Annotated in this window: 55 protein-coding genes and 2 tRNA genes (1 of these 57 running past the window's edge); 30 read left to right on the plus strand and 27 right to left on the minus strand. The window is 68.0% G+C overall.

Annotated elements, in window-relative coordinates; all coding sequences use genetic code 11:
- On the minus strand, positions 1-187 hold the beginning of the coding sequence (locus tag FHY50_RS10680) for a winged helix-turn-helix transcriptional regulator (RefSeq protein ID WP_140048410.1). It extends 305 nt beyond the left edge of the window; 187 of the gene's 492 nt are visible here — the first part of the coding sequence; it begins with the start codon at positions 185-187; its stop codon lies off the left edge, out of view.
- A gap of 135 nt (positions 188-322) precedes the next feature.
- Here FHY50_RS10680 and FHY50_RS10685 point away from each other — a divergent pair, with 135 nt between their 5' ends.
- The 4 genes from FHY50_RS10685 to FHY50_RS10700 all read left to right on the plus strand — a co-directional run bounded on the left by FHY50_RS10685 (position 323) and on the right by FHY50_RS10700 (position 4,383).
- Positions 323-631, plus strand: coding sequence for a CC_3452 family protein (locus FHY50_RS10685; protein ID WP_140048411.1), 309 nt, complete (start codon positions 323-325; stop codon positions 629-631).
- A gap of 115 nt (positions 632-746) precedes the next feature.
- Entirely contained in the window at positions 747-2,837 is a 2,091-nt protein-coding gene (locus tag FHY50_RS10690) for a RelA/SpoT family protein (RefSeq protein WP_140048412.1), read from the plus strand.
- 96 nt (positions 2,838-2,933) lie between these two features.
- On the plus strand, positions 2,934-3,320 hold the full coding sequence (locus FHY50_RS10695) for an acyl-CoA thioesterase (protein WP_140048413.1): 387 nt from the start codon (positions 2,934-2,936) through the stop codon (positions 3,318-3,320).
- A 40-nt stretch (positions 3,321-3,360) separates the two neighbouring features.
- Entirely contained in the window at positions 3,361-4,383 is a 1,023-nt protein-coding gene (locus FHY50_RS10700) for a glycosyltransferase family 2 protein (protein ID WP_140048414.1), read from the plus strand.
- Here FHY50_RS10700 and FHY50_RS10705 read toward each other — a convergent pair.
- Both FHY50_RS10705 and FHY50_RS10710 read right to left on the minus strand, forming a co-directional pair.
- Positions 4,317-5,045: a class I SAM-dependent methyltransferase gene (locus FHY50_RS10705; RefSeq protein WP_140048415.1), complete on the minus strand. Its 729-nt coding sequence runs from the start codon at positions 5,043-5,045 to the stop codon at positions 4,317-4,319. The genes FHY50_RS10700 and FHY50_RS10705 overlap by 67 nt on opposite strands.
- Before the next feature lie 2 nt (positions 5,046-5,047).
- On the minus strand, positions 5,048-5,482 hold the full coding sequence (locus tag FHY50_RS10710) for a GtrA family protein (RefSeq protein ID WP_337250272.1): 435 nt from the start codon (positions 5,480-5,482) through the stop codon (positions 5,048-5,050).
- A gap of 114 nt (positions 5,483-5,596) precedes the next feature.
- Between FHY50_RS10710 and FHY50_RS10715 the strand changes: the two genes are divergently transcribed.
- Positions 5,597-7,375, plus strand: a complete 1,779-nt coding sequence (locus tag FHY50_RS10715; protein ID WP_140048416.1) for an AcrB/AcrD/AcrF family protein — start codon at positions 5,597-5,599, stop codon at positions 7,373-7,375.
- Here FHY50_RS10715 and FHY50_RS10720 read toward each other — a convergent pair.
- From FHY50_RS10720 to argB, 4 genes are all read right to left on the minus strand, one after another.
- Positions 7,372-7,995, minus strand: a complete 624-nt coding sequence (locus FHY50_RS10720; RefSeq protein WP_140048417.1) for a MarC family protein — start codon at positions 7,993-7,995, stop codon at positions 7,372-7,374. The two genes, FHY50_RS10715 and FHY50_RS10720, sit on opposite strands and share 4 nt — an antisense overlap.
- A complete protein-coding gene (gene folD / locus FHY50_RS10725) occupies positions 7,992-8,882 on the minus strand; it encodes a bifunctional methylenetetrahydrofolate dehydrogenase/methenyltetrahydrofolate cyclohydrolase FolD (RefSeq protein ID WP_140048418.1) in 891 nt (296 codons plus the stop codon). The genes FHY50_RS10720 and folD overlap by 4 nt, the downstream gene beginning before the upstream one ends.
- A gap of 14 nt (positions 8,883-8,896) precedes the next feature.
- Positions 8,897-9,199: a YggT family protein gene (locus FHY50_RS10730; protein WP_140048419.1), complete on the minus strand. Its 303-nt coding sequence runs from the start codon at positions 9,197-9,199 to the stop codon at positions 8,897-8,899.
- Between the two features lie 69 nt (positions 9,200-9,268).
- Positions 9,269-10,168 carry an acetylglutamate kinase gene (gene argB, locus FHY50_RS10735; RefSeq protein WP_140048420.1) on the minus strand — a complete coding sequence of 300 codons (900 nt, stop codon included), beginning with the start codon at positions 10,166-10,168 and terminating at the stop codon, positions 9,269-9,271.
- Positions 10,169-10,260: 92 nt separating this feature from the next.
- Between argB and FHY50_RS10740 the strand changes: the two genes are divergently transcribed.
- Positions 10,261-10,551, plus strand: a complete 291-nt coding sequence (locus tag FHY50_RS10740) for an autorepressor SdpR family transcription factor (protein WP_140048421.1) — start codon at positions 10,261-10,263, stop codon at positions 10,549-10,551.
- Positions 10,548-10,922 (plus strand): SdpI family protein, encoded by a 375-nt coding sequence (locus FHY50_RS10745; RefSeq protein WP_140048422.1) that lies wholly within the window; start codon positions 10,548-10,550, stop codon positions 10,920-10,922. Before FHY50_RS10740 ends, FHY50_RS10745 begins: the two co-directional genes overlap by 4 nt.
- 34 nt (positions 10,923-10,956) lie before the next feature.
- Here the strand turns inward: FHY50_RS10745 and FHY50_RS10750 are convergent, their stop codons facing one another.
- The gene (locus FHY50_RS10750) at positions 10,957-11,610 is read right to left on the minus strand and encodes a queuosine precursor transporter (RefSeq protein ID WP_140048423.1); all 654 of its coding nucleotides are present in this window, start codon (positions 11,608-11,610) and stop codon (positions 10,957-10,959) included.
- Between the two features lie 113 nt (positions 11,611-11,723).
- On the opposite strand from FHY50_RS10750, the gene FHY50_RS10755 reads away from it, so the two are divergent.
- On the plus strand, positions 11,724-12,983 hold the full coding sequence (locus FHY50_RS10755) for a NupC/NupG family nucleoside CNT transporter (protein WP_140048424.1): 1,260 nt from the start codon (positions 11,724-11,726) through the stop codon (positions 12,981-12,983).
- A 96-nt stretch (positions 12,984-13,079) separates the two neighbouring features.
- On the opposite strand, the gene FHY50_RS10760 is transcribed toward FHY50_RS10755, so the two are convergent.
- Together FHY50_RS10760 and FHY50_RS10765 are read right to left on the minus strand one after the other, a co-directional pair.
- Positions 13,080-14,252 carry an acetyl-CoA C-acetyltransferase gene (locus tag FHY50_RS10760; protein ID WP_140048425.1) on the minus strand — a complete coding sequence of 391 codons (1,173 nt, stop codon included), beginning with the start codon at positions 14,250-14,252 and terminating at the stop codon, positions 13,080-13,082.
- A 90-nt stretch (positions 14,253-14,342) separates the two neighbouring features.
- A tRNA-Gln gene (locus FHY50_RS10765) sits at positions 14,343-14,416 on the minus strand.
- A 176-nt stretch (positions 14,417-14,592) separates the two neighbouring features.
- Between FHY50_RS10765 and FHY50_RS10770 the strand changes: the two genes are divergently transcribed.
- A complete protein-coding gene (locus FHY50_RS10770) occupies positions 14,593-15,642 on the plus strand; it encodes a Ppx/GppA phosphatase family protein (RefSeq protein WP_243846624.1) in 1,050 nt (349 codons plus the stop codon).
- The gene (locus FHY50_RS10775) at positions 15,639-16,319 is read left to right on the plus strand and encodes an RlmE family RNA methyltransferase (RefSeq protein ID WP_140048426.1); all 681 of its coding nucleotides are present in this window, start codon (positions 15,639-15,641) and stop codon (positions 16,317-16,319) included. The genes FHY50_RS10770 and FHY50_RS10775 overlap by 4 nt, the downstream gene beginning before the upstream one ends.
- A 6-nt stretch (positions 16,320-16,325) precedes the next feature.
- Here the strand turns inward: FHY50_RS10775 and FHY50_RS10780 are convergent, their stop codons facing one another.
- Together FHY50_RS10780 and FHY50_RS10785 are read right to left on the minus strand one after the other, a co-directional pair.
- On the minus strand, positions 16,326-16,997 hold the full coding sequence (locus FHY50_RS10780) for a spermidine synthase (protein WP_140048427.1): 672 nt from the start codon (positions 16,995-16,997) through the stop codon (positions 16,326-16,328).
- Positions 16,998-17,067: 70 nt separating this feature from the next.
- Positions 17,068-19,191, minus strand: coding sequence for an AsmA family protein (locus FHY50_RS10785; protein ID WP_140048428.1), 2,124 nt, complete (start codon positions 19,189-19,191; stop codon positions 17,068-17,070).
- Positions 19,192-19,329: 138 nt separating this feature from the next.
- Between FHY50_RS10785 and FHY50_RS10790 the strand changes: the two genes are divergently transcribed.
- Complete coding sequence (locus tag FHY50_RS10790) at positions 19,330-19,743, plus strand: CopG family transcriptional regulator (RefSeq protein ID WP_140048429.1); 414 nt, start codon at positions 19,330-19,332, stop codon at positions 19,741-19,743.
- 11 nt (positions 19,744-19,754) lie between these two features.
- On the plus strand, positions 19,755-20,756 hold the full coding sequence (locus tag FHY50_RS10795) for an extracellular catalytic domain type 1 short-chain-length polyhydroxyalkanoate depolymerase (RefSeq protein ID WP_140230731.1): 1,002 nt from the start codon (positions 19,755-19,757) through the stop codon (positions 20,754-20,756).
- Between the two features lie 32 nt (positions 20,757-20,788).
- Here FHY50_RS10795 and FHY50_RS10800 read toward each other — a convergent pair.
- Positions 20,789-20,875: transfer RNA gene (locus tag FHY50_RS10800), tRNA-Leu, on the minus strand.
- A gap of 119 nt (positions 20,876-20,994) precedes the next feature.
- Here FHY50_RS10800 and FHY50_RS10805 point away from each other — a divergent pair.
- A complete protein-coding gene (locus FHY50_RS10805) occupies positions 20,995-22,353 on the plus strand; it encodes an MATE family efflux transporter (protein WP_243846625.1) in 1,359 nt (452 codons plus the stop codon).
- Here the strand turns inward: FHY50_RS10805 and FHY50_RS10810 are convergent.
- Positions 22,325-23,089: an MJ0042-type zinc finger domain-containing protein gene (locus tag FHY50_RS10810; RefSeq protein WP_140230732.1), complete on the minus strand. Its 765-nt coding sequence runs from the start codon at positions 23,087-23,089 to the stop codon at positions 22,325-22,327. The genes FHY50_RS10805 and FHY50_RS10810 overlap by 29 nt on opposite strands.
- A gap of 165 nt (positions 23,090-23,254) precedes the next feature.
- Between FHY50_RS10810 and ftsE the strand changes: the two genes are divergently transcribed.
- Genes ftsE through FHY50_RS10830 form a run of 4 tightly spaced genes read left to right on the plus strand, consistent with a single transcriptional unit; the run spans position 23,255 to position 26,177 of the window.
- A complete protein-coding gene (gene ftsE, locus FHY50_RS10815; protein ID WP_140230733.1) occupies positions 23,255-23,959 on the plus strand; it encodes a cell division ATP-binding protein FtsE in 705 nt (234 codons plus the stop codon).
- A complete protein-coding gene (locus FHY50_RS10820; RefSeq protein WP_140230734.1) occupies positions 23,956-24,849 on the plus strand; it encodes a cell division protein FtsX in 894 nt (297 codons plus the stop codon). The genes ftsE and FHY50_RS10820 overlap by 4 nt, the downstream gene beginning before the upstream one ends.
- The gene (locus FHY50_RS10825) at positions 24,846-25,385 is read left to right on the plus strand and encodes a YdcF family protein (RefSeq protein WP_140230735.1); all 540 of its coding nucleotides are present in this window, start codon (positions 24,846-24,848) and stop codon (positions 25,383-25,385) included. The genes FHY50_RS10820 and FHY50_RS10825 overlap by 4 nt, the downstream gene beginning before the upstream one ends.
- Positions 25,386-25,439: 54 nt before the next feature.
- Positions 25,440-26,177, plus strand: a complete 738-nt coding sequence (locus FHY50_RS10830) for a lysophospholipid acyltransferase family protein (protein ID WP_337250273.1) — start codon at positions 25,440-25,442, stop codon at positions 26,175-26,177.
- Here the strand turns inward: FHY50_RS10830 and FHY50_RS10835 are convergent.
- Positions 26,116-27,321, minus strand: coding sequence for a phospholipase D-like domain-containing protein (locus FHY50_RS10835; protein WP_140231160.1), 1,206 nt, complete (start codon positions 27,319-27,321; stop codon positions 26,116-26,118). The genes FHY50_RS10830 and FHY50_RS10835 overlap by 62 nt on opposite strands.
- A gap of 131 nt (positions 27,322-27,452) precedes the next feature.
- On the opposite strand from FHY50_RS10835, the gene rpoZ reads away from it, so the two are divergent.
- Positions 27,453-27,797 carry a DNA-directed RNA polymerase subunit omega gene (rpoZ, locus tag FHY50_RS10840; protein WP_140230736.1) on the plus strand — a complete coding sequence of 115 codons (345 nt, stop codon included), beginning with the start codon at positions 27,453-27,455 and terminating at the stop codon, positions 27,795-27,797.
- 105 nt (positions 27,798-27,902) lie between these two features.
- Here rpoZ and folP read toward each other — a convergent pair whose 3' ends face one another.
- The 5 genes from folP to FHY50_RS10865 all read right to left on the minus strand — a co-directional run bounded on the left by folP (position 27,903) and on the right by FHY50_RS10865 (position 33,466).
- Positions 27,903-28,982: a dihydropteroate synthase gene (gene folP / locus FHY50_RS10845; protein WP_244935341.1), complete on the minus strand. Its 1,080-nt coding sequence runs from the start codon at positions 28,980-28,982 to the stop codon at positions 27,903-27,905.
- Positions 28,983-29,001: 19 nt separating this feature from the next.
- Entirely contained in the window at positions 29,002-30,135 is a 1,134-nt protein-coding gene (locus tag FHY50_RS10850) for a site-specific DNA-methyltransferase (RefSeq protein ID WP_140230738.1), read from the minus strand.
- Between the two features lie 203 nt (positions 30,136-30,338).
- Positions 30,339-31,361, minus strand: coding sequence for a glycosyltransferase family 4 protein (locus tag FHY50_RS10855; protein ID WP_140230739.1), 1,023 nt, complete (start codon positions 31,359-31,361; stop codon positions 30,339-30,341).
- A gap of 5 nt (positions 31,362-31,366) precedes the next feature.
- A complete protein-coding gene (locus FHY50_RS10860; RefSeq protein ID WP_140230740.1) occupies positions 31,367-32,248 on the minus strand; it encodes a UDP-2,3-diacylglucosamine diphosphatase in 882 nt (293 codons plus the stop codon).
- Between the two features lie 219 nt (positions 32,249-32,467).
- Entirely contained in the window at positions 32,468-33,466 is a 999-nt protein-coding gene (locus FHY50_RS10865; RefSeq protein ID WP_243846626.1) for an NAD(P)H-quinone oxidoreductase, read from the minus strand.
- A 250-nt stretch (positions 33,467-33,716) separates the two neighbouring features.
- On the opposite strand from FHY50_RS10865, the gene FHY50_RS10870 reads away from it, so the two are divergent.
- The 5 genes from FHY50_RS10870 to FHY50_RS10890 all read left to right on the plus strand — a co-directional run bounded on the left by FHY50_RS10870 (position 33,717) and on the right by FHY50_RS10890 (position 40,246).
- Positions 33,717-33,914: a DUF1192 domain-containing protein gene (locus FHY50_RS10870; protein ID WP_140231162.1), complete on the plus strand. Its 198-nt coding sequence runs from the start codon at positions 33,717-33,719 to the stop codon at positions 33,912-33,914.
- Positions 33,915-34,052: 138 nt separating this feature from the next.
- Positions 34,053-36,374: an ATP-dependent Clp protease ATP-binding subunit ClpA gene (clpA, locus tag FHY50_RS10875; protein WP_140230741.1), complete on the plus strand. Its 2,322-nt coding sequence runs from the start codon at positions 34,053-34,055 to the stop codon at positions 36,372-36,374.
- 146 nt (positions 36,375-36,520) lie between these two features.
- Positions 36,521-38,206: a GGDEF domain-containing protein gene (locus FHY50_RS10880; RefSeq protein ID WP_243846627.1), complete on the plus strand. Its 1,686-nt coding sequence runs from the start codon at positions 36,521-36,523 to the stop codon at positions 38,204-38,206.
- Between the two features lie 80 nt (positions 38,207-38,286).
- Positions 38,287-38,487, plus strand: coding sequence for a hypothetical protein (locus FHY50_RS10885; RefSeq protein WP_140230742.1), 201 nt, complete (start codon positions 38,287-38,289; stop codon positions 38,485-38,487).
- A gap of 67 nt (positions 38,488-38,554) precedes the next feature.
- Positions 38,555-40,246, plus strand: a complete 1,692-nt coding sequence (locus FHY50_RS10890) for a long-chain-fatty-acid--CoA ligase (protein ID WP_140230743.1) — start codon at positions 38,555-38,557, stop codon at positions 40,244-40,246.
- A 56-nt stretch (positions 40,247-40,302) separates the two neighbouring features.
- Here the strand turns inward: FHY50_RS10890 and nudC are convergent, their stop codons facing one another.
- The 3 genes from nudC to mutY are packed head-to-tail and all read right to left on the minus strand — an operon-like array spanning position 40,303 to position 43,522.
- Positions 40,303-41,166 carry an NAD(+) diphosphatase gene (gene nudC, locus FHY50_RS10895; RefSeq protein WP_244935342.1) on the minus strand — a complete coding sequence of 288 codons (864 nt, stop codon included), beginning with the start codon at positions 41,164-41,166 and terminating at the stop codon, positions 40,303-40,305.
- Positions 41,163-42,473, minus strand: coding sequence for a serine hydrolase domain-containing protein (locus FHY50_RS10900; RefSeq protein WP_420030889.1), 1,311 nt, complete (start codon positions 42,471-42,473; stop codon positions 41,163-41,165). Before FHY50_RS10900 ends, nudC begins: the two co-directional genes overlap by 4 nt.
- Positions 42,474-42,475: 2 nt before the next feature.
- A complete protein-coding gene (mutY, locus tag FHY50_RS10905; protein WP_244935343.1) occupies positions 42,476-43,522 on the minus strand; it encodes an A/G-specific adenine glycosylase in 1,047 nt (348 codons plus the stop codon).
- 27 nt (positions 43,523-43,549) lie between these two features.
- Between mutY and FHY50_RS10910 the strand changes: the two genes are divergently transcribed.
- The 5 genes from FHY50_RS10910 to FHY50_RS10930 all read left to right on the plus strand — a co-directional run bounded on the left by FHY50_RS10910 (position 43,550) and on the right by FHY50_RS10930 (position 49,999).
- Positions 43,550-44,074: a DUF721 domain-containing protein gene (locus FHY50_RS10910; RefSeq protein ID WP_244935344.1), complete on the plus strand. Its 525-nt coding sequence runs from the start codon at positions 43,550-43,552 to the stop codon at positions 44,072-44,074.
- On the plus strand, positions 44,074-44,730 hold the full coding sequence (locus FHY50_RS10915; protein WP_140230747.1) for a DsbA family protein: 657 nt from the start codon (positions 44,074-44,076) through the stop codon (positions 44,728-44,730). Before FHY50_RS10910 ends, FHY50_RS10915 begins: the two co-directional genes overlap by 1 nt.
- Before the next feature lie 20 nt (positions 44,731-44,750).
- Complete coding sequence (locus tag FHY50_RS10920; RefSeq protein WP_140230748.1) at positions 44,751-45,485, plus strand: thioredoxin domain-containing protein; 735 nt, start codon at positions 44,751-44,753, stop codon at positions 45,483-45,485.
- A gap of 121 nt (positions 45,486-45,606) precedes the next feature.
- Positions 45,607-49,014, plus strand: a complete 3,408-nt coding sequence (smc, locus tag FHY50_RS10925) for a chromosome segregation protein SMC (RefSeq protein ID WP_140230749.1) — start codon at positions 45,607-45,609, stop codon at positions 49,012-49,014.
- Positions 49,015-49,054: 40 nt separating this feature from the next.
- Positions 49,055-49,999, plus strand: coding sequence for a DUF808 domain-containing protein (locus FHY50_RS10930; RefSeq protein ID WP_140230750.1), 945 nt, complete (start codon positions 49,055-49,057; stop codon positions 49,997-49,999).
- Here FHY50_RS10930 and FHY50_RS10935 read toward each other — a convergent pair.
- Genes FHY50_RS10935 through FHY50_RS10950 form a run of 4 tightly spaced genes read right to left on the minus strand, consistent with a single transcriptional unit; the run spans position 49,996 to position 54,024 of the window.
- A complete protein-coding gene (locus FHY50_RS10935; RefSeq protein WP_140230751.1) occupies positions 49,996-51,000 on the minus strand; it encodes a glycosyltransferase family 4 protein in 1,005 nt (334 codons plus the stop codon). The genes FHY50_RS10930 and FHY50_RS10935 overlap by 4 nt on opposite strands.
- Positions 50,997-52,592: an alpha-amylase family glycosyl hydrolase gene (locus FHY50_RS10940; RefSeq protein ID WP_140230752.1), complete on the minus strand. Its 1,596-nt coding sequence runs from the start codon at positions 52,590-52,592 to the stop codon at positions 50,997-50,999. The genes FHY50_RS10935 and FHY50_RS10940 overlap by 4 nt, the downstream gene beginning before the upstream one ends.
- Positions 52,589-53,707, minus strand: coding sequence for a glycoside hydrolase family 130 protein (locus FHY50_RS10945; RefSeq protein WP_244935345.1), 1,119 nt, complete (start codon positions 53,705-53,707; stop codon positions 52,589-52,591). The genes FHY50_RS10940 and FHY50_RS10945 overlap by 4 nt, the downstream gene beginning before the upstream one ends.
- A gap of 38 nt (positions 53,708-53,745) precedes the next feature.
- Complete coding sequence (locus FHY50_RS10950) at positions 53,746-54,024, minus strand: chorismate mutase (RefSeq protein ID WP_140230753.1); 279 nt, start codon at positions 54,022-54,024, stop codon at positions 53,746-53,748.
- A gap of 98 nt (positions 54,025-54,122) precedes the next feature.
- Between FHY50_RS10950 and FHY50_RS10955 the strand changes: the two genes are divergently transcribed.
- A complete protein-coding gene (locus FHY50_RS10955; protein ID WP_140230754.1) occupies positions 54,123-55,136 on the plus strand; it encodes a polyprenyl synthetase family protein in 1,014 nt (337 codons plus the stop codon).
- Positions 55,137-55,316: 180 nt separating this feature from the next.
- Positions 55,317-55,688 (plus strand): hypothetical protein, encoded by a 372-nt coding sequence (locus FHY50_RS10960; protein WP_140230755.1) that lies wholly within the window; start codon positions 55,317-55,319, stop codon positions 55,686-55,688.
- Positions 55,689-55,697: the final 9 nt, after the last annotated feature.

Below are 55,697 nucleotides of genomic sequence, written 5' to 3' on the forward strand. Positions count from 1 at the left end.
CCAGGCGATTGGACAGGATGTTGCGCGCGATGCCGAGTTCGGACTGGAATTCCTCGAAATGATGCAATCCGTTGAACGCGGCACGCAGGATCATGAACGACCAGCGCTCGCCCATCGCCTCCAGCGCGGCGGGCAGGCTGCAAGTGGCGGCCAGCTCGCGCAGGGACTCTCGCAATTTCTCACCCATAGCCGCCCTGACTATCGCAAAATCGCCGCGTTGGAAACGCAAGGAAATGATGCGCCGCAGCACTAGTCCTTGATTGCAACTTAATGCAGTGCCTGATAGGTAGTGAATCGCAACCTTACCCCGGGAGACTCTATCATGAACCGCATCGCCGCCTTTTCGGCCCTCGCCATCGCCGCCGCTCCGATCGCCGCCGCTCCCGCTTTCGCCCAGACCGGCTATTACACCGTCACGCCCGTCACCGCCCCCGCCGAAGGCAAGCTGGTCACCCGCTCGACCGTGTGGACCTGCGACGGCGCGGTATGCACTGCGCCCAAGTCGGCGACCCGCGACAAGCTGCTGTGCGAACTGGTCGTGCGCGAAGTCGGCGCGCTCCAGGCATTCCGCGCCAATGGCAGCGATTTCGACGCCGACACGCTGGCGAAGTGCAACGCCCGCGCCCGCTGATCGCGCACCGCGACGCCGGCCGGTCGCTGCCGGACCGGCGTCGCCCAATCGGGAATAGCGCGCCCCTGCAACGAATGTGTTGCAAAGCGGCAAGCCGCGGCCCCATCTATCATCGGTGCTGCGCCAGTATGAACTCGTCGATCGGGTATTGAGCTACGATCCGGACGCCGACGAGGCGCTGCTCAATCGCGCTTATGTGTTCTCGATGCAGGCGCACGGGTCGCAGAAACGGGCATCGGGCGACCCTTATTTCAGCCATCCGATCGAAGTCGCGGGCATCCTCACCGACCTGCACCTCGACGACGAGACGATCGCCACCGCGATCCTGCACGACACGATCGAGGATACTGTCGCCACGCCCGAGGTCATCCTCGCCAGGTTCGGGCCGGCGGTGGCGCGGATGGTCGACGGCGTCACCAAATTGTCGAAGATCGAGGCGCAGACCGAGAACGAGCGCGCCGCCGAGAATCTGCGCAAGTTCTTGCTGGCGATGTCCGACGACATCCGCGTGCTGCTGGTCAAGCTCGCCGACCGGCTGCACAACATGCGCACGCTCCACCACATCGCCAATCCCGACAAGCGCAAGCGCATCGCGCGCGAGACGATGGACATCTATGCCCCGCTCGCCGAGCGGATCGGCATGTACGAGTTCATGAAGGAGATGCAGACGCTCGCCTTCCAGCAGCTTGAACCCGAAGCGTATGAATCGATCGTCAAGCGGCTCGCCGCGCTCCAGGACGAAGGCGGCGGCGACCGCATCGACAAGATCGGCAGCGGGCTCAAGCAGCTGCTTGGCCGCGCCGGGATCGAGGCCGAGGTATCGGGGCGCGAGAAGCATCCCTATTCGATCTGGAAAAAGATGTCCGAGCGCCATGTCAGCCTCGAACAGCTGTCCGACATCATGGCGTTTCGCGCGATCGTCGATACCGAGGAGGAGTGCTATCGCGCGCTCGGCATCATCCACCGCAAATGGCCGATGGTCCCGGGACGGTTCAAGGATTACATCTCGACGCCCAAGCGCAACGGCTATCGCTCGATCCACACCAGCGTCATCCATGCCGAGAATATGCGCGTCGAGATCCAGATCCGGACTCAGGCGATGCATGCCCAAGCCGAATACGGCATGGCCGCGCACTGGGCGTACAAGCAGGATGCGGTGCGTCCCGACACGCAGGTGCGCTGGATCCGCGATCTCGTCGAGATCCTCGACAATGCCGAAAGCCCCGAGGAGCTGCTCGAACACACCCGCATGGCGATGTATCAGGATCGCATCTTCGCCTTCACCCCGCGCGGCGAGCTGCACCAGCTGCCCAAGGGCGCGACCCCGATCGACTTCGCCTATGCCGTTCATACCGATCTCGGCGACCAGGCGGTCGGCGCAAAGGTCAATGGCCGCGTCGTGCCGCTGCGCACCGAGATCGAGAATGGCGACCAGGTCCAGATCCTGCGCTCCAAGGCGCAGACGCCGCAGCCCAACTGGCTCAACTTCGCGATCACCGGCAAGGCACGCGCCGCGATCCGCCGCCATCTGCGGCACAAGGAGCGCGACGAGACCGCAAGGATGGGGCGCAAGCTCTACGACGAGATCGTCGCGCGGCTGCCGGTGCCGGTCGGCGACGACGCGCTGCGCGATGCGCTCAAGCGGCTCGGACTGTCGGACGAAGCCGCGCTGATGGAGGCGATCGCGCGCAAGACCGTCAGCGACGCCGACGTGATGGACGCGCTGATGCCCGGCTCGGCGCAGTCGCCGGACATCGAACGCCCGCCGCAGCGTCAGGCTATCTCGATCAAGGGCCTCACCCCCGGTATGGCGTTCGACCTGGCCGGGTGCTGCCGCCCGGTGCCCGGCGATCGCATCGTCGGGGTGCGCCGCCCCGATCAGCCTATCGAGGTCCATGCAATCAGCTGCGGCCGGCTGGCGCAAAGCGACGACGCCGACTGGGTCGATCTCGCCTGGGGCGACAAGGCCGAGGGCGGCACCGCGCGCATCGACATCACGCTCAAGAACGAGCCCGGCGCATTGGGCGCGGTTGCGACGATCATCGGCGCGCACAAGGCCAATATCCTCAACATCCGCCTCGACACCCGCGACACCACCTTCCACACCAACCAGATCGATCTCGAGGTCCGCGACGCGGCGCATCTCATGCGCCTACTCGCCGCGCTGCGCGCCGCCGAGGCCGTCAGCGCCGCCGATCGCGGCTAGCACACCCTCCCCCCGTTCGTTTCGAGCGAAGTCGAGAAACCGTGTTCGGCGCCGAATGTTATCGACAACAATGTCAGTAAGGCGTAGCTTTCCCGCATGAGCCACGACCACGCCTTGTCGATCACGCCCGGCGACATCGATCACATGGGGCACGTCAACAATGCCGTGTACCTCAACTGGGTGCAGGAAGCGGTCGTCGCCTATTGGGAAAAGATCGCCCCCGCCGAAGACGTCGCCCGCCATCTGTGGGTCGCGCTGAAGCACGAGATCACCTATCGCCGCCCGGCATTCCTCGACGACACGGTCATCGCGACGGTGGTCGCCGACAAGGTCCAAGGCGCACGCGCGATGTTCACCACGCTGATCAAGCGCGGCGAGGACGTGCTTGCCGAAGTCGAGAGCAGCTGGTGCGCTTTGGACGCCGACACCCGCCGCCCGATCCGCGTCGCCCGCGATATCGTCAGGCGCTTCATCGCCGATTGACCGATGACGCGGCCGTGCTGGCGCGCTACAGCCGCACGCCATGCATCGCCCCGCCCTCTCGGTCGTCGTTCCCTGCTATAACGAGGAAGCATGCCTTGCCATGCTCCATGTCCGCATCACCGGTGCGGCGCGCGCCGCGGTCGGCGACGATTACGAGATCGTGCTGGTCAATGACGGGTCGAGGGACGGCAGCTGGGCGGCGATGCAGCGGCTTGCGGCGGACGACCCCCGGCTGGTGGCGATCAACCTGTCGCGCAACCACGGCCACCAGCTGGCGCTGACTGCCGGGCTCGACCTGTGCGCGGGCCAGCACATCCTGATCATCGACGCCGACCTTCAGGACCCGCCCGAACTGCTCGCCGACATGCTCGCCGCGATGACCGATCAGGACGCCGACGTCGTCTATGCCGTACGCCGCCGGCGCGAAGGCGAGACGCTGTTCAAGAAGCTGACCGCCGCTGCCTTCTACCGCGTGCTCGATCGCGTCACCGACACCCCGATCCCGCTCGACACCGGCGATTTCCGCCTGATGAGCAGGCGCGCGCTGGATGCGCTGCTTTCCCTGCCCGAACAGGCGCGGTTCATTCGCGGGATGGTTGCCTGGATCGGCTTTCGCCAGGTGCCGTTCCTCTACGACCGTGCCGAGCGCCACGCCGGCGAGACCAAATATCCGCTGTCGAAGATGCTGCGCTTCGCGTTCGACGCGGTCACCGGCTTTTCGACTGCCCCCTTGCGCTGGGCCAGCCATTTCGGCCTTGCGCTGTTCTTCCTGTCGTTCCTGCTGATGATCTATATCGCCATCGGCTTTTTCACCGGGTCGGCGGTGCAGGGCTGGACCTCGACGATGCTGGTGACGGTGTTCCTGGGCGCCGTTCAGATGTTCGTGCTGGGCATGATCGGCGAGTATCTCGGGCGGCTCTATGTCGAGGCGAAGCGGCGGCCGCTCTATCTGGTCGCCGACATCGCCGGGCCGGTGCAGGGTCGGGCGACGCTCGGCTACCGCGCCGAAGCCAGCGCGATGATCGAAAGCCCGGCCGGCAGCGGCACCCGCCCGACCAGGTGACGCTCCAGCCCGAACACCTTCTCGAACACCGCATTCAGCAACTTGGGCGGCGGTGAATCGTCGCTGTCGTCCTTGCCGGTCAACCTGCCGACCATCCGCGCCGCGACCGCCGCTGGGAACAGCAGCGAGTTGAACCAACGCAGTCCGCCATGCCGCAACCCCGCCGCGCGGATCGCGGCATCCAGGCTCGCCTTGGTATAGCGCCGCTGATGATGGTTTACGACGTCGTGCGCCGACCACATCCACGGATGCGCCGGCACGGTGATCAGGATCTTGCCGCCGGGCTTGAGCACCTCGCCCATCGCCCTCAATGCCCCGACATCGTCGGCGATATGCTCGACCACGTCGAGCACCGCGACCAGATCGTACGCGCCGCGCGCGACCCCGCCGAGTTCGGGTAACGGCGCGGTGCCGACCGGCTTGCCCAGCCGCGCGCTGGCGATGTCGCGCGCCGCTTCGTCGATCTCGATCGCATCGACTTGCCCGAAACTCGCCAGCATCGGCAGATTGTGCCCGGTGCCGCAGCCGATCTCGAGGATGCGCGCGTCCTCGGGCAAGCCCGCTTCACGCGCAACATAGTCCGCCAGGATATCGCGCCGCGCGCGATACCACCAATGCGTCGAATCATGCGCCGCCATGCGGTCGTAGACGATGCGGTCCATGTCTAACGAAACACCCATTGCCGGTTTAGGAAAAAGGTCACTACCGGCACCAGCAGCAACCCTGGGACCAGCGGCACCCAGGCGGGCTGGCCCAGCAGGTCGGTCGCGATCCAGGTGATGATCGCGTGCAGCCCGAGCCCTACCCCCTGCACGCCGACGAACTTCGCCTGTCGCGCACCGCCCGGCTCACGCCCGCCATGCCCCCGGAAACTCCATTTGCTGTGGAGGACATAGCCCACCGTCACCGCGACGGCGAACGCGAACGGCACTGCCAGCACCGCGTGCGCGCGCCCGAACACGAACATCGCCAGCGGCAGGTACACCGCCGAATAGACGATCGTCGAAATGCCGCCTGCGACCAGGAACCGCGCCAGCTGCCCTGCGATCGGATGCGCCGTGATGCCGCCAGACTGTCGCCGCTCGATCGGTCGCTCCATCGCCGTCATGCCTGAACTTGCCCTTTGCGCGCACTGGGATAGGGAGCGCACAGCGTGCCCCTGCGGTACAGCGTGCCTAGGCGGATCGCCGCGGTGAGGGAAGACGAATTGAACATGCAGCCACGCGTCGATCTCGCGCGCATCCTCGATCGCTACTGGGTCCGGCTGGCGCTGGCGGCGTGGGCGGCGATGGCGGCGTGGTATTTCTGGCAGCGCTGGGGCAGCATCTACTGGCTGGCGCTGAGCGACACCGACGACAATCTGCGCCTCGCCCAAGTCCGCGCCTGGCTGAACGGACAGGGCTGGTACGACCTGCGCCAGTATCGCCTCAATCCGCCCGGCGGGCTCGACATCCACTGGAGCCGCATCGTCGATCTGCCGATCGCCGGGCTGATCCTGCTGTTCGATCTCTTCACCAGCCGTGGCTGGGCGGAGCGGCTTGCGGTCGGCATCGCGCCGCTGCTGCCGCTGGGCGTCGTCATCCTCGCGCTCGGCGCTACGGTGCGGCGGCTGGTCGCCCCCGCCGCATGGCCGTTGGCGATCCTGTTCCTGCTCGGCTGCACCGCGACGCTGCTGATGTTCATGCCGACACGGATCGATCATCATGGCTGGCAGCTCGCCTGCCTTGCGCTGACCGTCGCCGGTCTCGCCGACCCGGCCGGGCGCCGCGGTGGCATGCTGGTCGGGGCGTCGAGCGCGGTCAGCCTCGCGATCGGGCTGGAGATGCTGCCCTATGCGGCGATGGCGGGCGCGATCCTTACGCTGCGCTGGGTGTGGGACCGCGGCGAAGCGGCGCGGCTGGCGGTGTACGGCCTGACGCTGGCGGGCGGCTCGGCGCTCGGCTTCGCGCTGTTCGCCTCCTACGCCAACCAGGCGCTGCGCTGCGACGCGCTGACCCCGGTCTGGCTCAGCGCCGTCGTCGTCGCGGGCGCGGGACTGTTCGCCATGGCGCACTGGTCGCCCGAGCGGCGCGTGCTGCGGCTGGGCATCGCGAGCGTCGCGGGCATTGCGATCGCGCTGCTGTTCGCGTTCGCCTTTCCGCAATGCCTCGGCCGTCCCGAAGGCGTGTCGGACGAACTCGCCCGCATCTGGCTCAACAATGTGCGCGAGGCCAAGCCGATCTACGCGCATCCCTTGCGCACCGCGCTGCCGATCGCGGTGCTCCCTGCGATCGGCCTGATCGGCGCGCTGCTGGCGACGTGGCAGGCACGGCGCAGCCCGGCGCTGGCGGGGTGGGCCGCGATCGCGCTGTTCACCCTGTTCGCCTGTGCGATGCTGCTGTGGCAGGTCCGTGCCGGTCCCGCGGCACAGCTGCTCGCGGTCCCCGGTGCCTGCGCACTGGCGTGGATCGTGCTGCCCTGGACGGTCAACCACCGCCTCGCGGCGGTGCGCATCGGCGGCACGCTGCTCGCGTTCCTCGCCGTCTCGGGCATGTTCGTCGGCTTCGTCGTCCGGTTCCTGCCGATCGAGCCGGCAAGTCCGCAATATACTGCCGTCGCGCGGGCGGGACGGCTGTGCGCGACCCTGCCGGCGCTGGTGCAGCTCAACCGCATTCCCGCCGCGACCCTGTTCACCCATGTCGATCTGGGGCCGCGATTGATCGTGGCGTCGCATCACAAGGGCATCACCGGTCCCTATCACCGCAATGGCGACGCGATCCTCGACGTCCACCATGCCTTCATGGGCAGTCCCGACAATTTCCGCCGCATCGCCGCGGCGCATGGCGCAACCTATCTGCTGACCTGCCCCAACATGGCCGAGACCACCAACTACCGTGCGCGGTCGCCGAACGGCTTCTATGCCCGGCTGGCGAGGGGACAGGTGCCGGCATGGCTGACCCCGGTACCGCTGGGCCGCAACAACCCGCTCCGGCTCTGGCGGATCGACGGCTAGGAAGCGATCGTCGCCGACAGCCCGTCGACCACGAACTGCGTCGCCAGCGCCGCCAGCAATACGCCCAGCAGCCGGGTGATCACCGCCTCGATCTTCGCGCCCAGTACGCGCATCAGCGGACCGGCCAGGATCAGCGCCGCCAGCGTCACCAGCAGGATCGTCGCCATCGCGCCCAGGATCACCAGAGCCGCGGTCATGCCGCTGTTCTGCGACGTCAGCAGCATCACCGACGCGATCGATCCCGGCCCTGCGATCATCGGCATCGCCATCGGGAACGCCGCGACATCCTCGACCTCGGGGTCGTCGATCACCTGCTGCGCGCGGTCCTCGCGGCGCTGGGTGCGCTTTTCGAACACCATTTCCAGCGCGATCAGGAACAGCATGATGCCGCCCGCGATCCGGAATGCGTCGAGGCTGACGTGAAGCGCGCGCAGCAGATCCTCGCCGAATAGCGCGAAGCCGAGTAGGATCGCACCCGCGATCAGCACCGCGCGCACCGCCATCCCGCGCCGCTGCGACGGTGACGCGCTGGTGGTCAGCCCGGCATAGATCGGCGCGCACCCCGGCGGATCGATGACGACGAAGAACGTGACCAGTGCTGACACGTACAATTCGATCACGGGCCGATCCCGTCGAACGCCGCCGCGTCGTAGTCGATACCGTCGCGGCGATGCGCGGCGACCAGCGTGTTGCGCAGCAGGCATGCGATCGTCATCGGCCCGACCCCGCCCGGCACCGGCGTGATCGCGCTCGCCACCATCGCCGCACCGCCGAAGTCGACGTCGCCGACCAGGCCGTCTTCGGTACGATTGATGCCGACGTCGATCACTACCGCGCCCGGCTTGATCCACTCGCCCTTGACGAAATTGGCGCGCCCCACGGCCGCGACGACGATGTCGGCGCGGTGGACGTGCCCGGGCAGGTCGTGCGTGCGCGAATGCGCGATGGTGACGGTACAGCTTTCCGCGGTCAGCAGCGCCGCCATCGGCTTGCCGACGATGTTCGATCGCCCGATCACGATCGCGTCCTTGCCCGACAGGTCGCCCAGCTGGTCCTTGAGCAGCATCGCGCAGCCCAGCGGCGTGCACGGCACGAACCCCGGCAGACCGGTCGCCAGCCGCCCAGCATTGACCGGATGGAACCCGTCGACATCCTTGTCGGGATCGATCGCCAGCAGCACCCTGGCAGCATCGATATGTCCCGGCAGCGGCAGCTGGACGAGGATGCCGTCGACCGCAGCGTCGGCGTTGAGCCGCTCGACCAGCGCGATCAGGCTCGCTTCGTCGATATCGGCGGGCAGGCGGTGTTCGAAGCTCTCCATCCCCGCCGCGACCGTCGCCTTGCCCTTCGATCGCACATAGACCGCCGAGGCCGCGTCCTCGCCGACCAGCACCACCGCCAGCCCGGGCACGCGCCCGGCCGCGGCGCGGAACCGCGCCACGCCCTCGCCCACCCGCGCGCGCAGGCGCAGCGCGAACGCCTTGCCGTCGATCAGTTCGGCGGTCACTCCGGCGCTTCCGGTCAGATCGCGTACGGCGCGGTCGCGCGGTACGCGGCGGGCAGCAGCACGCTGTCGAGGATGAGGATGATCAGCAACACGACCATCGGCGACAGATCGAGCGTGCCGAAATCGGGCAGGATGCGGCGGATCGGCCGATAGACCGGCTCGGTCAGCCGATCGAGCCCGGTCCACAGCGAGCGCACGAAATCGTTCGACATGTTGATGACGTTGAACATCATCAGCCACGACAGGATCACCTGGACGATGATGATCCACCACGCGACGTTGACGAGGATCGAGATGATGTCGAGGATCAGGTTCAAGCGCGGTCTCCGTGGGCGTCGCCTAGCGAGTAGCGGAAACCCCGCTAGCGCTTCAAGGTAGGAAGCGCGCTACTTGCGCACCAGCGTGCCCGCCCCTTGCCGCGTGAAGATTTCCAGCAGCATCCCGTGCGGCGTGCGCCCGTCGAGGATGACTGCGGCGTCCACGCCCGCCTCGACCGCCTTGACGCAGGTCTCTACCTTGGGGATCATTCCGCCCGAAATCGTGCCATCGGCCCTGAGCGCCGCGATCTGCGCCCCATCCAGGTCGGTCAGCAGTTCGCCGTCCTTGGCGAGCACGCCCGGCACGTCGGTCAGCAGGAAAAAGCGCGACGCCTGCATCGCGCCTGCGATCGCGCCCGCCATCGTGTCGGCATTGACGTTGTAAGTGTGGCCGTCGGCGCCCAGCGCTACCGGCGCGACCACGGGGATAAAATCCTCGCGCAGCAGCGTGGTCAGGATCGTCGCATCGACCGCGACCGGCTCGCCGACGAAGCCTAGATCGACATGCCGCTCGATCCCCTGGGTGCGGTCGGCCGTGGCGCGCCGGACCTTTTCGGCGACGACCAGATTGGCGTCCTTGCCCGAAATCCCCACCGCGCGGCCCCCGGCGGCGGCGATCCATGCGACGATTTCCTTGTTGATCTTGCCCGCCAATACCATCTCGGCGACTTCCGCAGTGTCGGCATCGGTCACGCGCAGCCCATCGACGAAGCTCGATTCGACTCCCAGCCGCTTGAGCATCGCGCCGATTTGCGGCCCGCCGCCATGCACCACCACCGGATTGATGCCGACGGCCTTGAGCAGCACCACATCCTCGGCGAAGTCCCGCGCCAACTCGGGATCGCCCATCGCGTGCCCGCCATATTTCACGACGAAGGTCGATCCGGCATAGCGCTGCAGATAGGGCAGCGCCTCGGTCAGCGTCTCCGCCTTGGCAAGCATCGCGGGATCGGGGGCGTGGTTGGTCATTTGCGGGCCAATAGCGGGACTCGCCCGCTCGTGAAAGCAAAGCATCGTCAACGCCGCTTGACTCATTTCGACGTTTAGCTAAATGTCACATCATGAGCCAGGTCTTCAAAGCCTTGTCCGATCCGACCCGTCGCCGCGTGCTGCAATTGCTGCGCAAGGGACCGATGAGCGCGGGCGACCTCAGCGACGCGTTCGACGTGTCGAAGCCGACGATGTCCGCCCACTTCGCGGTGCTGAAAGAGGCTGATCTCGTCCATGCCGAGAAGATCGGCAAATCCATCCGCTATCATCTCAAGCTCACGGTGCTCGAAGAGGCGCTGCTGGGCTTCGTCGATTCATTCGGCGCGCGATCGTCCGCGCCTGACAGGGAGAATGCGAAATGAGCAAGGATCTGGTCGGCAGCCTCGCCTGGGGCGTCGGCATCGTCATGCTGGCGCTTGGCCTGACCTATGCGCGCAGGCAAGGTCTTGTGGAGCCCGACACTGTTACCCGCATCGTCATCGGGGCGACCGGACTGATGGTCGCATGGTTCGGCAACATGATGCCCAAGCGTTTCGTTCCCAGTGCCGCCGCGCGCCGCGTCCACCGGCTCGGTGGCTGGTCGCTGGTGGTCAGCGGCCTCGTCTACGCGGCGGCCTTCGCATTCGCACCGATCCAGCTGGCGGTGCTGATCGGGTGCGGCGCAGTTCTGGCCGGCATGGCGATCACCATCGGCTATTGCCTGGGCCTGCGCGCAAAGGCGGAAACGGCCTGACCCGACCCAGTCGAGTGAAACGGATCGACGAGGGTCAGCGCTGTCGATCGAGACCGCGACCCAGCCCGACGAACGCGTAGATCAGCGGCGGCACCAGCACGATCGACAGCGCCACCTTGGTGATCATCTGCCCGACCAGCAGCTCGCCGATCGGGAACAGCCCGTAGAAGGCGACGGTGATGAAGATCAGCGTGTCGACGATCTGCGACAGCACGCTCGCCGTCGCTGCGCGCAGCCACAGCAGATTGCCGCCACCCGAACCCGTTCCCTGCCCGCGCAGCGCCGCGAAGATCGTGACGTTGAGCGTCTGCGATACGCCATAGGCGATGATCCCGGCGATCCAGATCCGCCAGGTCGATCGCATCATCAGCTCGAACGCGGCCAGCCGCTCGGGCTCCATGCTCGCCGACGCCGGCACCTGCAGCACCAGCAGCACCAGCAGGATCGAGAACACCAGCGGAATGAACCCGAACCAAACCAGATGCTTGGCTACGTTCGGACCATGCAGTTCGGCGATCGCGCTCGACACCACCACCAGCAGCAGGAATGCGAAAATGCCCGCTTCCACCGCGAGCGGCCCCAGCGCGACCTGCTTGTTGCCGAGCACGCCGGCGATGCACACCATCCCCCCGTAAAAGATCGACAGCAGGAACAGCGAGCGCGGAATCGCGGGGGCGGGCGGGGTCATCGCCCCGGTGCTAGCGGGATACGCGATGCGAAGAAAGGTGCCGCGTACCTCATCCCCTAGCCCTCGCCCGCATCCCGTGTATGGTCGCGCGCTTGTCGTCGGGGAGTGCCACGTTGCAATTCGTCATCGGGCTATGCGGGATCGCGGTGATCCTCGCGCTGGCTGTGCTGTTGTCCACCAATCGCCGCGCGATCCGGCTTCGCGTCGTCGGCGCCGCCTTCGCGCTCCAGGTCGCGATCGCGGTGCTGGTGCTCTACGTGCCCGCGGGCCGCGCCGCGATTCGGGGCATGGCAAACGGCGTCACCGCGCTGCTCGGCTATGCCGCGGCGGGCACCAATTTCATCTTCGGTCCGCTGGCCAGCCCAGAACAGGGCGGGCAGAGCTTCGCGATCTCGGCGCTTCCCGTCATCATCTTCTTCGCCAGCCTGGTCGCCGTCCTCTACCATCTCCGCATCATGCAGTTCATCATCCGCTGGGTCGGCGGCGCGATCGAAAAGGTGATCGGCGTGTCCAAGGTCGAATCGCTGTGCGCGGCGGCCAATATCTTCGTCGGGCAAAGCGAATCGCCGCTGGTCATCCGCCCCTATCTCGCCAGCCTGACGCCCAGCCAGCTGTTCACGGTGATGACCGTCGGCATGGCCGGCGTCGCCGGCACCATCCTCGCCGCCTATGCCTCGTTCCTGGGGCCGGAGGCGCTGCCCTATCTGCTCGCGGCCAGCTTCATGGCGGCACCCGGCGGCATCCTGATGGCCAAGATCATCATGCCCGATACCGCGCCCGAACCCGAACTCCAGCTCGGCGATCATCAGGAGGCCGCGGTGCTCGCGGTCGCCGCGCCCGATCCGGAGGACGAGCGCGCCGCCAACCTCATCATGGCGGCGGCGATGGGTGCGCAGACCGGCGTCAAGATCGCGGTCGCGGTCGGCGCGATGGTGCTCGCCTTCGTGGCGCTGGTGGCGATGGCCAACGGCCTGCTCGGCGTCGTCGGCGGCTGGTTCGGCTATCCCGCGCTCAGCTTCCAGGGAGTGATCGGCGCGATCTTCGCCCCGATCATGTTCCTGCTCAACATCCCGTGGGCCGAGGCGGGCGAAGCCGGCGGGCTGTTCGGCACCAAGCTCGTCCTCAACGAATTCGTCGCGTTCATCGAGCTTGGCCAGATGACCGACCTGTCGCCGCGCACGATCGCGATCGTCACCTTCGCGCTATGCGGCTTCGCCAATTTCAGCTCGATCGCGATCCAGATGGCCGCGACCGGCAGCCTCGCGCCCAATCAGCGCCCGATGATCGCCCGGCTCGGCGTCCGCGCGCTGCTGGCGGGAAGCCTCGCCAACCTGATGTCCGCCGCACTTGCAGGGCTGTTGCTGCCCGCCTGACGATGGGCGTGTTCACGATGCCAAAGAGCGCGTGTCTCGGGTAAAGACAAATCTGCGTATACAGCCTATTTGGTTAGTTGTCAAGTCAGTCGCTGCCTACAGCGCTTCGACGATCGTGACGTTGGCGATCCCGCCGCCCTCGCACATCGTCTGCAGCCCGTAGCGCTTGCCGCGGCGGCGCAGCGCGTGGACCAGCGTCGTCATCAGCTTGGTACCCGACGCCCCCAGCGGATGCCCCAGCGCGATCGCGCCGCCAAAGGCGTTCATCCGCGCCGGATCGGCATCGTGATGCCTGGCCCAGGCGAGCGGCACCGGCGCGAACGCCTCGTTGACCTCGTACAGGTCGATCGCATCGATCGTCATTCCCGCCCGCTCGAGCGCGCGGTCGGTCGCGAACAGCGGCTCCTCGAGCATGATCACCGGATCACCGGCGGTCACCGTCAGATTGTGAATGCGCGCCAGCGGCGTCAGGCCGTGCGCCTTGAGCGCCGCTTCGGACACGATCATCACTCCGCTCGCCCCGTCGCAGATCTGGCTGGCATTGGCGGCGGTGATCACCCCGCCCTCCGCCAGCAGCTTGACCGATCGGATGCCTTCCAGCGTGGCGCCGAAACGGATGCCCTCGTCGCGATCGTGGATCGCCTCGCCGCCGCCCGGCGTATCGATCGCCAGCGGCACGATTTCGTCGGCGAAATCGCCGCGCTCTGTCGCGGCAGCGGCGCGGACATGGCTCTCCAGCGCATAGGCGTCGAGATCGTCCCTCGAAAAACCGTGCTTCTTCGCGATCATCTCGGCGCCCAGGAACTGGCTGAACTGCACGCCGGGATAGCGCGCCTCCTGCCGCGGCGACTTGGCCTTGCCGAGCCCCGCCTGCGCGAACAGCGCGCCGGTCGATCCCATCGGCACCCGCGTCATCGATTCGACCCCGGCGGCGATCACCACGTCCTGCGTCCCCGACATCACCGCCTGCGCCGCGAACTGGATCGCCTGTTGCGAGCTGCCGCACTGCCGGTCGATGGTCACCGCCGGAACGCTCTCGGGCAGCGACGACGCCAGCACCGCGCCGCGCCCGACCTGAAACCCCTGCTCGCCGCCCTGGCTGACGCAGCCCATGATGACGTCCTCGATCGCGGCGGGATCGATGCCCGTATCCGCGACCAGCGTATCGAGCACCTGCGCGGCCATGTCGGCGGGGTGCCACCCCGCCAGCCGCCCGCCGCGCTTGCCGCCCGCGGTGCGCCGCGCGGCGACGATATAGGCCGTGGTCATCGCTGCTCTCTCCCGATCATATCGGCGCGATCATGGCACAGCGCATTCGGTTGCGTAAAGCAACGCAAGCACTTCGCGATCGGGAGGAAGTGGATGCCCCGTGAGGATTCGAACCTCAATTAACGGAGTCAGAGTCCGTGGTCTTACCATTAGACGACAGGGCAATCGTGGAGCGGGCAGATAGGCAAGCGGCGCGGGGCTGTCAATCGGGTGTGCGGGTGGGCATCGGCCGATGCGGGCGCCGACTGCGCCTTGTCGCGGCCCCGGCCATGCGCTAGCCCTGATGCCAAGCACCGAGCGGCAGTGTCCGTGACGGATAGAACATAAAGCGAGTACCGGCATGGGAGATCATCCCGCGCAGATGCCGTATCGGCCGGGCCCAGCCCCCGCCCGCACGGCCCCCCGAAGCGACGCGGCCCCCGCGCCGGTCGTCCCCCGCGCGCGCTGGCCCGAAGGCCGGCATTACGCCGCGCTCGACCTTGGCACCAACAATTGCCGTCTTCTGATCGCGCGGCCGCAAGGGTCCGGCTTCGCGGTGATCGACGCATTCTCGCGGATCGTCCGGCTGGGCGAGGGCCTGGCGAGTTCGGGGCGGCTGAGCGATGCCGCGATCGAACGCACCATCGCCGCGCTGCGCGTCTGCGCCGACAAGCTGCGGCGGCGCAACGTCGCGCTTGCCCGCTCGGTCGCCACCGAAGCCTGTCGCCGGGCAGCCAACGGCCCCGACTTCATCAAGCGAGTCTACCGCGAAACCGGCATCGTCCTCGACATCATCACGGCTGAGGAGGAAGCGCGGCTGGCGGTGCTCGGCTGCCACGCGCTGCTCGAACCCGGCGACGGTCCGGCGCTGGTGTTCGACATCGGCGGCGGTTCGACCGAACTGGTGTTGATCGACACGCGCCATGCGGTGCCGACGATTCTCGACTGGCACAGCGCGCCATGGGGCGTGGTGTCGCTGACCGAAGCCGCCGGCAGCGGTACGCCCGACAGCGTCTATGCCCGCATGCGTACGCTGGTGAAGGACAGCTTCGCGCCGTTCGCATCGCGCCTGCGCGCGCCGCTGGGGGTGCCGCGGCTGCTCGGCACCAGCGGTACGGTGACGACGCTCGCCAGCGTCCATCTCGGGCTCGAAAGCTATGATCGCCAGGCGGTCGACGGGCTGATCGTGCCGACCGCGGCGATGCGCGGCGTCAGCCAGCGGTTGTCGGCGATGGACCTGGCCCAGCGTTCCAAGGTGCCCTGCATCGGTTCCGAACGCGCCGATCTGGTGGTCGCGGGCTGCGCGATCCTCGAATCGATCATGGACATCTGGCCGGCCGAGCGCCTGGGCATCGCCGATCGCGGCATCCGCGAGGGCATCCTGCGCCGACTGATGCAGGGCCGGGCATGAGCCGCGGCGGCACGCGCGGGCACACCCGCGTCCGCTCCGTGCGCGGGCGCAGCGAACAGTCGCGCCGCTGGCTCGAACGCCAGCTCAACGATCCGTACGTCAAGCGCGCCAAGGCCGAGGGCTATCGCAGCCGCGCCGCGTACAAGCTGATCGAGCTCGACGAGAAATTCGGCATGCTCAAGGGGGTGCACCGCGTGCTCGACCTCGGCATCGCGCCGGGCGGCTGGGCGCAGGTGGTGCGCAAGCGCGCGCCCAAGGCGACCATCGTCGGCATCGACCTGCTGCCGGTCGACGCGATCGAGGGGGTGACCATCCTTCAGATGGACTTCCTGGCGGACCAGGCACCCGATGCGCTGCGCAGCGCGCTCGGCGGCGAGGCCGACCTCGTGCTGTCGGACATGGCCGCCAACACCGTCGGCCATCCGCAGACCGATCATCTGCGCACGATGGGACTGGTCGAGGCGGCCGTCGAATTCGCCTGCGAAGTCACGCGCCCCGGCGGCAGCTTCGTCGCAAAGGTGCTGGCGGGCGGCGCCGACAGCGCGCTGGTGGCGACGCTCAAGCGCAATTTCGCGACCGTCAAGCACGCCAAGCCGCCCGCCAGCCGCAAGGATTCGTCGGAATGGTATGTGGTGGCGCAGGGCTTCAAGCGGCGGCAGGTGCCAGCCGAAGACTGACCATGCTCAGCGCTTGGTCGCGAACCAGATGACGTGGCGCGGCCCCTTGCCGTTCTCGCGGGCGCGCACCGCGACCTCCTCGACCGCGAAACCGGCGTCGCCCAGCCGCCGCTTGAATACCGCATCGGGCGCCGCAGACCAGATCGCCAGCGCGCCGCCGGGCTTCAGCGCCATCCGCGCCGCCGCCAGTCCCGCCATGCCATACAGCTTGCCATTGGCATCGCGCACCAGCCCGTCGGGACCATTATCGACGTCGAGCAGGATCGCGTCGTAGCTCAGCTTGTCGGCCTCGATGCGCTTGCCGACATCCCCCTCGACCAGTCGTACTCGCGGATCATCGAGGCATCCGGCGGTCAGCGCCGCCATCGGGCCGCGCGCCCATTTAAGGATACCGGGCACCAGTTCGACCACGGTCACCTGCGCATCCCTGCCCAGCCGGGCAAGTGCGGCGCGCAGCGTGAATCCCATGCCATAGCCGCCAATCAGGAGATGCGGCCGCGCCCGGGCGCCGAGCCGGTCGATCGTCATCGTCGCCAGCGCTTCTTCCGACCCGCGCATGCGCGTGTTCATCAGCTCGTTGCGATCGAGCACAATCATGAAATCGTCGCCGCGACGGTAGAGCCTGAGCTCGACGCCGCCGGGGACCTGCGCGGTGTCGATCAGTTCGCGTGGGATCATCGCCGGCCTTTCACTGCTCGGCATTGCGGTATCGCCGGGCGCCGTTCCCGGCCAGCCCAAACCAGCTGCCTCAAAAGATGCCGAGGAATTTCTTGCGCTTGGGCTTGGCCGGTTCGGCCTTGCCGCTGCCGACATCGTCGCGCACCTCGCCGCCGCGGGTGCGCTGCGCCTTTGCGGTCGCGCCCGCCAGCACCGGCCCGCACGCCGCCGCCTTGGCATCGCCGACATCGACGAACGCCAGCAGCGCCGCTGGCGGCGCCACCAGCGCCGCCAGCCCCAGCCCGGCGCCCGCGCGCCCGAGCAGTTGCGGACTGATCACATCGAGCGAAGGCTGCGAGAAATAGCCGCCGACCCCGACCGGCGATTGCCCCGAAAAAAGGCTGAACTTCTTGCCGTCGGCACGGAACGCCAGATCCATCTGCTCGCTCGCGAAGCTGAAACCGCCGCGGCCCAGAATGACGTTCTTGGTGGTGTCGATCAGGATCGGATCGGCGCCGGCCGCGCCGCCGCGCACGGTAAAGGCGACCAGACCGCAATTGATCCGCACCGGCTCCTTCAACCGGTCCTCGAACATCTTTTGCGCGAAGGTCCCGAAATCGAGCTCGGACAGCTGGACGTTGCGCGTCCAGAACGTGCCCTGAGGAATGACGAACGCGATCCGCCCGCGCGACGTCGCCAGCGAATCGTGGAGCGTATCGCCGTCGCCGACCAGTTCGATCCGGCCCTTGACCGTGCCGCTGGTCCCCGCCTCCGCCACGCCGAATCCGGCGAGCAGCTGCGCCATCGGCGTCGTGCCGAGCCGGATGTCGTAGCGGGTTCGCGCCGGGCGCCGCCGCCAGTCGATGGTGATGTCCGACGCCACCTTGCCGCGCGCCATGGTGAACGCGAACGGCGACAGCGTGAGCAGGCCGTCGTCGAGCGCGACGGTCGCCGCGACATCGGTGACGGGAACGCTGTCCGACCGCAGCCGCGCGACGCGGTAGCGGACGTCGGCGTCGAAGGCGCGCAGCCCCTCGGCGCGCAGATTGGCGTCGGGCAACAGGCGCGCAGGCGCGGCTCCGGTCGCGCCCGCCGCCGCCTGATAGCCGCGGTCGGCGACCAGGTCGGGATTATATCCGATGAACGGCGCGACATCGACGATGTCGAGCGTCCGCGTCGCGAGGTCGGCATCGATATGCACGCGCGGATCGCCGGTCTCGACGGTGAACGCCCCGGCGATGTCGCTGTCGCCGAACCGGCCGGTCATCTTGGTGAACCGATAGGCGGTGTCGCGCTTCACCAGCTGCGCGGTCAGGCGATAGGCGCGGGTGTTGGGCACGACGATGCCGAGGATGCCGAGCAGGTCGGCGGCGTTGCGCCCGCGTGCGCGCGTCGCCAGCGGGACGCGTTCGATCTCGGCAAGGCTGGGCAGCGTGCCGGTCACGTCGATGCGATTGCCCGCGGCATCGGCCTGCAGCACCAGCTGGTTCGAACCGCGCGCTACCGTCGCGTTGGGCGTCAGCAGCGCGCCGAGCACCGTGAACGGAGTCTCGCGGATGCGTCCGTCGCCGCTGAAGCGCACCGCATCGCCGATCCGCGCATCTTTCGAGGTGATCGTGGCAAAGTCGAGATCGGCGAGCAGTTGCAGCCGCGGATCGCGGTAGCGCAGCGCCGTGGCCTGCAGGGTAGCGCGGTCGATGACCGGCAGGTCCAGCGGCTCGGCCTTGCTTTCGCTGGCAAAGGTCCAGCTATTGGCGCTGTGGTCGCGATTCCATTCGAGCGCGAAGGCGGCGCCGTCGAGATCGAGCCAGCGCAGGCGGCGCTTGCCGAACAGCAGGGACAGCGGCGCGATCCGCGTGTCGATACGCCGCGCCGCCAGCAAATAGGGGCGGCTCGCCCAGGACGGATTGGCGATGCTCAGTCCCTCGGCGAGGAACTTGATGTCGAACGGCGCGAAATAGAGCTGGAAATCGCCGCGCACGACGACCTTGCGATCGGTCATCGCGGCGACGGTGCGCTCGAACGGACCTTTCAGGAACCGCCCCTTGGTAACGTACAGGATCAGCCACACCGCAAAGATCGACACGACGACCCCGAGCACGATGTTGCCCACCAGCCGCCACCGCTTGCGCGGGTCGGCCGGCGGCGGCGCAGGCTGCGCGGGCGCTTCCGTCGTGGCGCGGTCGACTTCGGACGAGGACGGTTGCTCGGACATGGCGATACTCTGTTACTACGCCCCTGCGAAGGATCGCGCGAGAAGAACAACGCATAGCACGCTGCAAAGCCGCTTGCCCTTGTAGGATTGCGTATCCCCTCCATATACCATCCATGTGGATGGCTTACGGATGTAAATATGTCGGGTGAAGCGCCCCTTCGCGCTCGCGGCGAAAGCGAAAAGATCACGATCAATCTCGGATTCATCGATCTCGGGCAGATCGACCTGATGGTTGCCGACAGCTTCTATGCCAATCGCAGCGATTTCATCCGCAGCGCGATCCGCAACCAACTCGAGCGCCATGCCGACGCGACCCGCACCGCGGCATCGCGGCGGCGGCTCGAGCTCGGCGTCAGCCACTATGACCGGGCGCTGCTCGCGACCTATGCCGAGCGCGGCGAGACGATCGACATCCGTGTGCTCGGCCTTGCCACCATCGCCGCCGACGTCACGCCCGACCTTGCTCGCGGCACGATCGCCTCGGTCGCCGTGCTCGGCGCCTTCCACGCGAGCCCTGCGGTCAAGGCCGCTATCGCCGACCGCATTCTTTGAAAGTCTCCGCCATGAAATTCGCCCTTCCTTCCAAGCTCGATACCGCGTTGGCACTGGTCCGCAGCGGCGACCTGGCCGCCGCCACCGCCGCGATCCAGGCGTCGCTCGGCAGCCCGGCGGCGAGGCCGACCCGCGCCGCCGCCGGCGAAACCGCGCTGCCGCGGATCGGTGGTCGGCCACAGGGCAATTTCGCGCCGGCCCGTTATGCCGGGCCGGAAGGAACGCTCGACTATCATCTCTATCGCCCGAGCACCGCCGCTGCCGGAATGCCGCTGTTGGTGATGCTCCATGGCTGCACCCAAGATCCGGAGGATTTCGCGCGCGGCACGGGCATGAATGCGGTCGCCGAGCAGCTCGGCATGCTGGTCGCCTATCCGCGCCAGCCGCAATCGGCCAATGCCCAGAAATGCTGGAACTGGTTCCGCCCCGGCGACCAGAACCGCGGCGGCGGCGAGCCCGCGCTGATCGCTGCGGCGACACGCGCCATCCTCGCCGAGGCCGATGGCGATGCCGCACGCGTCTACGTCGCCGGGCTGTCGGCCGGCGGCGCGGCGGCGGCGATCCTTGCCGCCGCCTATCCCGAACTCTTCGCCGCGGTCGGGGTCCATTCGGGGTTGGCGTGCGGAGCGGCCCGCGATCTTCCGAGCGCGCTCGCCGCGATGCGCAGCGGTGCGCGCGCCGCACCCTCAGGCGATGCCCGCTTCGTTCCGGTAATCACCTTCCACGGCGATCGCGACACCACCGTCAATGCCGCCAATGCGCAGGCGATCGTCGCACAGGCGACCGCCCTCCATCCCGCGCCGCTGGCAACGACGGTCGAGGACCTGGGCGGGCACGTCCGCGCGACCTCGACCGATCGGGCGGGGCGGATCGTCATCGAACAATGGACGGTGCGCGGCGGTGGCCATGCCTGGTCGGGGGGGTCGCGTACGGGCAGCTATGCCGACCCTGGCGGCCCCGATGCCTCGCGTGAGATGGCGCGCTTCTTCCTGACGCACCGCCTGGCGGGATGACACGCCGGTACGGACCGAGCAGAGCAAGAAATTGGTGCGGTCGAGAAGACTCGAACTTCCACGGGCTTTCGCCCACAACGACCTCAACGTTGCGCGTCTACCAGTTCCGCCACGACCGCACGAGATATGTCCGCCGATTGCTCGGCGTCCGGTAGGCGCGTGCCCCTAGCAAAGCCGATACCTGCTGGCAACAAGCGTGTTCGCTTTCCCTCGCGACCCCGCTAAGGCGCCGCCTACCATGCGCCTGCCCGCCGATCCCCGCGCCGAAACGCGCCGCATCCTCGCGCTGGCGTGGCCGGTGATGCTGACCAGCCTCAACTGGACATTGCTGCACATCACCGATGTCGTCGTCGTCGGGCTGACGGGCACCGATCAGGTCGCCGCCTTGGGGGCGAGCCGGGCGCTCACCTATATCGGCATCGTCGTCGCGCTCGGCTGGATGTCGGGGGTGATCGTGATGGTGTCGCGCGCCGACGGAGCAAAGGACGCGCCGCGCACCGCCCGCGTCCTTCATGACGGACTGATCGCGGGCGTGCTGCTGGGATTGCTCAGCGGCGGGATCCTGTTCTTCTTTGCGCAGCCGCTGCTGATCGGCGTCGGCGTCGAGCCCGGCATCGCGCCGTCGGCAGCGCGCGTCGTCGAGGTGATGGCGCTCGCTTATCCGTTCCAGCTCGCCAACATCGTCGCCGCCTTCTTCCTCGAAGGGGTCAGCAAGCCGCGGCGGGTGATGGTCGTCAACCTGTCGGTGCTGCCGCTCAATGCCATCCTCGCATGGGCGCTTTCCGGCGGGCATTGGGGCTTGCCGGCATTAGGCGCGGTCGGCGCGGCGGCGGCGACCGCGATCGCATCCGCGGTCGGCGCTGCGGCGATGCTGACCGCGGCCTGGACGCTGCCCGACGGCAGGGCGCGCGGCGTCGGCCGCTGGCGGCTGCCCGCGACCGCGCCGTCGCTCGCCGGCATCGCCGCCTTGCTGTCGTTCGGCGCGGTCCCGGCGATCGCCTCGGGGCTGGAGCTTGCCGGATTCTCGATCCTGATCGCGCTGTCGACCCAGCTCGGCGAGCCGGTCGCGCACGCTTTCCAGATCGTGTTCTCAGTCCACAATGTCACCTTCGGCGTCGCGCTCGGCCTCGGCTCGGCAGCGGGCGTGCGCGTCGGCAACGCGATCGGTGAGGGTCTGCCCGATCAGGCGGCGGGCCGCGCACTGATCGCGGTGCTGCTCGCGGTGGCTGCGCTGGGGCTGCAGGCGGCGCTGATCGTGGCGCTGGCGGCGCCGATCGTCGACGCGTTCCCGGCGATCGTCGCGGTACACGCGATCGGGGTGGCGATGCTGATGGCCTGGGCGCCGTTCATCGTGTTCGACGGCGTACAGGTGGTGCTGGTCTATGCACTGCGCTCGATGGGCGATCAGGTCGCCGCCGGATTCAACTCGATCCTCGCCTATTTCATCGTGACCGGCGGGCTTGGCTGGTGGCTGTTCGTCACCGGCTGGGGCTATATGGGGCTGGTCTGGGCATCGGTCGCAGGCATGGTCGTCGCCGCCGCCAGCAACGGCGCGCGGCTGGCGTGGATCAGTCGGCGGACGCGCCCGCAAAGCTGAGTTCGAGCACTTTCGAATTGGCCGGAACGTCGAGCTTGGCGCTGTTGAACTCGACTGCCGCCGAGGGCCCCAGCGTGCGCGTCGGCGGCGTGATCGTCCAGCTAAACACCATCCGCCCCTGCACGTCGCGCAATTCGGCCTGGATGTCGGGAATGCGCTGGGTCGTCGCGGTCGGATTCTCGATCCGGCCCGACACCGCGAACAGCTCGTTGCCGCTCGACAGGTTGCGGCGGTCGATCGCGCGTTCGGTGAAACGCAGCGGCGTCGCGCTGGTCCCGACCGGGATGCCGAGCTGCGAAGCCAGACCCGGCGCGCCGGTATAGAGGATCGCGCCGACGCCGAGCAGCATCGACACCCCGGCGATCATCGCCGCCGCGGTCCAGCGGCGGGCGGGATTGCGGCGCGGGCGGAACGGCGGCTGGTGCGCGAACGCGTCGAATTCGCGCGGCGGCGCGGGCGGCGCGATCGCCGCGGGATCGACGAAGCTGAACGAGGCGCGGGATGGCGGAACCGGATCGGCGACCGGTCCGGGTGCCGGTTCTGGAGGCGCAGGCGCCGCCGCGATCGGTGGCGGAGGCGCCTTGATGCTGGCGGCAGGCCGCGCTTCCGCGGCGGGTGCGGGCTCCTGGAACCAGCTATGCTTGCAATTGGCGCAGCGCACCGTGCGCCCCGCCGCGCCGATCGCACTGTCGGGGACGAGGTAGCGGTTGCGGCATTCGGTGCATTCGAGGATCATCACTACCGCTTTCAAGGACGCAAGGCTCGGGGTGGGGTGGGCCATCCCCGGACATGGTGAATCTACGCGAGTCGGGGGGCTGCGGGCAAGCCCGGCTTGAGCGCGACCGGCGGACGTGCGATGGCATCGCCCGAGCGGGGAACAGGAGCGGGCCGGGCGTCGGCAATGGCCAATATCGTACAGTTCGAGCAGGTCGGCCTGCGCTACGGGTCGGGGCCGGAGACGCTCTCGGACATCTCGTTCTCGCTGGCACCCGGCGCTTTTTATTTCGTTACCGGAGCGTCGGGCGCGGGCAAGACGTCGCTGCTCAAGCTGCTCTACCTCGCCCAGCGGCCGAGCCGCGGCGTGATCCGCCTGTTCGGCGAGGATGCGGTGATGCTGCCGCGGCACCGCCTGCCCGGCTTTCGGCGACGGATCGGCGTGGTGTTCCAGGACTTCCGCCTCGTCCCGCACCTGTCGGCATACGAGAATGTCGCGCTCCCGCTGCGCATCGCCGGGATCGCCGATGACGAGATCGACGAGCCGGTCCGCGAGATGCTCGCCTGGGTCGGGCTTCTCCAGCGCGCCGGATCGCGTCCGGCAACGCTGTCGGGCGGCGAGCAGCAGCGCATCGCCATCGCGCGGGCGGTGATCGGGCGGCCGGAGATGCTGGTCGCGGACGAGCCGACCGGCAACGTCGATCCTGAAATGGCCGACCGCCTGCTGCACCTGTTCGTGTCGCTCAACAAGCTCGGCACCACCGTCGTCGTCGCGACCCACGATTTCCATATGCTCGGCCGTATCCCCGACGCGCGGATGATGCGGATCGACAAGGGCCGGCTCGACGATCCCACCGGCGCGCTGCGGCATCCTCCGCGGCCGGTCGAATGAGCGACACCCCCCGCCCCGGCCGCGCCGAGCGCCGCATCCTCGACGCCAGCCTCCAGACCCGCGCGATGACGTGGGTGATGGGAGTGATGCTGTTCCTCACCGTGCTCGCCGCGGCGATGGGGTTCGGCATGGCCAATGCCGCGCGCGCGATCGACGCCGACCTGAGTGGCCGCCTGACCGTTCAGATCGTCACCGCCGATGCCGATACGCGCACGCGCGCGGCGCGGGCGATGGCGCAGATGCTGCGCGTACTGCCGATGGTGGCGGCGGTGCGCCCGGTCGATGAAGCCCGGCTCGCCGAACAATTGCGCCCGTGGCTCGGCGACGCGGGGCTGTCGGGCGATCTGCCGATCCCGGCAATGATCGACGTCGATCTCAAGCGCGCCTCGCCCTCGGCGATCGCCGATGTCGAGCGCGCGGTGCGTGCGTTCGACAGCGATGCCCGGGTCGATGCGCATGCCGACTGGATCGCGCCGGTGCGGCGGCTGATCGCCAGCTTCGGCGGGCTCGCGCTCGGCGTGGTGCTGCTCACCGCCGGCGCCACGCTGTTCGTCGTGGTGCTCACCGCGCGCGCCGGGCTGGAGGCGCATCGCGGCACGATCGACGTCATGCACATATTGGGATCGACCGATGTCCAGGTCGCGCGCCTGTTCCAGCGCCGCATCGGCGTCGACACGCTGCTCGGCGGGCTGATCGGCAGCGCCGCGGCGCTCGCGCTGGTGCTGGTGTTGCAGCGCCAGTTCGCCGCGATCGGATCGCAGCTATTGAGCGGCGGCGGACTGGCCCCGGTCGACTGGACGCTGCTGCTCGCGCTGCCGCTCATCTTCGCCGCGCTGGCGATGCTGGCAGCGCGCTGGACGGTGCTTCGCGCCTTGGGGAAGATGCCGTGATCGTCCGCATCCTGGGCTTTGCCGCGCTCGCCTATCTGCTGGGCTTCGTCGCGTTCATGCTGTCGCTGGGTAGTCCGCTGCCCGCTGCGCACGTCACCGACGCGATCGTCGTGCCCACCGGAGGCCCCGGCCGCATCGACCGCGGCATCGCGCTGCTCCAGGCCCGAGCGGCCAAGCGCATGCTGGTCAGCGGCGTCGCCCCTGCGGTGCGCCCGATCGAGCTGGCGGTGACCTACAGCGCGTCGCCCGCACTGTTCGCCTGCTGCATCGACCTTGGTCAGGAGGCGTTCGACACCCGCTCCAACGGCGACGAGACGGCCCTGTGGGTCAGTGAGCACGGTTATCGCTCGGTCCGGCTGGTGACGTCAGACTGGCACATGGCGCGCGCGCGGCTCGAACTGACCAACGCGCTCGGTCCCGATGTCGAGGTGGTCGCCGATCCGGTGCCGACCAACGCCCGGCTGGAGACCTTGATCAGCGAATACAGCAAGCTGATCGTGCGCCGCGTCGCCCTTCTGCTGGGATATCGCGGATGACGGCGCTGGCCCCTGGATTTCGCGCATGACCGCGCCCGCCCCTGGATTTCGCGCGTGACCGCGCTGGCCTGGTTGCGCACGGCGCTGTTCAACCTGATCTTCTACGGCGCCTCGGTGCCGATCGTGCTCGCCGCGCCGGTCACCGCCCGGCTGTTCGGCAAGGCGGCGCTGCGCAAGCATGCGCGGCTGTGGGTTCGCTTCCACCGCTTCGTCGCGCGCTGGACGATCGGCATTCGCATCGCGATCGAGGGCGAGGTGCCGACCGGGCAGGTGCTCTACGTGTGCAAGCACCAGTCGCTGTTCGAGACGTTCGAACTGCTCGACCGGCTCGACGAACCCGCGATCGTGCTCAAGCGCGAACTGGCCGACATCCCGGCCTGGGGCTGGGTGGCGCGCGAATATGGCGTCATCGTCGTCGATCGCGAAGCCAATGCCGCGGCGATGCGATCGATGATCCGCGATGCCAGGGCAGCGCTCGCCGCCGGGCGCTCGGTGCTGATCTTCGCCGAAGGAACCCGCGTCCGCCCGGGCGAGACGCCGCCGCTGCGCGCGGGCTTCGCCGGGCTCTACCGCGCGCTCGGCCTGCCGACCGTACCGATCGCGATGAACAGCGGCGAGTTCTGGCCGAAAAAGGGTACTAAGCGCGCCGGCACGATCATCTTCCGCTTCGCCCCGCCGATCGCGCCGGGGGGCGATCGCGTCGCGGTCGAGCGCGAGGTCCATGCCGCGATCAATGCGCTGGAGGGAGCCTATCGCGGCGCGATCGCCACGGAATCCGCTGCCCCAGGTTGAGCCCGCGGGTGACGCGCAGATCGACCACCGCCATCATGAAATAGGCCGCGGCCTGCTGGACGCGCATCCACCAGCTCGTCTCCGCGCGATATTCCTCGGCGGTGATCGCCCGCGACTGTGCCACCTCGCCGTCGAAATAGGCGCGGACATGCGCGGCGAAGGCGGCATCCTCGATGCGCAGCATCACCTCGAGGTTGAGGAACAGGCTGCGCACGTCGAAATTGGCCGAGCCGATATGGACGACATCGTCTATCACGAACAATTTGGTGTGCAATTTGGTCGGCTGATATTCGTAGATGCCGACGCCGCGCTTGAGCAGGCGGCGATAGGTGAAGCGCGATGCCCAGATCGCCATATAATTGTCGGTCACCGACGGCAGGACGATGCGCACGCTCCCGCGCCGGGCGGCCCGGCGCAGGCGGCGGAGCATGCCGATGGTCGGCGCGAAATAGGCGGCGATCATGTCGATGCGGCGGCCGCCCTCGATCTCGCGCTTCACCGCCCGCGCCCAGGGCGACAGCCGCCGCGTCGGCCCACCCAGCAGCCATCGCACCGTGCCTTGCTGCTCGCTCCAGCGCGCGATCATGCGGTTTAGCACGCGCACCTGCGCGCCCTCTTCCTTCGACCATACCGACAGCGCCTCGAAATAGCCGGCGATGTGCGACGCCGCCGGACCCTCGACCAGCATGCCCAGGTCGCGCCACGCTTCGCCATCCTCGCCGGGCACGCCGAAATAATCGGCCTTGATGTTGAACCCGCCGATGATCACCCGCGCTTCGTCGGCGATCGCCAGCTTCTGGTGGTTGCGCACCAGATATTTGCGCCCCCAGCGCGGCACGAAGCGGCAGATATCGATCCCCGCCGACGCGATCGACTCGAAGAAGTCGTGCGCGGCGGCATGTTCGCTGCCCAGCCCGTCGACGATCATCGCCACGTCGATACCGCGGCGGCGGGCAGCGATCAGCGCGTCGCGCACCGCCCGCCCCGCCGAATCGTCCTCGTAGATATAATAGAGTATGCGCAGCGTCGCGGTCGCTCCGGCGATCAGGTCGAGCAGCGCGCGCAGCCGCCGCGGGCCGGTATCGAGCAGCGTCAGGCGGTGACCGGCGACGTCGAAGCTCGGCTGGGGCGGCGGTTCGTCCATGCGCGCGCTCATGCAAGCCGCCGCGCGCCGCGACAACCCCGCACGCCGCGCCGCGCCGGTTTCCTTGACATTTCGGGCGCCCGCGCCTAGTTGCCGCGCTTTCCCGAACTCGAAGCCGAAGGAAGCGTTTCATGGCGCGCGTCACCGTCGAGGATTGCGTCGACAAGGTATCGAACCGGTTCGACCTGGTATTGCTGGCCGCTCAGCGCGCGCGCGAGATTTCGGGCGGCGCCGAACTGACGCTCGACCGCGATCGCGACAAGAACCCGGTGGTCGCGCTGCGCGAGATCGCCGAGGAAACCGTGCGTCCCAAGCAACTCCACGAATCGGTCGTGACCGGGCTGCAAAAGGTCCAGATCGACGATGAGGAAGCGCCGGACGATATCGGTTCGCTGTCGGCCTCGGCCGAGGCGCTGCGCCTCACCGCGGCAGCACCGCCGCGCAACCAGAATGTCGGCGGCGACTACGAAGGCTGATCGGGGCCTGACCGGGGCTCGGCTGCTGCATCGGTGACGGGCAGGCCCAAGCGGCCTGCGCCGTCCGACGTGGCGGTATTGTCGGTTCCGGTATGCGGGGGACGCCTACCGCCCGACCAGCGCCGAATCGCGCAAGCCCCGCCACACGCGCAGCGCCTGCGCCGTCTCGAACACGTCATGCACTCGCAGCATCTGCGCGCCGAGCGCCGCGCCCTGTAGCGCCAGCGCCACCGATCCCCCCAGCCGCCGGTCGACCGGCGCCTCGTGCGACAGCGCGCCGATCAGCCGCTTGCGGCTGGCACCGAGCAGCAGCGGGCAGCCCAGCCCGTGCAACAGCGCCAGCCCGTTGAGGATCGCGAGATTGTCGGCCAGCGCCTTGCCGAAGCCGATGCCCGGATCGACGATGATCCTGGCCCGATCCACCCCCGCCGCGACCACCGCGTCGATCCGGGCCTCCAGCCAATCGAACACGCCGGTCAGCGGGTCGCTCGGTCGCGCTCCCTCGTGCGGGCCGTGCGTGGGGTCGGGCGAGTGCATCAGCACCACCGGACAGCCCGCGCGCGCCACCACCTCGAGCGCGCGATCATCCCAAAGCAGCGCGGCGACGTCGTTGACGACCTGCGCGCCCGCCGCCAGCGCCGCTTCCATTACGGCCGCCTTGCGCGTGTCGATCGACACCGGCGTGCCCGAGGCTGCCAGCCGCTCGATCACCGGGACGACGCGCTTGATCTCATCGCCTTCCCAGATTTCCGGCGCGCCCGGTCTGGTCGATTCACCGCCGACGTCGATCAGCGCCGCGCCAGCCACCGCCATGTCGACTCCTGCCGCCGCCGCGCCTGCCGGATCTCCATGATGGACGCCGCCGTCCGAAAAGCTGTCGGGCGTCAGGTTGAGGATGCCCATCACCAGTGGCTGGTCGAATCGCAGCACGCGCTCGCCAAGCGCGATCGGCGCACGCGGGGCGGAGATGCGCTTGGCGAGCAAAGCAGCGCGCTCGGCCTCAGCATCGGTCAATCGCGATAGGAAATCGTCGAACCCGGCAACCGGGACGGTGCGCCGATCTGCGCCTTCGATCACCTCATACGCGGCGAACCACTGCATCCCCCCTGCCAGCCGCGCGACTTCGCCATCGCGCCCGATCGGCGTATCGACGAACTGGACCGGGCGAAGGTGAAGGGGGCTCACGGTCACCACCTTCGCGTGATCAAGGCTGGGTGGCCAGCAGGTAAGTCTGCCGCAGCGCGTCGATCGGCTTGAGCCCGTCCGGCGCTTCGTAATGCCAGAAGCTCCAGCCATTGCACGACGGCGCGCCTTGCACCGCCGCGCCGATCTTGTGGATCGATCCGGTCTGCCCTTCGCACAGCAGCGATCCGTCGGCACCGACGCTCGCGCTCCAGCGGCGCTTGGCGTCGGTCAGCACCGCGCCGGCCGCCAGCATTCCGGTCTCGACCAGCGTCCCGAACGCGACGCGGGGCAGCGACTTGGGCGCCTGCATCGTGCGCAACGCCGATTCGTCGAGCGGCAGCGCCGCGTCGATCCGCGCCTGTGCCGCCGCAACGTAGACCGGCTCGCGCTCGATGCCGATCCAGTGCCGCCCCAGCCGCTTGGCGACCGCGCCGGTGGTGCCGGTGCCAAAGAACGGGTCGAGCACGACGTCGCCGGGCTGCGTCGTCGCCAGCATCACCCGGTAGAGCAGCGCCTCGGGCTTCTGCGTCGGATGGACCTTGTGCCCGTCCTGCTTCAATCGCTCCGGCCCGCCGCAGATCGGAAATTCCCAGTCCGACCGCATCTGCAGCTCGTCGTTGAGCGTTTTCATGCTGCGATAGTTGAAGGTATAGCGCGCCTTTTCGCCCATCGACGCCCAGATCAGCGTCTCGTGCGCGTTGGTGAAGCGCGTGCCCTTGAAATTGGGCATCGGATTGGCCTTGCGCCACACAATGTCGTTGAGAATCCAGAAGCCCAGGTCCTGCACCGCAGCGCCGACGCGGAAGATGTTGTGATAGCTGCCGATCACCCATAGCGAGCCGTTCGGCTTGAGGATGCGGCGCGCTTCCTTGAGCCAAGCGCGGGTGAAGCGGTCATATGCGGTGAAGCTGTCGAACTTGTCCCAGTCGTCGGTGACCGCATCGACATGGCTGCCATCGGGGCGGTTCAGGTCGCCGCCCAGCTGCAGGTTGTATGGCGGATCGGCGAATATGCAGTCGATGCTGGCGGCGGGTAGCGCTTTCATCGCGGAGACGCAGTCCTGCATCAGGATCGCGTCGAGCGGCAGCACGGCAGGCTCCGCCGCTGTGCGCACGGCCCTGCCCGGCGCCTTAACCTTGTCGAGTACCGCCACTGCCCCTGCCCCCGTCGTTGGAACCGCATATCCGGGTCGACGGACTCCTCCGTCAAGCATGCAATGGTTAACGCCAAAGCCTAGGAAATCGTTAAGATCGGCCAAGGCGGGGGTGACCCACAACATGTCGAGTCCGCAATGGGTTCGCAGCCGCTAGGGCTGGGGTGTGGCGCAAAGGACTCACCTCGCGCGCTACCTTGCGATCACGCCGCCGAGCGCACCTCGGCGATCGGTACCAGCGCCTGCAGGAACTGTTCGGCGCTCGCTTCCCAGGTGAACTGGCGCGCATAGGCGGCGCAGGCTCCGCGATCGCGCGTCAGCGCGGCGGCGATCGCGGCGTCGAGGTCATCGGCCATCGCGCCGACGTCGGGGGTGAGCACATCGACTGGCCCGGTCACCGGATACGCCGCGACCGGCGTGCCGCATGCCAGCGCCTCGATCATCACCAATCCGAACGTGTCGGTACGGCTCGGAAACACGAACGCGTCGGCAGCGGCATAGCATTGCGCGAGTTCGTCGCCGAAGCGCGGGCCCAGGAACAGCGCGTCGGGATAGGCGGCCGCCAGCGCCGTGCGCGCCGGACCGTCGCCGACGACGATCTTGCTGCCGGGATGCGAGCAGGCGAGAAACGCCTCGAGATTCTTCTCCACCGCGACCCGCCCGACATAGAGCAGCCGCGGCCCCGGCAGCGCGGCGATTTGCGCCAGCGGCGGAATATCGGCGTGGAAGCGGTCGAGATCGACGCCGCGGCCCCAATGCCGCACCTGATCCAGACCGTGCGCGACCAGGGTCGCGCGGATCGACGGCGTCGATGCCAGGATCGCCTGCGCCGGGGCATGGAACCAGCGGATATAGCGCCAGATCCACTCGGCCGGTACGCCCGACCGCGCCGAGACATAGTCGGGAAACTGCGTGTGATAGGCGGTGGTGAACGGAAAGCGCTGGCGCAGGCACCAGCGCCGCGCCGCAACGCACAGCGGCCCTTCGGTCGCCAGATGGATGGCATCGGGCGCGAAGCGCGCGAGCAGCCCGCCGACGGTGGCAGTGCGCACCATCGCCAACCGGATTTCGGGATAGGTCGGGCAGGGCAGCGAATGGAAGCGATCGGGCGAGATCACCTCGACGACATGCCCTTGCCGTTCGAGCACGCGGCGCACCGATTGCAGCGTGCGCACGACGCCGTTGACCTGCGGTTCCCACGCATCGGTGACGAGCGCGATCCGCATCCCCGTCACGCCGCGGCCGCGACCCGCTCGCCAGTCTCGGCGGGCCGCCGGGCGATCTCGTCGGCCCAGTGCAGGATTTCCATGCGACCGTCGAAATGTTCGACCAGCGCGGTGCAGCCCTCGACCCAGTCGCCGTCGTTATAATAGGCTATGCCGTCGATCATGCGGTGATCGGCGGTGTGGATGTGCCCGGCGATGACGCCGTCGACGCCGCGGCTCTTCGCCTCGTGCGCGACGATCTCCTCGAAGTTGGAGATGAACTCGACCGCGTTCTTGACCTTGTGCTTGGCGTATTTGCTGAGCGACCAATAAGGCAGCTTGAGCGCGCGCCGGTACAGATTGACCCAGCGGTTGAGCGTCATCATCGCGTGATAAGCGAAGTCGCCGGCATGCGCGAGCCAGCGGTGCGACAACGTGATCGCGTCGAATTCGTCGCCGTGCAGGACCAGCAGCCGGCGGCCGTCAACCGTGGTGTGGATCGCCTGGCGCTTGATCTTGACCCCGCCGAAATCGAGCCCGGTGAACTGGCGGAACATCTCGTCGTGATTGCCGGGGATATAGACGATGCGCGTGCCCCGTTTGGCGCGCTTCATGATCCGCCAGACGATGTCGTTGTGGCTTGCTGGCCAATAGAATTTCTTCTTGAGCTGCCATCCGTCGAAGATATCGCCGACCAGGTACATCTTCTCGCTGTCGACATGGTCAAGAAAGTCGATCAGCATCTCGGCATTGCAGCCGCGCGTGCCGAGATGGACGTCGCTGATCCAGATGGTGCGATATTGCCGCCGCCCGGCGATCTCCGCTTCGGGCAGCGACGGCCGCGACGCCGCAAACGTCGCCAAGTCGGTGATGTCGCCGGTGAACGGAAAGGTGGTGACTGCGCCCATCGTCTTGGATCCTCGTGCGGATTTGCTGACCGACGCGCCTATGCAGGCGGAATGTTACAACCCGAATCGTAGCATTGTCTTGCCACCGTCACAATCGCGCGTCGTTTGGAGCTTGGCGCAAGCGCTAATCTCAGGCGGCGCCGGCCCACTCCCCCTCCCGACCACCCAGCAGCTTACGTGTGGGTGGTCGGGAAGGGGAGCGGACATGCGACGCCGATCTCAGTCGATCGTCAGCACGATCTTGCCGACATGCCCGCCGTCTTCCATCCGCGCGTGCGCCTTGGCGGCGTCGGCGAGCGGGAATGTGGTGTCGATCAGCGGCTTCAACCGGCCCTGCACGACGAACGGCCACACCGCCGTTGCCAGTTCGTCGGCGACCAGCGCCTTGAACTCGGCCGAGCGCGGGCGGAGTGTCGATCCGGTCAGCGTCAGACGGCGGCGCATTATGTCGAAGATCGGGATCGTCGCCTGCGCCCCGCCCTGCACCGCTATCGACACATGGCGCCCGTCATCGGCAAGGCATTTGAGGTTGCGCGGCACATAATCGCCGCCGACCATATCGAGCACTACCGCGACGCCCTTGCCGCCGGTGATCGCGGCGACGCGCTCGACGAAGTCCTCGGCGCGGTAGTCGATCGCGTGATCCGCGCCGTGCGCCAGCGCGGCGGAAACCTTGTCTGGCGATCCGGCGGTGACGATGATCGTGATCCCGAACAGCCCGGCCAGGCTGATCGCCATGGTGCCGATCCCCGACGTGCCGCCGTGGACCAGAACCGTGTCACCCTCCGCCGCAAAGCCGCGCTCGAACAGGTTGGTCCACACGGTGAAGAGCGTCTCGGGCAGTGCCGCCGCCTCGATCATCGTGATCGCCGGCGGCACCGGCAGGCACTGGCCAAGCGGGGCGACGGCGTATTGCGCATAGCCGCCCCCCGCCAGCAACGCGCAGACCCGCTGGCCGAGTTGCTCGCGCGCCACGCCCTCACCGACCGCGACGATCGTGCCGGAAACTTCGAGGCCGGGGATCGACGGTGCTCCGGGCGGAGGCGGATAGCCGCCCTTTCGCTGCAGGATGTCGGGGCGGTTTATCCCGGCGGCAGAGACCGCGATCAGCACTTCACCCGCCGCTGGCCGCGGCACCGCGCGCTCGGTCGGCACCAGCACCTCCGGCCCGCCCGCAGTATCGGGATCGATCGCCATCATCCGGTCCGGCAAATTCATCGTCGCGCCCCCAAGCCGCCCTGAGCAATCGTGCGCCTCCGGCGCGACGTCAAGCAGCCAAATTCCGCCCGTGGCTTGTCGTACCATCGGTACGCCAGCAATCCAGCGGGGCGAAGCGATCGATCCGCGACAGCCGTTCGCCGGCCAAGGTCGGCGCATGCAGTCCGGGACACAGAGGTTCGGACTGTTCGAAGGGCTAGCTACCGCGCCGACGCTTGACTTCGTGCCGCGCGCGTTCGACCTTCGGCATATGGACGCCGATGACTCGCTCCCGCGGCGCAGCAACGATCCATTGCCGTTGCTGATCGCCCAGGACCTCGCCCCGCTCTCGGTCGAGGAATGCGAAGCGCGGATCGCCGCGCTCGAGGCGGAAGTCGCACGCACGCGCACGCATCTGCAACGGGCCGTTAACCATCGCGCAACCGCCGACGCGTTATTCCGGCAGTGACAGGCATCGCACCGCCGCCGGGCCGCCATCGCGGCCACGACCGGTGCGGAGCAGCGACGCTTGATGCCGGGCGCCCGGCTTCCGACATAGGGTGTGCGGGCCGCCCGTTCCCTGCCGCCCGCCTGGAGAAGTAATCCCATGCCGTCCTTTGCATCCGCGCTCGAATCCACGCTCCACAAGGCGCTCGAAGCTGCGTCGGTGCGGCGCCACGAATATGCGACGCTCGAACATCTGTTGCTGGCGCTGGTCGATGACGAGCACGCGTCCAAGGTGATGGGCTCGTGCGGCGTCGATCTCGGTGAACTCAAGGCGACCGTCGCGCAGTATCTTGATAGTGAACTCGATGCGCTCAAGGTCGAGAACGCCACCGACCCGTCGCCCACCAGCGGCTTCCAGCGCGTCGTCCAGCGCGCGATCCTGCACGTCCAGTCGTCGGGCCGCGACGAGGTCACCGGCGCCAACGTGCTGGTCGCACTGTTTTCCGAGCGCGAGAGCTATGCCGTCTATTTCCTGCAGCAGCAGGACATGAGCCGCCTCGACGCGGTATCGTATATCAGCCACGGAGTCGGCAAGGGCGGCACACCGTCTGAAGCGCGTGAGGTCAAGGGCGCCGAAGAGGAAAAGCCCGCCAAGGCCGACGCAAAGGGCAAGGGCGAAAGTGCGCTCAAGCAATTCTGCGTCGATCTCAACGAAAAGGCGAAGTCGGGCAAGATCGATCCGCTGATCGGGCGCGGTCCCGAAGTCGATCGCACCGTCCAGATCCTGTGCCGCCGCTCGAAGAACAATCCGCTCTACGTCGGCGATCCCGGCGTCGGCAAGACTGCGATCGCCGAGGGCCTAGCGCGCAAGATCGTCGAGGGCGACGTCCCCGAAGTGCTGTTGCCCGCCGTCATCTATTCGCTCGACATGGGCGCTCTGCTCGCCGGCACGCGCTACCGCGGCGATTTCGAAGAGCGGTTGAAGCAGGTCGTGACCGAGCTCGAGAAGCTTCCGCACGCCGTCCTGTTCATCGACGAGATCCATACGGTGATCGGCGCGGGCGCGACCAGCGGCGGGGCGATGGACGCGTCGAACCTCCTGAAGCCGGCTTTGTCGGGTGGAACGATCCGCTGCATCGGCTCGACTACCTACAAGGAATTCCGCAACCATTTCGAAAAGGATCGCGCATTGCTGCGCCGGTTCCAGAAGATCGACGTCAACGAGCCGACGATCGAGGACACGATCAAGATCCTCGCCGGGCTGCGCTCGGCATTCGAGGGGCATCACAGCGTCAAATATACCCCCGACGCGATCAAGTCGGCGGTCGAGCTGTCGGCGCGCTACATCAACGACCGCAAGCTGCCCGACAAGGCGATCGACGTGATCGACGAGGTCGGCGCGATGCAGATGCTGGTCGCGCCCAGCAAGCGCAAGAAGACGATCACGGCCAGGGAGATCGAAGCGGTGATCGCGACGATGGCGCGCATCCCGCCGAAATCGGTGTCCACCGACGATACCAAGGCGCTCGCCAATCTCGACACCGACCTCAAGCGCGTGGTGTTCGGACAGGACAAGGCGATCGAAGTGCTGTCGTCGGCGATCAAGCTCAGCCGCGCAGGCCTGCGCGAACCCGACAAGCCGATCGGCAACTACCTGTTCTCCGGCCCGACCGGCGTCGGCAAGACCGAAGTCGCCAAGCAGTTGGCAGAGATCATGGGCATTCCGCTCCAGCGCTTCGACATGTCGGAATATATGGAACGGCATTCGGTCAGCCGCCTGATCGGTGCGCCTCCGGGGTATGTCGGCTACGACCAGGGCGGCCTCCTGACCGATGCCGTCGATCAGCAGCCGCATTCGGTGCTGCTGCTCGACGAGATCGAAAAGGCGCATCCCGACCTATTCAACATCCTGTTGCAGGTGATGGATAACGGCAAGCTGACCGACCACCACGGCAAGACCGTCGATTTCAGGAACATCATCCTGATCATGACGACCAATGCCGGGGCCAGCGACATGGCCAAGGAATCGATCGGCTTCGGCCAGATCGATCGCGAGGACGTGCAGGAGGAAGCGGTCAAAAAGCTGTTCACGCCGGAATTCCGCAACCGCCTCGATGCGATCGTGCCGTTCGCCTATCTGCCACCCGAAGTGGTCGAGCGCGTGGTCGACAAGTTCATCCTCCAGCTCGAACTGCAGCTGGCCGATCGCGGCGTGCACATCCGGCTCGACGACGAGGCCAAGGCGTGGCTGACCGAGCGCGGCTATGACAAGCTGTACGGCGCGCGACCGATGGGCCGCCTGATCCAGGAGAAGATCAAGCAGCCGCTCGCCGAGGAACTGCTGTTCGGCAAGCTGGTCCATGGCGGCGAGGTCAATGTCGGACTCAAGGACAATGCCCTGACGTTCGAGGTCACGCCTGCCGCGCCCAAGAAGCCGCGCAAGAAGGGTGGCAAGAAGGCTGCGGCGCAGGGCGCCGAGTAGAATCGCAGCGGGCGGCTCCATACGCGGTGCCGCCCGCCGATCGATTACGCGACGATTGAACCGCCGACCCCGGCATATCGCGCCGCGCGACGGTTTACCGACTATTTGCCATTCCCCAGTACACCATCGCCATGACGTTCGGGGGAATGGTTTGGCATATCCGGCTGGGGCTGGTGATGGCCGCGGCGGGTATATTGCTGGCAATTGCGCCTCCGGCGTCGGCGCAGGCCTGGTCGGTGGGCGAACCGGTTGCGCTGTGCGTACGCCCCGACCGCGGCGAAAGCCCCCGCGAGATTCTGGCTCGTCCGACGGGGTTCGACTGCGATCCCGACCAGCGCAAGCATGGCCCGGGCGATTTCTGGGCAATCTCGCCACCGCTTCGCACCGTAGCTACGCCGGACAATGCGCTGCGCATTCGTACCGCCAGCCTGTGGCAGGGACGCCAGACGCTATACGCGCAGCACGCCGACGGCACGATCCGCGCTTTTCCCACTTCCGACGCCGCCGCGAGCCGCCGACTGCAGCTTGGCGCGCTGTTTGAGTTCGCGTTTCCTGCCGATGCGCCGCCAGTTACAAGGCTGTTGTGGCAGGTCGAGGATACGCCCAACCTGCGCGGCGTCGTGTTGGGCGCGCGGATCGGCAGCGCCGCGGCCAGCGAACGCGCCAACCTGACGATGGCGGCGATCTACGCCTGCTTCGTCGGGCTGTGCCTGGCATTGCTGATCTATAACCTGGCCATGTGGGGCGCGCTGCGGCATCGCTTCCTGCTTGCCTATTGCACGATGGTGGCCGCGTTGCTGGTCTACGCCGTGTCGTCTTCGGCTGCACTCAGCTGGATGCTCCCGGATATTCCCAACACGATGCGGCTGCGGATCAACTACATGACGCTGTCGCTGGCGGCGATCGCGGCATTGTTCTTCGCGCGCAGCTTTTTCGAAGCACGCATCTTCAATCGCCGGCTGCAGACGCTGGTGACCGCGGTTTCCGCGCTCGTCCTCGCCGGCGGGATCGGCATGCTCGTCACGCCCGATGCCACGATCGGTGCCGCCGACCGCTTCTATTCGATCGCCTTTCTGAGCGTGCCGCTGGCAGTGATCCCGATCCTGTGGCGGGCATGGCGCGAGCGCAGCAGCTATCTGTGGCTGTTCGGGCTGGCCTGGGCAGCGCCGATCGCGATGGCAGTCGCGCGCGCGCTGCACAATATCGGCGTGCTTCCGTGGAATTTCTGGCTCGACAATTCGACGATCCTGGCCATGGCGGTCGAAGCGATGCTGTCGAGCCTCGCGATCGCCTATCGCATCCGCCTGATCAGCCGCGAGCGCGATCACGCGGTCGAACAGGAATTACGCACCAGGCTGCTCGCCGAGACCGACCCGCTGACCGGCCTGCTCAACCGCCGTGCCCTGTTGTCGCGCGCGATCGGACGGGCCGGAGAGCAGGTGCTGCTGCTCGTCGACATCGACCATTTCAAGCGCGTCAACGAAGTCGTCGGGCATGACGGCGGGGACGAAGTGCTCCAGGCATTCGCGAACCAACTGGCCGCGGCGGTTCCGGCGAGCGGGCTGGTCGCACGCATCGGCGGCGAGGAATTCGCGATCGTCACGCATCTGGTGGACGCGCCCGAGCCCGATCGCCTGCTCGAGCGGCTGCGCGGTGCGACAATGCCGTTCGACCTGTCCGTCACCGCCAGCATCGGCGCCTGTGTCGGGCCGCTCGCCAGCGACATAGATTGGAAGCAACTCTATCGATGCGCAGACCGGGCATTGTTCGAAGCCAAGGCGGGTGGCCGCAACCGGGCGGGGCGCACGGGACGGCTGGCGGCGATCGCATAATCACGCTACGGCCGTGATCGTTCATCGCGGCGACAGCTTCGTAGGCGTAACGATCTCCAGACTCAAGGCGGGATTTGGCAATGCGAGACCGCAGAATCGCCATGACGTTGATCGCGGTGGTGCTGCTCGCGCTGGTGGCGCGTCATCCTTCCGCCGATATCCGTATTCTGGCGCATGATGCCGGTGATCCGTCGCCGCGCCGCGTGCAGGCGGCAATGGACATGGGCATCGCCGCGGTTTCCGTGCTGGTGACGTGGACTGCACGGCGCGCGCTCGATTGAGGCCATGTCCGCGCGCTGCGCTTGACTCAGGATTGACGCGCGCGGGGCGTTGCTTACACTTGTGTAAATGATCGATCCCGAGACGACGTGGCGCACCGCCTATCGCCACCCCGGCCAATGGGATCGGGATTTCCCGCCGCTGTCGATGACCGACCTGTTCGAAGCCTCGGCGGCTGCTCACCCCGAAAGCCCGCTGATCGAGTTTCTCGGCCGCCGCTACAGCTATGCCGAAACGCTCGATGGTGCGAACCGCGTGGCGTGCGGGCTGGCGCGGCTCGGCTACGGACCGGGCGATCGCATCGGCTTGTTCCTGCCCAACGTGCCGCATTACATCGCCGCTTATTACGGCATCCTCAAGCTGGGTGCGACCGTCGTCAACTTCTCACCGCTCTACACGGTCGAGGAATTGTCCGCGCAGGTCGCCGATTCGGGCACCCGGTTGCTGTTCACCCTGTCGGCAAGCGCGCTGCTGCCGACCGCGTTGAAGGTGCTCGACGCCAGCGCGATCGAGCGGCTGGTGGTGGGATCGGTTGCCGGCGCGCTGCCCCCGGCCAAGTCGCTCTTCTACCGCCTGTTTCGCGGCAAGGAAGTGGCCAGGCGCCCCGACGACACCCGCATCACCGCCTTTTCGCAGCTGATCGCCAATGACGGCACCTGCGGCACTCCGTCGATCGATCCGCTCAACGATGTCGCACTCATTCAATATACCGGCGGCACCACGGGCGTTCCCAAAGGCGCGATGCTGACCCACCAGAACCTGTCGGCCAATGCCCGCCAGGTCGCCGAAGTCGATCCGCAGCTTGGCAAGGGCGTCGATCGCATCCTCGGCGTGCTGCCGATGTTCCACGTCTTCGCCAATACCTGCGTGCTCAACCGCACGGTGGTGACTGGCGGCGAGATCGTGCTGCTGCCGCGCTTCGACGCCGGTCAGGCGCTCGCGGCGATCGCCCGCACCCGCGCGACCGCGCTGCCGGGCGTGCCGACCATGTACCGCGCGCTGCTGGACCATCCCAAGCTGGCGGCGACCGACCTGTCGAGCCTGCGCATCTGCATCTCGGGCGGCGCGCCGCTTCCGGCCGAACTCAAGACGCGGTTCGAGGCCATCACCGGCGCGGCGCTGGTGGAAGGCTATGGCCTTTCCGAAAGCTCGGGCGTGGTTTCGACCAATCCGTACGAGGCGGCCAACAAGCCCGGCACGATCGGCCAGCCGATCCCGGCGACGCGCATTCGCCTGGTCGACAAGGAGGACGCCACCCGGCCCGCGCCCAATGGCGAGCCGGGCGAGATCGTCGTGGCGGGGCCGCAGATCATGCTCGGATATTGGAACCGCGCCGATGCCGACGCCGAGACTTTCGTGTCCGATTCCGCCGGCACGCGGTGGCTGCGTACCGGCGATGTCGGCACCATCGATGCCGATGGCTTCGTCCGCATCGTCGATCGGCTGAAGGACATGATCGCGGTCGGCGGCTTCAAGGTGTTTCCCAGCCAGATCGAGGCGATCCTGTATCGCCACCCCGCGGTGCGCGAGACGCTGGTGATCGGCATCCCCGACACGTATCGCGGCGAAGTGCCGCGCGCCTATGTCACGCTCGAGGAGGGCTCCAACGCGACCGGCGCGGAGGTTCGCGACTGGCTCAATCCGCTGCTCGGCAAGCACGAGCGGGTCGATGCAGTGGTCGTGCGGCTGGCACTGCCCAAGACGATGATCGGGAAATTGAGCCGCAAGGATCTGGTGGCGGAGATAATGGCGGAGGGGTGATCGGGTTCGTCACGACTTCTTGATCCGCGGGTCCCGAGCCCCTCGGCACGAACGGGTTAAGGGCGTGCCCATTCGCTGAGCAGCGTGTGCGCGATCGCATATTCCGGCGGCGCCACGAACCGGCCCTGCTCGCCGCGCAATACCGCGCACACCTCATCGCGGCTCGCCCACAGCGCATCCTCCAATTCGGTCGCATCGATCGTCAGAGCGGTATCTTCCGCCATGCCGATGCATGCGATCATCAGCGATGAGGGGAACGGCCAGGGCTGGCTGGCGACATAGCGGATGTGCGACACGCGCACGCCGGCTTCCTCCCACGTCTCGCGCGCGACGGCTTCCTCGATCGATTCGCCCGGCTCGACAAAGCCGGCCAGCGCCGAATAGCGCCCCTCCGGCCAGCCCTTGCCGCGTCCCAGCAGCACCTGGTCGCCATGTTCGGCAAGCATGATCACGACCGGGTCGGTGCGCGGGAAATGCTGCGCGCCACACCCTTTGCATTGCCGCCCCCAACCACCCTTGAACGCATCCGTCGGCTGTCCACAATTCGCGCAGAAACGATGCCGCGCGTGCCAGTCGACCACGCTGCGCGCGGCGGCATAGAGCGCCATTTCCTCGCGCGGCAGGCTGGCGAGCAGCGTCATAAGCGCCGACGGGCGCGCGCCGGTCGGACGCAGCGCCTGCGGCACGGCGGCGAAATGCGGCTTTTCGCCGATCAGCCCGAGCAGCACGAGGTCGGCGTCGCCGGGCGCGTTGGCAAGGCTGGTCCACACCAGGCGCCCGTTCTCGACACGCGGATCGAGGCCGTCGAGCACCAGCAGGCGCGCGCGCCAGTCGCGCATCGCTGCCGCCAGGCCATCGGGATCACCACGCAGATGGTCGGCGCGGTCGATCGTAGCGCCGGTAAACCCGGGTGCAATCACTGCTGCAGTTCGGAATAGACCGCGTTGGTGACATCGGCGCGCAGCGGCCATTTGTCGGCGGGGAAGTAATTGACCATCGCCGTGCCGCGCACGCCGTGCTTGGGATCGACCCAGGCGATCGTGCCTGCCGCGCCGCCCCAGCCATAGGTTCCCGCGCCGGGCCCGCCCGGCACATCTTCCAGATACACCGATCCGCCAGCGCCGAAGCCCATCTTGGGCCCCTTCGTGCCGCCGGTTCCGGCATCGACCCCGCCGAATGTCACGCCAGCGGGCAACAGGTCGGACATCGCGGTCGCGACCGTCTCGGCCTTCATCACGCGCGTGCCGTCCAGCTCGCCGCCATTGGCCAGCATGTGCAGGAAGCGGTCATAATCCTTTGCCGACATCACCAGCCCGGCGCCGCCATAGGCGAAGCTCGGCGGCTGCAGATAGACCGAGGTCGCGGCCGGATCGAACGGCACGAGATTGTCGCCGACAAAGGCGTAGTTGCTCGCGAGCCGCCCCACCTCGCTGGCGGGAACGGTCCAGTAGGTCGATGCCATACCGAGCGGATCGAGCAGCCGCGTCTTGACGAAGCGCTCGAACGGCATGCCGCTGGCGACCTCGATCACCGCGCCCAGCACGTCGAGCCCGATCGAATAGCTCCATTCGGTACCCGGTTCGGCGATCAGCGGCAGCGACGCGGTGCGGTTGGCGAACTCGACCAGCGATTTGGGCCGCACCGCCGCCATCTGCGCTTCCATTTGCGCGTTGACCGCACCGGGCAGGATGCCGAGCCGCTCATATTCCTTGAGCAGCGGTCCCTTGGTGACGATCGAATAGCCCAGCCCCGCCGTGTGCGTCAGCAGATGGCGGACCGTGATCGGCGTCTTCGCCGGACGGCTCGCCAGCCCCGAGGCGGGGTCGGTCAGCACCTTCATGTTCTTGAACGCCGGGATGATCTCCGCAATCGGCTGGTCGAGGCGCAGCTTGCCGTCTTCGATCAGCAGCATCGCCGCCATGCCGGTGATCGGCTTGGTCATCGAATAGACGCGCCACAGGGTGTCGGCAGTGACGTCAGCAGCACCGGCTTCGGCGGCGACACTGCCCGCGGCGATGATCGTCGGGTTCACATCGCCGCACCCCCAGGCAATGACGATTCCGGGTGCCATTCGCTCCTTGATATAGCGGTCGGCGAGCGCCATCGGCGCGGGCAGGCGCTCCATCATGCTTTGCGGAGTTGGGGGAGCGGGGCATCGCTGCTGCGCTGCCGCCGGCGCGGCGAACGCCAGCGCGACTGTGATCATGCCCGACATTCTGCCGATCATCGTCATTTCCTGCTCCTGAACACCGCCGCAGCCTTGGCGAACAAGGTCGGCATCCCCGCCGAATCGATCCGGTCGATCGGCCACCACTGCGCATCGCCGATATCGGTGTGCCGGTCGATCGCCGCCACCGCAAGCGTGCAGTCGAGCCGGAAATGCGTAAACGCGTGCGACACCTCGTGCTCCAGCACCGTCCAATCGGCGCCGACGGGAGCGCCTTCCAGCCGCGTAGGCGCTTCGCCCCACGGCCCCGTCGGCAGTGCGCGCATCCCGCCGAGCATCCCCTTGCCCGGACGCCGCACCATCAGCACCTCATGGCCGCGTTCCAGCCAGAAGATCGTGCCGTGGCGCTGCGGCTTGGGCTGCTTCGCCGCCTTGACCGGCAGGCGCGCTGGATCCCCCGCAGCAAAGGCTGCGCAATCGCCGCGCAGCGGACACAGCAGGCAACGCGGAGCGCGCGCGGTGCAGATCGTCGATCCCAGATCCATCATCGCCTGCGCGAAATCGCCCGCGCGCCGCTGCGGCGTGATGCTCTCGGCGGCGTCGCGAATCGCGATGCGCGCGGCGGGGAGCGGCGTTTCGATCGCGAACAGCCGCGCGACGACGCGCTCGACATTGGCGTCCACCACCACGGCGCGCCGTCCGAACGCGATCGCCGCGATCGCCGCAGCGGTATAGGTGCCCAGCCCGGGCAGCTCCCTCAGTTCGGCTTCGGTGTCGGGAAGCGTTCCGCCATGCCTGTCGGCCACCATGCGTGCGCAGGCCAGCAGGTTGCGCGCTCGGGCGTAATAGCCGAGCCCCGCCCATGCCGCCATGACGTCGGCGCTGTCCGCGGCGGCAAGGCTCGCGAAATCGGGCCATCGCGCCACCCAGCGCTCGAAATACGGCTTCACCGTCGCGACCTGCGTCTGCTGCAGCATCACTTCGGACAGCCACACGCGATACGGGTCGGGCATCGCCGCGCCGGGCGGAGCGCGCCACGGCAACGATCGCGCATGCCCGTCGTACCAGGCGAGCAGCGGTGCGGCGATCGAAGGGGCCTTTGCGGACACGTCCCGCCTATGGCATGGACGGCGGCGATGGCGAAGCGTCCCTCCCCCGTTGCACCGCCCGAGCGCCGCGGCGGCGTGCGCCAGGTCCGCGACCTGCTGCCGCAGGTTGGCGGGGCGGCGTTTCGCAAGTTCGGCTTCGTCCAGTCGTCGATCGTCAGCCGCTGGGCAGAGATCGTCGGCGAACGCTATGCGCGTGTCTCCGCACCCGAATCGATCCGCTTTCCGCCGGGCAAGCGCGCCGAGGGCGTGCTCAGCCTAACCGTGCACGGTGCGCACGGGACGATGATGCAGCATATCGCGCCCGAGATCACCGAGCGAGTCAATCGCTTCTTCGGCTATCCCGCCGTTACGAAAATCGTGTTCAAGGCAGGCGAAGTCCGCCGCGCCGCCGCGCGCCCGGCGCCGGTCGATCGCGCGCCGATCCCGGCCGAGATGGGCGACAGCCTGCGCGGCATTGCCGATCCCGAATTGAAAGCCGTGCTCGAGGCGCTTGCCGCCAGTATCGCCGCTCCCATTCCTGTCCAGATCCCGATCCTGGGGAAAGTCCGCTAATGCGCCAAACCCTGCTTCCCGCCGCCGCAATCCTGCTCGCCGCCTTCGCTGCGCCGCAGGCGACCGACTGGCGCACCCGCATCGCCGCCGCGCCATCGGGTGCGATGGTCGTCGGCAACCCCGAGGCCCGCGTCAAGCTGGTCGAATATCTCAGCTATACCTGCTCGCACTGCGCCCATTTCGTCCGTGATTCCGCGGCCGAGCTCAAGGACAAGATGGTCCGCACGGGCGACGTCAGCGTCGAATATCGACCGATGGTGCGCAACGCGCTCGACCTCGCCGCGGCGATCGGTGCGCGCTGCGCGGGGCCGCAGGGCTTCGTGCGGGCGCAGGAAGCGGTGTTCGACAACCAGGCCGCACTGCTCGAAAAGGCGCAGGGCTTGCCCGAGGCGACCGGCACCCCGGCGCAAAAGCTGCAGACGCTCGCGCAGGGTTCGGGTCTGACTGCGGTGCTGGCGGCGAACGGCGTTCCCAAGGCCCGCTTCGACCAGTGTCTTGCCGATCCCAAGGCGCTCGAGCCGGTCGTCGCGATGACCCGCGACGCGCAGGGCCGGATCAAGGGCACGCCGAGCTTCGAGGTCAATGGCGAGCTGCTCGCCGACGTCCATGACTGGGGCAACCTCGCCCCGCGCCTGCGCGCCGCCGGCGCCGAATGAGCTACGGAGAACGACATTCCATGCGTACAGCTTTCGCCCTTGCCCCGCTCCTCGCACTTGCCGCCTGCGGCGGCGGCGATGCCGCCTCGAACAGCGCCGCTCCCGCTGCACCGGTCGCCGCGGTGACGCCGCCCGCCGGCCAGCAATGGACCGATGTCGTCAGCAAGACCGCCGAGGGCGGCTTCCGCATGGGCAACCCCGACGCGCCGATCAAGCTGGTCGAGTTCGGCTCGCGCACTTGCCATGTCTGTGCCGAGTTCGACGAGCAGGGCTTGGAGCCGCTCAAGGCCAACTATATCTCGACCGGCAAGGTCAGCTACGAATTCCGCGATTATCTGCGCAACGGCGCCGATCTTGGCGCCGCGCTGCTCGGCGCGTGCGGCGGGCCTGGTACGTTCTTCCCGATCCTCGACCAGATGATGCGCGCGCAGGAAGGCACGCTCGAGACGCTGCAGGCGCTTCCCGAGAGTTTCTACGCACAGCTCGAAGGATTGCCGCCCGCGCAGCAGACCGCGCGCTATGCCGAGGCCGCCGGCTATGTCGATTTCATCAAGCAGCGCGGCATTCCCGAACCGCAGGCGCGCCAGTGCCTTGCCGACGTCGCCGCTGCCGAGACCCTGACCAAAAGCACCCAGAGCGCGACCGAGGAATATGCGATCCCCGGCACGCCGACCTTCCTGATCAACGGCAGCGTCGTCGACAACACGGTCAACTGGACCCAGCTCGAAGCCGCCCTCAAGCGCGCGGGCGCGTAACGGACCTATGAAACCACCCCCCCGTTCGTATCGAGCGCAGTCGAGATACGTTGGCAAACCGCCAGCCAGTCTTCTCGACTTCGCGCGAAGCGAACGGGGCGATTGACGGCATCCCGCAGCCATGCAGATCAAGCGGCTGCGCCTCACCGGGTTCAAGAGTTTCGTCGATCCCGCCGATCTGGCCATTGCGCCGGGGCTAACCGGGGTCGTCGGCCCCAATGGCTGCGGCAAATCCAACCTGCTCGAAGCGCTGCGCTGGGCGATGGGCGAGAACAGCGCCAAGTCGCTGCGCGGCGCCGGGATGGACGACGTCATCTTCGCCGGCACCGCGACCCGGCCGAGCCGCGACTTCGCCGAGGTCTCGATCCTCGCCGAAGCCGCTGGCGATGACGAGGAAATCGAGGTCGTCCGCCGCATCGAACGCGGCACCGGTTCCGCCTATCGCATCAACGGCCGCGACGTGCGCGCGCGCGACGTCGGGCTGTTGTTCGCCGACGCCGCCACCGGCGCGCACTCGCCTGCGCTGGTCAGCCAAGGGCGAATCGGCGCGGTGATCGCCGCCAAGCCTGCCGACCGGCGCACCATGCTCGAGGAAGCCGCCGGTATCTCCGGCCTGCATGTCCGCCGCAAGGATGCAGAGCAGCGGCTGCGCGCGACCGAAGCCAATCTGGCGCGGCTGGGCGAGGTGATCGCCGACCAGGACAGCCGCGCATCGGCGCTCCGGCGCCAAGCGCGCCAGGCCGAGCGCTATCGAGCGCTGTCGGGTGACATTCGCGTCGCCGAGGGCCGCATGATCTTTGCGCGCTGGCGCGATGCCGCCGCCGCGGCCGACATCGCCAAGCGCGAGGCTGCCGACGCCGACGCTCGCGTCACCGAGCGCGCGGCGATCGTCGCGGCGGCGACCGAGCAGCAGGCGCGTGCAACAGACGCCCTGGCCGCTGCACGCGCTGCCGCGCTCGACCAGCGCGATGCCGCGGCGGCGGCGGCGCATCTGCTGGCCACGCTGCGCGCCGAGCGCGACCGGCTGGCGCGGCGGCTCGCCGACCTTGCCGCCGAGCGCGTCCGCCTCGGCGAGGATCGCGCGCGTGAGGATTCGCTGGCCCACGATGCGGCGGGCGCGCTCGACCGATTGGCTCGGGAAGCCAGCGTGCTCGAGGCCGATGTCGCCGGAGCGTCGGCGCGCATCCCCGGGCTCGACGCCGCGCAGGCCGATGCCGAGCGGGTAGGCCGCGATGCAGAGGTAGCGCTGGCGCAGGGGCTTGCGGCGCAGGCTCAGGAGGCGGCCGACGCCCGCGTCGCCGATGCGGCGCTGGCCGCGGCGCAGACCCGGCTCGACCGCGCCGAGCGCGACCTTTCCCGGATTGCCGCCGAACGCACCGCGCTGGCCGACACCGCACCGCTCACCGAACAGCGTAGCGCTGCCATCGCGGCGCGCGCCGAGGCCGAACGCCAGGCGGCTGCCGCGCGAGCCCAACTGGCCGAGGCGGACGCGGCGCAAAGATCGGCAATCGCCGAGCGCGATCGCGCCCAGTCGGCGCGCTCGGCCGCGCATGCGGACCTCGCCGCCCTCGATAGCGAGGCCGCCGCGCTCGCCCGGTCGACCCAGCCTTCCGGCAAGGATCGGCTGCTCGACCGGCTGCGACCCGCGCCGGGATATGAACGCGCGCTCGCCGCGGCGCTGGGCGACGATCTCGAAGCGGGACTCGATCCCGCAGGAGAGCGCCACTGGGCGGGCGCCGAGCGGCAGCCCGGCGACCCCGACGCCGCGCACGGCCTTGCCCCGCTCGCCGCGCATGTCGAAGCACCGCCGGCGCTGGCCCGGCGATTGGCGCAGATTCTCGTGGCCGATCGCGACGAGGGCCAGAAGCTCGCCGTGGGACAGCGATTGGTGACGCTTGGCGGGACGCTGCGACGCTGGGACGGCTATGTCGCGCGATCGGGCGGCGCGGCGGCGGCGGAACGACTGGTGCGGTTCAACCGGCTGCGCGCGATCGAGGAGGCGCGCCCGGCGGCATTGCGGGCGGTCGAGAGCGCCGATGCCGAACTGGGCCGGATCGACACCGCCATCGCCAAATCGAGTCGCGATGCCGACGCGGCGCGGCGCGGCATGACCAGTGCCGAAACCGCCGCGCGCGAGGCGCTGCGCAGCGAGGATCGCGCCGCCGCGGCGCTCGAGCGCATCGCCGCGATGGGCGCCGATCTCGACAGCCGGCATGCGCGCGTGGTCGCCGATCGCCGAGAAGCGCAGACCGATGCCGGCCGTGCCGCCGCCGCGGTTGCCGCGCTGCCCGACCAGCGCGCGACACGCGATCGGGTCGGGGAACTCGCTTCCGCCGCCGAACATGCCCGCGCCGCCACCGCAAGCGCGCGCGCCGAGCGCGCCGACCTCGACCGGTCGATCGCGCGGCATCGCGAGCGACTGGCCGCCGCGCAGGCCGAGGCCAAGGGATGGCGCGCGCGCGCCGGGGAAGCCGCGCGGCGCATCTCCGACATGGCCGGGCGCGGCGAAGCGCTGGAGCGCGAGGAAGCCGCGCTGCGCGATCGCCCCGCCATGCTCGACCGCGACGTCGCCGCGGCCGAGGTCGAGCTGTCATCGGCGCGGGCCCGGGCCGATGCCGCGCAAGCCGAGGAGCGCACCGCCGAGATGCGGCTGCGCGAGATCGAGACCGAGCTGCGCACGCAGGCAGAAGCGCTGTCGCAGGCGCGCGAAACCCGCGCCGGCGCCGCCGCGCGCGCCGAGAATCAGGATCTGCGCCGGGTCGAGATGGGGCGTCTGTCGGGAGAACGCTTCGCATGCCCGCCGCCGCTATTGCCTGAGCGCGCCGGTTTCGCCGCGGACACCGTCCGCTCCCCCTCCGACGAAAGCGCCCTGCACGAAAAGCTGACGGCGGAGCGCGAGCGGATCGGCCCGGTCAACCTTGTCGCCGACACCGAACTGGCCGAACTCGACGCCGCGCGCTCCGCCAACAGTCGCGAGCGCGAGGAGCTCGGCAGCGCCGTCAATGCGCTGCGCGGGTCGATCGGTACGCTCAATCGCGAGGGGCGCCAGCGCCTGCTGGCCGCGTTCGAGGCGGTCGACGGACATTTCCGGCGGCTGTTCACGACTCTGTTCAACGGTGGCCAGGCGCGGCTCGAACTGATCGATTCGGATGATCCGCTCGAGGCCGGGCTCGAGATCCTCGCGCAGCCGCCGGGCAAGAAGCTGCAATCGCTCACCTTGCTGTCGGGGGGCGAACAGGCGCTGACAGCAGTGGCGCTGATCTTCGGGCTATTCCTGACCAATCCGGCGCCGATCTGCGTGCTCGATGAAGTCGACGCGCCGCTCGACGATGCCAATATCGACCGTTTCTGCGATTTGCTCGATGCGATGACGCGCGAAACCGATACCCGCTATCTGATCGTGACGCACAATGCCGCGACGATGAGCCGGATGCACCGGCTGTTCGGGGTGACGATGGTGGAACCGGGAATCAGTCGCCTCGTTTCGGTCGACCTTGGCGGCGCGGAGACGCTGCTGGCGGCGGAATGAGGGACGCGCTACGGCCCGATCGCAACAAGGGGAACGACGCATGGCCGGTGGACTGGTAGCATTGCTCGACGACGTCGCGGCGCTGGCAAAGCTGGCCGGCGCGTCGATCGACGATGTCGCGGCGGCATCGACGCGTGCGGGGACGAAGGCGGCCGGCGTGGTGATCGACGACGCCGCAGTGACGCCGGGCTATGTCGTCGGGCTGTCGCCGGCGCGCGAGCTTCCCATCATCGGCAAGATCGCGCTGGGATCGCTCAAGAACAAGCTTATCTTCCTGCTCCCTGCCGCACTGTTGCTCAGCAGCTTCGCGCCGTGGGCGATCACGCCGATCCTGATGCTCGGCGGCGCCTATCTCTGTTTCGAGGGCACCGAAAAGGTGATTGAGAAGCTCAGCGGGGTCCACCATGCCGACGACGTGGCGGCGATCACCGACCCGGCCGAGCTGGAATCGCGCCAGGTTTCGGGCGCGATCCGCACCGACCTGATCCTGTCGGCGGAGATCATGGCGATCGCGCTTGCTGAGCTTCCCGACCTGTCGATCTGGATGCGCGCCGCCGCGCTCGCGCTGGTCGGCATCGCCATCACCGTCGCGGTCTATGGAGCGGTCGCGATCATCGTGAAGATGGACGATGTCGGGCTGCATCTGTCGCAAAAGCCGTCGGCGGCGAGCCAGTCGATCGGTCGCGGGCTGGTCGCGCTGATGCCCAAGCTGCTCAGGGCGCTGTCGATCATCGGCACCGCTGCGATGATCTGGGTCGGCGGCGGCATCATCCTGCACGGTGCCGAGGAATTCGGGCTGAGCGCGCCCGCGCATTGGGTGCACGACGCCGCCCTCGCCGCTGCCGGCGCCCTGCCCGCGATCGGCGGGGTGGTCGAATGGCTGGTCGGCGCGATCGGTGCGGCGATCGTGGGATTGATCGTCGGCGGCGCGATCGTGCTGGTGATCAAGCCGTTTCACGGTCGGAAAGAGGCGAGCAACGCCTAGCGCAGCATCCGCCGGTACAGCGCGATATAGTTGTCCGCCATCGCTTCCACCGAGAACCGCTCGGCCACCGCGCGCCGGCACGCCGCCCGATCGATCTCCCCGACCCGCTCCACAGCGGCGATCGCGCCATCCAGCGAATCGACCAGGAAGCCGGTGACTCCGTCGTCGATCAGTTCGGGCATCGACCCGCGCAGCATCGCGATCACCGGCGTGCCGCATGCCATCGCCTCGATCACCGACAGCCCGAACGGTTCGTCGAAGTTGATGAGGTGGAGCAATGCGCATGCCTGGCCCAGCGCGGCGATGCGCTCGCTCCCCCCGACCGCGCCGGGATGGCGGACGCGGTCGCCAAGATGCGGCACCACCGCCCGATCGTAATAGCGCTCGTCCTGCACGATCCCGTACATCGCCAGGTCGCGCCCGGTCGCCCGTGCCACCGCGATTGCCTCGGCGGCGCCCTTGTCGGGATGCATGCGGCCGAAGAACAGCAGATCGTCCGACCCCGCCGCTTCGAACGCGAAGTCGGCGAGCGGAATGCCGTGGTGGATCGTCGCGGCGTACCGCAGGTCGGGGTGCCGGTCGGCATCGCTGATCGCGACATAGGCGATGCGATCCTCATATGGCTTGTACATCGGCAGGATGCGGTCGGACGAAAAGCCGTGGATCGTCGTGACCATCGGCGTCGCAACCAGTTTGGCGAAGGCGTGTGCGGGAAAATCGGCCTGGTTGTGGATCAGGTCGAACTCGCCCGCACGTTCGAACACATGGGCGAGGTGGCGATGCTCCCACACCTTGGCGTCGATAGCCGGGTCTTCGGAATAAGGCGCGGGCACCGGACCCGCCAGCTTGGCCGACGTGATCGAATCCTGCGTTGCGAACAACGTGACGTCGATACCCTTGGCCACGAGCGCCTCGGTCAGAAGCGACGTGACCAGCTCCCACGGGCCGTAATGACGCGGCGGCGTTCGCCACGCGATCGGCGCGATCATCGCGATCTTCATGCCAGGATGATGCCTTCGTCGGGTCCAAGCTCCAACGCGCCGTCCTTCCCGTGAATGCCGGAATGACAGGTTGAAAGGAGCAGTTTGTGCTGGGTCGCCCATCCCGGCAGGGAAAGAGATTGCGCGCGTCCGCTCAGGTTGAGCGCCACCAGCATCCGCTCGCCCTCGTGCGCGCGCTCATAGGCCAGCACCTCGCCCTCGCACGCCACGGGCAGCCACGCTCCTATCGCCAGCGCCGGATGCGCCCGGCGCAGCGCAAGCAAGTCGCGGTACAGGCTCCACATCGATCCCGGATCGCTGCACTGCGCCGCGACGTTGCGTATCGGAAAGTCGCCGTGCAGTGGCAGCCACGGCTCGCCGGACGTGAACCCACCGTGCGCGCTCGCATCCCACGCCATCGGCGTACGGACAGGGTCGCGTCCCAACCCTTTGCCAGGGTCGAGCAGTTCGCGCGGGTCGAACACGCGCTCGGGAGGGACCGCGACGTCCTCCAGCGCGATCTCGTCGCCATAATAGATGGTCGGCGTGCCCCGCAGCGTCAGCAGCAGCATTGCCGCCACCCGGGCCTGCGCATGCCCCAGCCGCGTCGCAGCACGCGGGCGATCGTGGTTGCCCAGCACCCAGTTCGGCCAGCCGCCCGGCGGGAGTCCTGCTTCATAGTCCGCAATCAGGGTCGCCAGCGCGCGGGCGTCCCACGGCGCCTCGATCAGCTGGAAATTGAGCGGCAGATGCACCTCCGGCCGGTCGCGGCCATAATAGGCCATCAGCCTTTCGGGCGGCAGGTAGATTTCGCCTATCAGCACGCGTTCCTGCCCCGTTGCGCTGTGGCGATCGGCCAGTGCACGCATTTCGGCGGCGATGCCGTGGACTTCAGGCTGGTCGGTCGAATGCAGCTGCAGCACGCGGTGCATCTTGCCCATCGCCGGGGTCCATGCCGGGTTGGCAGGATTGTCCGGAAAGTCGGCGTGCTTGACCATGTGCCACAGCACGTCGATGCGGAACCCGTCGACGCCGCGGTCGAACCAGAATGCCATCGCATCCAGCATCGCCGCCTGTACCTGCGGATTGCGCCAGTTCAGGTCGGGCTGTTCCTTGAGGAACGCGTGGCAGTAATATTGCCCGGTCGCATCCTCCCATTCCCACGCCGACCCCCCGAAGTCGCTGATCCAGTTATTGGGCGGGCCGCCACCCGGCGCGGCATCGCGCCAGATATACCAGTCGCGCTTCGGGCTGCCGCGCGACGACCGGCTTTCGGTGAACCACGGATGCCTGTCCGAAGAATGATTGGGCACGAAATCGAGCAGCAGCTTGAGCCCGCGATCGTGGCACGCAGCGACCAGCGCATCGAAATCCGCGAGCGTTCCGAAGCGCGGGTCGATGCCGACATAATCGGCGACGTCGTACCCGAAATCGGCCATCGGCGACGGATAGATCGGCGAAATCCAGATCGCGTCGACACCGAGCGCGACGAGGTCGTCGAGCCGCGCGGCGATCCCGTTCAGATCGCCGATTCCATCGCCATTGGAATCCTGAAACGAGCGTGGATAGACCTGATAGATCACACCCGTTTGCCACCACAGCGGCTCGCTCATGCGAAGCGGTCCTTGGGAATGCGGGTCATCCGGCACACCAGGTCGGCCTCGCCGCTCGCCACCAGATAATGGTCGCCGCGATCGACGATCCCGGTCGAGAATACGACGTGGTCGAGATATTTGCTGTCCTGGAACGCGGCGGTAAGATCGGGCGCGGGTTCGATCAGCGCATCGTGATCGGTGCGCACCACCTTCCACGGTTCGTCACGGTCGAGGATCGACCAATAGGTGCGATAGATGCCGACATCGCCGCCGGGCTCCACGCCGTGCCAAAGGCTGAGCCAGCCGTCGTCGATCAGGATCGGCGGCGCGCCGCCCCCCATCCGCGCGGTACTGACCGTCGCGGCGTGCGGGCGCAGGCCGGGATGGTCGCACGGTTTCCAGTGGATCATGTCGGGCGAGCTGGCGAGCTGGATCGCGGGACCCGCACGCCACTCGCTGTCCGGGGGATAGGCGAACCAGGTTTCGCCCAGCGGCCGGGTCTGCGCCCAGAACTTGCCGGCGATCTGCCCCTCGAACACCAGCATGTCCTTGTTCTGGTGGTCGAGCACGATCCCCTCGCGCCGCCAGTCGCGCGCGTCGGGCGAGCTGTAGAGCACGGTGCACAGCCGTTCGGCGCTGACCGAGCAGGTCGTCATCCAGTATCGCCCGCCTACATGGCTGATCCGCGCGTCCTCGATGCCATAGCTCTGGTAACTCGCCGATGGCGCGATCGCCCGGTCGTAATGCACCGCAGCCACGCCGCTGCCGTCGGGCGACAGCTCGACCGGCAGCAGCCACGACAGCGAGGTCAGCGCCAGCGGCGTCCACGCCTCGTCCTTTAGCTTGAGGATGCGCGGATCGGACATATCGACGCGGTCGGCGGGCCACGCGTCGAGATGGACGCGGCCGTCCGCCCAGCGCATCGCCCGCCCGTCGGGATCGGCCAGCGCTTCGGCCACCCGCACCATCAGCAGCAGATTGCCGTTTGCGAGCCGGGTCATCCCGGGGTTGAACGCGCCCAGCACGACCGTCGGCGCGTCCAGCCCCATGCCGCGCAGCGGCGAGCGGGCAAGATCAACGTCGTCGGGAGTGAAGATGAGGAAATCGTCAGCGATGATGCGATCCTTTGGCACTGCACGCCACAATGCCGGGATGGTCGGGACGTTCCCGGTTATTCGCGCAGCCGCTCGTGATGGCGGATCACCTCGTCGATGATGAAGCGCAGGAACTTTTCGGAGAATTCGGGGTCGAGGTCGGCGTCCTTCGCCAATGCGCGCAGCCGGGCGATCTGGCGCTCCTCGCGCCCCGGATCGGCGGGGGGCAGGCCATGCTCGGCCTTGTGGCGGCCGACCGCCTGGGTGACCTTGAACCGTTCGGCGAGCAGGAACACCAGCGCCGCATCGATATTGTCGATGCTCTGGCGATATCCTTGCAGCGCGTCGTCGGACATGGGCGTCTCTCCTCGATCGAGCGACCCGTGGCGCGGCTGCGGCGCGCACGCAACCCCGGCCTTGCCTTTGGCAGCCATAGCCGCCACATCGCGGGCGCATGACCGCCACCGTTCACCGCCTCGGATCCCGGCCCGTCCCGTCGCTCGATCCGATGATCGAACTGGTCGCGCACGACATGAACCTGGTCAATGCGGTGATCCTCGACCGGATGCAGTCCGACATCCCGCTGATCCCCAAGCTGGCCGGGCACCTGATCGCGGGCGGCGGCAAGCGGCTGCGCCCGATGCTGACGCTGGCGAGTGCGCAGCTGCTCGCATACGGCGGCGCGCGGCACCATCGCCTCGCCGCGGCGGTCGAGTTCATCCACACCGCGACGCTGCTCCACGACGATGTCGTCGACGGGTCGGACCTGCGGCGCGGCCGCCGCACCGCCAATATCATCTGGGGCAATCCGGCAAGCGTGCTGGTCGGCGATTTCCTGTTCAGCCGGTCGTTCGAGCTGATGGTCGAGGACGGCAGCCTGAAGGTGCTCAGGATCCTTTCGAACGCGTCGGCAGTGATCGCCGAGGGAGAAGTCAACCAGCTCACCGCCGCGCGCCGCATCGACATCGGCGAGGAACGCTATCTCGAGATCATCGGCGCCAAGACCGCCGCGCTGTTCGCTGCCGCGTGCCGCATCGCCGGCGTGGTCGCCGAACGGCCGGACCGCGAGGAGACGGCACTCGACGCCTATGGCCGCAACCTCGGCATCGCCTTCCAGCTGGTCGATGATGCGATCGACTATGTCTCCGACGCCGGAACGATGGGCAAGGATGCCGGCGACGATTTCCGCGAGGGCAAGATGACGCTGCCGGTCATCCTGGCCTATGCGCGCGGCGACACCGAAGCGCGCGCCTTCTGGAAGGACGCGGTCGAGGGGCGGCGTGCCGAGGACAGCGACTTCGCAGAGGCGATCGATCGCGTCAGGGAAACGCGCGCCGTCGACGATACGCTCGCGCGCGCGCGGCATTATGGCCAGCGCGCGGTCGACGCGCTCGGCATCTTTCCGGCCAGCGCGGCAAAGGATGCGATGGTAGAGGCCGTCGAGTTCGCGGTTGCCCGCGCCTATTGACCGGCTCGTCGTTTCGCATCTGACTTCGCCAGCGTTACGATCCCCTCGTGCCGCGGCGCTACACCCGTTCCTTCGTTTGCGTGAACATCGCGTTGTGTAATGTTCACGCAACCCCGGCGATCCTCGGCTATTCTTCCCGGACTGGTCGGCGACGTGCCGATCGAGACCTGGAGAAGATGTATGCGTACTCCAATCCTGTTCGCCGCACTGGCGACCTTCGCATTTCCCGCACTGACTGTTGCTGCCGCACCCGCTGTAGCCGCGACGGTGAGCATCGACGACAATGGTCCCGGACAGCGCTGGGACCGCGGTGATCGCCGCGACCGCCGTGAATTCCGTCAGGACCGCCGCGGCGATCGCCGCGATTATCGCCAGGATCGCCGCGGCGATCGGCGTGATTTCCGACAGGATCGCCGCGGCGACCGCCGTGACTTGCGCCAGGGCGACGTGACTCGCCGCGAGTTCCGCCGTGAACGCGCCGGCGATCGCCGCGACTTCCGTCAGGAGCGCCGCGGCGACCGCCGCGACTATCGCCGCGACCGCGCCAATTAATCGCAATGT

Source organism: Sphingomonas japonica (assembly GCF_006346325.1).
In the GTDB taxonomy this organism is placed as follows: Bacteria; Pseudomonadota; Alphaproteobacteria; order Sphingomonadales; family Sphingomonadaceae; genus Sphingomonas; species Sphingomonas japonica.

Coding starts and splice junctions, on each gene's coding strand:
- FHY50_RS10865 (WP_243846626.1), bottom strand. CDS start 33,466: ATGAATTTGCCGGACCGGATGATGGCGATCGATCCCGATACTGCGGGC.
- FHY50_RS10930 (WP_140230750.1), top strand. CDS start 49,055: ATGGCCGGTGGACTGGTAGCATTGCTCGACGACGTCGCGGCGCTGGCA.
- FHY50_RS10785 (WP_140048428.1), bottom strand. CDS start 19,191: ATGTCCGAGCAACCGTCCTCGTCCGAAGTCGACCGCGCCACGACGGAA.
- FHY50_RS10920 (WP_140230748.1), top strand. CDS start 44,751: ATGCGTACAGCTTTCGCCCTTGCCCCGCTCCTCGCACTTGCCGCCTGC.
- FHY50_RS10870 (WP_140231162.1), top strand. CDS start 33,717: ATGGACGCCGATGACTCGCTCCCGCGGCGCAGCAACGATCCATTGCCG.
- FHY50_RS10715 (WP_140048416.1), top strand. CDS start 5,597: ATGCAGCCACGCGTCGATCTCGCGCGCATCCTCGATCGCTACTGGGTC.
- FHY50_RS10685 (WP_140048411.1), top strand. CDS start 323: ATGAACCGCATCGCCGCCTTTTCGGCCCTCGCCATCGCCGCCGCTCCG.
- FHY50_RS10935 (WP_140230751.1), bottom strand. CDS start 51,000: ATGAAGATCGCGATGATCGCGCCGATCGCGTGGCGAACGCCGCCGCGT.
- FHY50_RS10770 (WP_243846624.1), top strand. CDS start 14,593: ATGGGAGATCATCCCGCGCAGATGCCGTATCGGCCGGGCCCAGCCCCC.
- FHY50_RS10855 (WP_140230739.1), bottom strand. CDS start 31,361: ATGCGGATCGCGCTCGTCACCGATGCGTGGGAACCGCAGGTCAACGGC.
- FHY50_RS10880 (WP_243846627.1), top strand. CDS start 36,521: ATGGTTTGGCATATCCGGCTGGGGCTGGTGATGGCCGCGGCGGGTATA.
- FHY50_RS10705 (WP_140048415.1), bottom strand. CDS start 5,045: ATGGACCGCATCGTCTACGACCGCATGGCGGCGCATGATTCGACGCAT.
- FHY50_RS10810 (WP_140230732.1), bottom strand. CDS start 23,089: ATGATCCTCGAATGCACCGAATGCCGCAACCGCTACCTCGTCCCCGAC.
- FHY50_RS10805 (WP_243846625.1), top strand. CDS start 20,995: ATGCGCCTGCCCGCCGATCCCCGCGCCGAAACGCGCCGCATCCTCGCG.
- FHY50_RS10820 (WP_140230734.1), top strand. CDS start 23,956: ATGAGCGACACCCCCCGCCCCGGCCGCGCCGAGCGCCGCATCCTCGAC.
- FHY50_RS10885 (WP_140230742.1), top strand. CDS start 38,287: ATGCGAGACCGCAGAATCGCCATGACGTTGATCGCGGTGGTGCTGCTC.
- smc (WP_140230749.1), top strand. CDS start 45,607: ATGCAGATCAAGCGGCTGCGCCTCACCGGGTTCAAGAGTTTCGTCGAT.
- FHY50_RS10745 (WP_140048422.1), top strand. CDS start 10,548: ATGAGCAAGGATCTGGTCGGCAGCCTCGCCTGGGGCGTCGGCATCGTC.
- FHY50_RS10915 (WP_140230747.1), top strand. CDS start 44,074: ATGCGCCAAACCCTGCTTCCCGCCGCCGCAATCCTGCTCGCCGCCTTC.
- FHY50_RS10860 (WP_140230740.1), bottom strand. CDS start 32,248: ATGGGCGCAGTCACCACCTTTCCGTTCACCGGCGACATCACCGACTTG.
- ftsE (WP_140230733.1), top strand. CDS start 23,255: ATGGCCAATATCGTACAGTTCGAGCAGGTCGGCCTGCGCTACGGGTCG.
- FHY50_RS10750 (WP_140048423.1), bottom strand. CDS start 11,610: ATGACCCCGCCCGCCCCCGCGATTCCGCGCTCGCTGTTCCTGCTGTCG.
- clpA (WP_140230741.1), top strand. CDS start 34,053: ATGCCGTCCTTTGCATCCGCGCTCGAATCCACGCTCCACAAGGCGCTC.
- FHY50_RS10910 (WP_244935344.1), top strand. CDS start 43,550: ATGGCGAAGCGTCCCTCCCCCGTTGCACCGCCCGAGCGCCGCGGCGGC.
- FHY50_RS10740 (WP_140048421.1), top strand. CDS start 10,261: ATGAGCCAGGTCTTCAAAGCCTTGTCCGATCCGACCCGTCGCCGCGTG.
- FHY50_RS10700 (WP_140048414.1), top strand. CDS start 3,361: ATGCATCGCCCCGCCCTCTCGGTCGTCGTTCCCTGCTATAACGAGGAA.
- FHY50_RS10790 (WP_140048429.1), top strand. CDS start 19,330: ATGTCGGGTGAAGCGCCCCTTCGCGCTCGCGGCGAAAGCGAAAAGATC.
- FHY50_RS10795 (WP_140230731.1), top strand. CDS start 19,755: ATGAAATTCGCCCTTCCTTCCAAGCTCGATACCGCGTTGGCACTGGTC.
- FHY50_RS10940 (WP_140230752.1), bottom strand. CDS start 52,592: ATGAGCGAGCCGCTGTGGTGGCAAACGGGTGTGATCTATCAGGTCTAT.
- FHY50_RS10695 (WP_140048413.1), top strand. CDS start 2,934: ATGAGCCACGACCACGCCTTGTCGATCACGCCCGGCGACATCGATCAC.
- FHY50_RS10760 (WP_140048425.1), bottom strand. CDS start 14,252: ATGACCACGGCCTATATCGTCGCCGCGCGGCGCACCGCGGGCGGCAAG.
- FHY50_RS10960 (WP_140230755.1), top strand. CDS start 55,317: ATGCGTACTCCAATCCTGTTCGCCGCACTGGCGACCTTCGCATTTCCC.
- FHY50_RS10775 (WP_140048426.1), top strand. CDS start 15,639: ATGAGCCGCGGCGGCACGCGCGGGCACACCCGCGTCCGCTCCGTGCGC.
- FHY50_RS10780 (WP_140048427.1), bottom strand. CDS start 16,997: ATGATCCCACGCGAACTGATCGACACCGCGCAGGTCCCCGGCGGCGTC.
- FHY50_RS10890 (WP_140230743.1), top strand. CDS start 38,555: ATGATCGATCCCGAGACGACGTGGCGCACCGCCTATCGCCACCCCGGC.
- FHY50_RS10710 (WP_337250272.1), bottom strand. CDS start 5,482: ATGGAGCGACCGATCGAGCGGCGACAGTCTGGCGGCATCACGGCGCAT.
- FHY50_RS10900 (WP_420030889.1), bottom strand. CDS start 42,473: ATGATCGGCAGAATGTCGGGCATGATCACAGTCGCGCTGGCGTTCGCC.
- FHY50_RS10835 (WP_140231160.1), bottom strand. CDS start 27,321: ATGGACGAACCGCCGCCCCAGCCGAGCTTCGACGTCGCCGGTCACCGC.
- FHY50_RS10955 (WP_140230754.1), top strand. CDS start 54,123: ATGACCGCCACCGTTCACCGCCTCGGATCCCGGCCCGTCCCGTCGCTC.
- argB (WP_140048420.1), bottom strand. CDS start 10,168: ATGACCAACCACGCCCCCGATCCCGCGATGCTTGCCAAGGCGGAGACG.
- FHY50_RS10950 (WP_140230753.1), bottom strand. CDS start 54,024: ATGTCCGACGACGCGCTGCAAGGATATCGCCAGAGCATCGACAATATC.
- rpoZ (WP_140230736.1), top strand. CDS start 27,453: ATGGCGCGCGTCACCGTCGAGGATTGCGTCGACAAGGTATCGAACCGG.